Source organism: candidate division KSB1 bacterium (assembly GCA_034506255.1).
Taxonomy (GTDB): Bacteria; Zhuqueibacterota; Zhuqueibacteria; order Zhuqueibacterales; family Zhuqueibacteraceae; genus Coneutiohabitans; species Coneutiohabitans thermophilus.
In genome coordinates this window covers 57,672-115,342 of the sequence record JAPDPX010000007.1, presented here as the reverse complement: position 1 = coordinate 115,342, position 57,671 = coordinate 57,672, and the positions used below count along the sequence as shown (strand labels likewise).

41 protein-coding genes and 1 tRNA gene (2 of these 42 cut by a window edge) are annotated in these 57,671 nt (G+C 60.4%); 29 read left to right on the top strand and 13 right to left on the bottom strand.

Features of this window, described 5'->3' with window-relative positions:
• A protein-coding gene (locus ONB52_15410) for a hypothetical protein (GenBank protein MDZ7417524.1) crosses the window boundary here: on the top strand, positions 1-190 show its end. Its footprint begins 263 nt before the window's first position; the window shows 190 of its 453 coding nt (coding positions 264-453); the start codon falls outside the window, past its left edge; its stop codon occupies positions 188-190.
• Positions 191-828: 638 nt separating this feature from the next.
• On the opposite strand, the gene selD is transcribed toward ONB52_15410, so the two are convergent.
• The 5 genes from selD to ONB52_15385 form a co-directional block, all read right to left on the bottom strand.
• Complete coding sequence (gene selD / locus ONB52_15405) at positions 829-1,803, bottom strand: selenide, water dikinase SelD (protein ID MDZ7417523.1); 975 nt, start codon at positions 1,801-1,803, stop codon at positions 829-831.
• Positions 1,804-1,873: 70 nt separating this feature from the next.
• Positions 1,874-2,170, bottom strand: a complete 297-nt coding sequence (locus ONB52_15400) for a hypothetical protein (GenBank protein MDZ7417522.1) — start codon at positions 2,168-2,170, stop codon at positions 1,874-1,876.
• Between the two features lie 32 nt (positions 2,171-2,202).
• A complete protein-coding gene (locus tag ONB52_15395) occupies positions 2,203-3,006 on the bottom strand; it encodes a DUF1295 domain-containing protein (GenBank protein ID MDZ7417521.1) in 804 nt (267 codons plus the stop codon).
• A 599-nt stretch (positions 3,007-3,605) separates the two neighbouring features.
• Positions 3,606-6,113 (bottom strand): dehydrogenase E1 component subunit alpha/beta, encoded by a 2,508-nt coding sequence (locus tag ONB52_15390; GenBank protein MDZ7417520.1) that lies wholly within the window; start codon positions 6,111-6,113, stop codon positions 3,606-3,608.
• 313 nt (positions 6,114-6,426) lie between these two features.
• Entirely contained in the window at positions 6,427-7,350 is a 924-nt protein-coding gene (locus ONB52_15385) for a DUF2090 domain-containing protein (protein ID MDZ7417519.1), read from the bottom strand.
• Positions 7,351-7,809: 459 nt separating this feature from the next.
• Here ONB52_15385 and ONB52_15380 point away from each other — a divergent pair, with 459 nt between their 5' ends.
• On the top strand, positions 7,810-8,715 hold the full coding sequence (locus tag ONB52_15380) for an S-adenosyl-l-methionine hydroxide adenosyltransferase family protein (GenBank protein ID MDZ7417518.1): 906 nt from the start codon (positions 7,810-7,812) through the stop codon (positions 8,713-8,715).
• Positions 8,712-10,628: an ABC transporter ATP-binding protein/permease gene (locus ONB52_15375; GenBank protein MDZ7417517.1), complete on the top strand. Its 1,917-nt coding sequence runs from the start codon at positions 8,712-8,714 to the stop codon at positions 10,626-10,628. Before ONB52_15380 ends, ONB52_15375 begins: the two co-directional genes overlap by 4 nt.
• A gap of 33 nt (positions 10,629-10,661) precedes the next feature.
• Here ONB52_15375 and ONB52_15370 read toward each other — a convergent pair whose 3' ends face one another.
• Complete coding sequence (locus ONB52_15370) at positions 10,662-11,675, bottom strand: isocitrate/isopropylmalate family dehydrogenase (protein MDZ7417516.1); 1,014 nt, start codon at positions 11,673-11,675, stop codon at positions 10,662-10,664.
• Between the two features lie 172 nt (positions 11,676-11,847).
• On the opposite strand from ONB52_15370, the gene ONB52_15365 reads away from it, so the two are divergent.
• From ONB52_15365 to ONB52_15355, 3 genes are all read left to right on the top strand, one after another.
• A complete protein-coding gene (locus ONB52_15365; protein MDZ7417515.1) occupies positions 11,848-13,053 on the top strand; it encodes an ATP-grasp domain-containing protein in 1,206 nt (401 codons plus the stop codon).
• Positions 13,054-13,312: 259 nt separating this feature from the next.
• Positions 13,313-14,692, top strand: a complete 1,380-nt coding sequence (gene mgtE / locus ONB52_15360) for a magnesium transporter (protein MDZ7417514.1) — start codon at positions 13,313-13,315, stop codon at positions 14,690-14,692.
• Between the two features lie 334 nt (positions 14,693-15,026).
• On the top strand, positions 15,027-15,926 hold the full coding sequence (locus tag ONB52_15355; GenBank protein MDZ7417513.1) for a DMT family transporter: 900 nt from the start codon (positions 15,027-15,029) through the stop codon (positions 15,924-15,926).
• A 30-nt stretch (positions 15,927-15,956) separates the two neighbouring features.
• On the opposite strand, the gene ONB52_15350 is transcribed toward ONB52_15355, so the two are convergent.
• Complete coding sequence (locus tag ONB52_15350; GenBank protein MDZ7417512.1) at positions 15,957-17,012, bottom strand: alkane 1-monooxygenase; 1,056 nt, start codon at positions 17,010-17,012, stop codon at positions 15,957-15,959.
• A 388-nt stretch (positions 17,013-17,400) separates the two neighbouring features.
• Between ONB52_15350 and ONB52_15345 the strand changes: the two genes are divergently transcribed.
• Positions 17,401-18,153, top strand: a complete 753-nt coding sequence (locus ONB52_15345) for a sugar transferase (GenBank protein ID MDZ7417511.1) — start codon at positions 17,401-17,403, stop codon at positions 18,151-18,153.
• 105 nt (positions 18,154-18,258) lie between these two features.
• Here the strand turns inward: ONB52_15345 and ONB52_15340 are convergent, their stop codons facing one another.
• Positions 18,259-19,068, bottom strand: a complete 810-nt coding sequence (locus ONB52_15340; GenBank protein MDZ7417510.1) for a tetratricopeptide repeat protein — start codon at positions 19,066-19,068, stop codon at positions 18,259-18,261.
• A 1,106-nt stretch (positions 19,069-20,174) separates the two neighbouring features.
• Between ONB52_15340 and ONB52_15335 the strand changes: the two genes are divergently transcribed.
• The 5 genes from ONB52_15335 to ONB52_15315 all read left to right on the top strand — a co-directional run bounded on the left by ONB52_15335 (position 20,175) and on the right by ONB52_15315 (position 31,656).
• Positions 20,175-22,040, top strand: coding sequence for a tetratricopeptide repeat protein (locus ONB52_15335; protein ID MDZ7417509.1), 1,866 nt, complete (start codon positions 20,175-20,177; stop codon positions 22,038-22,040).
• 82 nt (positions 22,041-22,122) lie between these two features.
• Positions 22,123-23,985, top strand: coding sequence for a tetratricopeptide repeat protein (locus tag ONB52_15330; GenBank protein MDZ7417508.1), 1,863 nt, complete (start codon positions 22,123-22,125; stop codon positions 23,983-23,985).
• Positions 23,986-24,265: 280 nt separating this feature from the next.
• Complete coding sequence (locus tag ONB52_15325; GenBank protein ID MDZ7417507.1) at positions 24,266-25,984, top strand: tetratricopeptide repeat protein; 1,719 nt, start codon at positions 24,266-24,268, stop codon at positions 25,982-25,984.
• 244 nt (positions 25,985-26,228) lie between these two features.
• Positions 26,229-29,570 carry a TonB-dependent receptor gene (locus tag ONB52_15320; GenBank protein MDZ7417506.1) on the top strand — a complete coding sequence of 1,114 codons (3,342 nt, stop codon included), beginning with the start codon at positions 26,229-26,231 and terminating at the stop codon, positions 29,568-29,570.
• Between the two features lie 190 nt (positions 29,571-29,760).
• Positions 29,761-31,656: a tetratricopeptide repeat protein gene (locus tag ONB52_15315; GenBank protein MDZ7417505.1), complete on the top strand. Its 1,896-nt coding sequence runs from the start codon at positions 29,761-29,763 to the stop codon at positions 31,654-31,656.
• A gap of 502 nt (positions 31,657-32,158) precedes the next feature.
• Here the strand turns inward: ONB52_15315 and ONB52_15310 are convergent.
• Positions 32,159-32,764 (bottom strand): peptidoglycan recognition protein family protein, encoded by a 606-nt coding sequence (locus ONB52_15310; protein MDZ7417504.1) that lies wholly within the window; start codon positions 32,762-32,764, stop codon positions 32,159-32,161.
• Between the two features lie 519 nt (positions 32,765-33,283).
• On the opposite strand from ONB52_15310, the gene ONB52_15305 reads away from it, so the two are divergent.
• From ONB52_15305 to ONB52_15235, 15 genes are all read left to right on the top strand, one after another.
• Entirely contained in the window at positions 33,284-33,574 is a 291-nt protein-coding gene (locus ONB52_15305) for a hypothetical protein (GenBank protein MDZ7417503.1), read from the top strand.
• Complete coding sequence (locus ONB52_15300; GenBank protein ID MDZ7417502.1) at positions 33,571-34,080, top strand: hypothetical protein; 510 nt, start codon at positions 33,571-33,573, stop codon at positions 34,078-34,080. The genes ONB52_15305 and ONB52_15300 overlap by 4 nt, the downstream gene beginning before the upstream one ends.
• Positions 34,077-35,111, top strand: a complete 1,035-nt coding sequence (locus ONB52_15295) for a ferric reductase-like transmembrane domain-containing protein (GenBank protein ID MDZ7417501.1) — start codon at positions 34,077-34,079, stop codon at positions 35,109-35,111. Before ONB52_15300 ends, ONB52_15295 begins: the two co-directional genes overlap by 4 nt.
• The gene (locus tag ONB52_15290; GenBank protein ID MDZ7417500.1) at positions 35,108-35,917 is read left to right on the top strand and encodes a hypothetical protein; all 810 of its coding nucleotides are present in this window, start codon (positions 35,108-35,110) and stop codon (positions 35,915-35,917) included. Before ONB52_15295 ends, ONB52_15290 begins: the two co-directional genes overlap by 4 nt.
• A 270-nt stretch (positions 35,918-36,187) precedes the next feature.
• Complete coding sequence (locus ONB52_15285) at positions 36,188-36,997, top strand: GNAT family N-acetyltransferase (GenBank protein MDZ7417499.1); 810 nt, start codon at positions 36,188-36,190, stop codon at positions 36,995-36,997.
• Positions 36,994-37,794 carry a 1-acyl-sn-glycerol-3-phosphate acyltransferase gene (locus ONB52_15280; GenBank protein ID MDZ7417498.1) on the top strand — a complete coding sequence of 267 codons (801 nt, stop codon included), beginning with the start codon at positions 36,994-36,996 and terminating at the stop codon, positions 37,792-37,794. Before ONB52_15285 ends, ONB52_15280 begins: the two co-directional genes overlap by 4 nt.
• On the top strand, positions 37,791-38,654 hold the full coding sequence (locus ONB52_15275; GenBank protein MDZ7417497.1) for an alpha/beta hydrolase: 864 nt from the start codon (positions 37,791-37,793) through the stop codon (positions 38,652-38,654). The genes ONB52_15280 and ONB52_15275 overlap by 4 nt, the downstream gene beginning before the upstream one ends.
• A gap of 352 nt (positions 38,655-39,006) precedes the next feature.
• Positions 39,007-40,341, top strand: coding sequence for a M48 family metallopeptidase (locus tag ONB52_15270; protein ID MDZ7417496.1), 1,335 nt, complete (start codon positions 39,007-39,009; stop codon positions 40,339-40,341).
• 247 nt (positions 40,342-40,588) lie between these two features.
• Positions 40,589-42,343: an alpha/beta hydrolase-fold protein gene (locus tag ONB52_15265; GenBank protein ID MDZ7417495.1), complete on the top strand. Its 1,755-nt coding sequence runs from the start codon at positions 40,589-40,591 to the stop codon at positions 42,341-42,343.
• A 284-nt stretch (positions 42,344-42,627) separates the two neighbouring features.
• The gene (locus tag ONB52_15260) at positions 42,628-45,102 is read left to right on the top strand and encodes a M1 family metallopeptidase (protein ID MDZ7417494.1); all 2,475 of its coding nucleotides are present in this window, start codon (positions 42,628-42,630) and stop codon (positions 45,100-45,102) included.
• Positions 45,103-45,219: 117 nt separating this feature from the next.
• Positions 45,220-45,885: a phosphoribosylanthranilate isomerase gene (locus ONB52_15255; GenBank protein ID MDZ7417493.1), complete on the top strand. Its 666-nt coding sequence runs from the start codon at positions 45,220-45,222 to the stop codon at positions 45,883-45,885.
• 54 nt (positions 45,886-45,939) lie between these two features.
• Entirely contained in the window at positions 45,940-48,714 is a 2,775-nt protein-coding gene (locus ONB52_15250) for a DUF2339 domain-containing protein (protein ID MDZ7417492.1), read from the top strand.
• A 113-nt stretch (positions 48,715-48,827) separates the two neighbouring features.
• Positions 48,828-49,724, top strand: a complete 897-nt coding sequence (locus ONB52_15245; protein MDZ7417491.1) for a M55 family metallopeptidase — start codon at positions 48,828-48,830, stop codon at positions 49,722-49,724.
• Positions 49,725-49,919: 195 nt separating this feature from the next.
• Positions 49,920-50,003 (top strand) — tRNA-Leu (locus tag ONB52_15240).
• A 114-nt stretch (positions 50,004-50,117) separates the two neighbouring features.
• On the top strand, positions 50,118-51,107 hold the full coding sequence (locus ONB52_15235) for a CAP domain-containing protein (protein MDZ7417490.1): 990 nt from the start codon (positions 50,118-50,120) through the stop codon (positions 51,105-51,107).
• A gap of 390 nt (positions 51,108-51,497) precedes the next feature.
• On the opposite strand, the gene ONB52_15230 is transcribed toward ONB52_15235, so the two are convergent.
• Positions 51,498-51,938: a DUF4920 domain-containing protein gene (locus ONB52_15230; GenBank protein MDZ7417489.1), complete on the bottom strand. Its 441-nt coding sequence runs from the start codon at positions 51,936-51,938 to the stop codon at positions 51,498-51,500.
• Between the two features lie 517 nt (positions 51,939-52,455).
• Between ONB52_15230 and ONB52_15225 the strand changes: the two genes are divergently transcribed.
• Positions 52,456-54,297 carry a carbamoyltransferase gene (locus tag ONB52_15225; GenBank protein MDZ7417488.1) on the top strand — a complete coding sequence of 614 codons (1,842 nt, stop codon included), beginning with the start codon at positions 52,456-52,458 and terminating at the stop codon, positions 54,295-54,297.
• A 51-nt stretch (positions 54,298-54,348) separates the two neighbouring features.
• Positions 54,349-54,780, top strand: a complete 432-nt coding sequence (locus tag ONB52_15220) for an SxtJ family membrane protein (GenBank protein ID MDZ7417487.1) — start codon at positions 54,349-54,351, stop codon at positions 54,778-54,780.
• Positions 54,781-54,785: 5 nt separating this feature from the next.
• Here ONB52_15220 and ONB52_15215 read toward each other — a convergent pair whose 3' ends face one another.
• The 3 genes from ONB52_15215 to ONB52_15205 all read right to left on the bottom strand — a co-directional run.
• The gene (locus ONB52_15215) at positions 54,786-55,187 is read right to left on the bottom strand and encodes a hypothetical protein (protein ID MDZ7417486.1); all 402 of its coding nucleotides are present in this window, start codon (positions 55,185-55,187) and stop codon (positions 54,786-54,788) included.
• A 175-nt stretch (positions 55,188-55,362) separates the two neighbouring features.
• Positions 55,363-56,658: a GWxTD domain-containing protein gene (locus ONB52_15210; GenBank protein ID MDZ7417485.1), complete on the bottom strand. Its 1,296-nt coding sequence runs from the start codon at positions 56,656-56,658 to the stop codon at positions 55,363-55,365.
• Between the two features lie 244 nt (positions 56,659-56,902).
• Positions 56,903-57,671: the final stretch of a BamA/TamA family outer membrane protein gene (locus ONB52_15205; protein MDZ7417484.1), read on the bottom strand. It continues 2,348 nt past the right edge of the window; only the last 769 of its 3,117 coding nucleotides appear in the window; its start codon lies off the right edge, out of view; its stop codon occupies positions 56,903-56,905.

Genomic DNA, 57,671 nt, shown 5'->3' with positions numbered 1-57,671 from the left:
CGTGCTTGTGCTCATCGTGATCGCCCTGAGCCATCTCGAGCTGAGAAACCTCAAGCGCATGGCTGCCTTGCGCGCCCAAGGCCAGGGAGCCGAAGCCGCACAACTCAAGCAGCGGCATTTGTGGATCACCGCACTGGCTCTTACTCTGCTTGTTGTGATCATTCTGCTGGTGATCTTCAAGCCATTTTAAGTTTTGCGTGCCGTTCCCCCTTCCCCCAGTCACCCCGGCACAGCGCCGGCAAATCTAAGCGATTATGGCCTGCCTCGCAAGCACTTTGATGACCCACGCGCGGCCGGCTGATGGCCGGCCCTGCTCATGCACGTGATGCCGCCCGGCCGTATCCTTGCGAGACTCCGAACGAAAAGGCCACGGCATGAAAACGCCGTGGCTTTTTTGATTACACGCCGTTGCTGTTCCAACTGGGCGTGTCTTCAGGGCAGTGAAATGGGACTCTGGTGTCGGGAGCGATCACAAAAAAATCCTCCCACGAAAGCGAAATCTCACGAAAAAAACACTTCGTGGGAGGGCATTTTTTCGTGTGAGAGGTTTTCCAGAGTGTTGCTCTTTGCTTTCATAGGATGCCTCATTGAGGCCGGCCAGTGGGATGGGAAGGAATATTGGTGTCGGATTAAGTACAAAAATCCTTCCACGAAAGCGAAATCCCACGAAAAAATATTTCGCAGGAATTCATTTTCGGGGGGAGGAAAACGTGACGTCCTGGGCAAACGGGCGAATTCCGGGGCGCAAAGCTTCAGTCTGGCATTACAGTCCAAAAAATAACCCCCGGCGAATAACCGTGCACCGAAGCAGACATCCCCCGGTGTAATTCAGTCGATGATGAGAGCATGCTCACCGGCCGGGCCAACTTCGCCAATTTGACACGCATCCTCCTGGCCGAGACGGTCGAGAAACTCCTGCACACGCGCAGGCGGCAGCGCGATCAGCAGTCCTCCGGCCGTTTGCGGATCGAACAACACACTTACCAGCGCGGCCTCCAGGCTGGCAGCCAAGCGCGCGTGCGGTCCGGCGAATTCCGCATTGCTGCGGCCACCGCCGGTGAGACAGCCCTCGCGGGCAAATTGCAGGGCGCCCGGCAACAACGGTATCATGCTGGAGGAGAGATGAAAGCTAACCCGGCTGGCTCGCGCCATTTCATGGGCGTGCCCCAGCAATCCGAAGCCGGTCACATCGGTGGCGGCGTGCGCCCCCACCGCCACCATGGCCTCGCTGGCGCGCTGGTTGAGTTGTGTCATCACTTCCGTCAGGCGCCGGGTGCTGCTCTCATCCAGCCGGCCGGCTTTCAGCGCCGTACTCAAAATACCGGTGCCCAGGGGTTTGGTGAGCACCAGGGCATCGCCGGGCTGGGCCGTGTGCGAATGGATGATGCGCTGCGGATGAACCGTTCCGGTGACAGCCAGGCCGTATTTGATTTCGGGATCATCCACCGTGTGTCCGCCAATAACCGCCACGCCAGCCGCGGCTGCCTGCGCGATGCCGCCGTTTAAGATTGCGGCCAGCCAGTCGGGGTTGCCGTTTTTGGGGAAACAGGCAATGTTCAACGCGGTGAGCGGCGTGCCGCCCATGACGTAGACATCACTCAGGGAGTTGGTCGCGGCGATCCGGCCGAAATCATAGGGATCATCAACGATGGGCGTGAAGAAATCGACGGTCTGCACCAGCGCCAGATCTTCCCGCAACTGGTAGATGCCGGCATCGGCAGCGAGATCGAGGCCGGCCAAGACGTTGGGCATCGGCCGTTGCTGCACCTTGCTCAAGACCTGCCACAACAACGTTGGGCTCAGTTTGGAAGCTCAGCCGGCGCAGCGCACGGTGTGCGTGAGTTTGGTGATTTCTTCTTTGGTATGGGGCATTTCAGTTCAGGCAAAGTGTGCCAAACGCATCTTTGTCCCGTTGCAAAGCCTCTTTCAATTCCCGGCCGCAGCGTTCGCTGCAAATGACAAAGTAAAGATCATTGCCGTCCCGTTTGGCCTGTGAATCACTCGGCACCACGATCGCCGGCACGGTGCGGCGAATCAGGGCGAGGAACAGCGGGATGATTTTGCCCTCGCGGTCGCGCAGATCGATACCGGGCATCGCTTTCGCACCGCAGCCAAAAACCTCCTCATGGGGGTTGATCGGGCGGTCACACCAGGCGCAGCGATCGGGCATGGAGTCATGTGCGCGAGGTTTCTTTTGACGTTTCATAAACCAGGTCTCAGGTTCTTTTTGAGCCAGGGGACGAACATGCTGGTGGTGCGCTGATACTCGCGATAATCCTGCCCTCTGCTGCGCAGGGCCTGCGCCTCGGTCGCGGGAATACCGGTGACTTTGAAAATCGCCAGCAGCATGAGCAGCGGCGCGCTCAGGGCCAGCCACCCCAACGGCGAAGCCAGCGCGAACAGCGCATAAGCCATCCAGATCAATGATTCGAAAAAATAGTTGGGGTGGCGGGAGTAATGCCACCAGCCCGTGCGGCAGGTTTTGCCGCGATTCTCCGGATTGCTTTTGAAACGGTGCAATTGCCAGTCCGCGGTGGTTTCTCCGACAAAGGCGGCCAGCCACAGACCTGCGGCACTCCATTCCAGCGCAGTCAGGCGCGGCGCCGGGTTCAAACATGCCAGCAGAAACGGCAGCGACAATACCACGGCAAGCAAAGCTTGTGCTTGAAAGAAAACAAAAAATTTCAAGCCCACATGCCTTTGCCAGCGGCGCCGCAGCTCGCGATAACGGCCCTCTTCTTCGCGGCCAAGATAGCGTGTGAACAGGAGAAAGAAGGCCAGGCGCAATCCCCACGCCATCGCCATCGCCGTGATGAGCAGCCGCCGCGGCAGAAAACCCTGCGCACCGCGGCCATACAACAGCGCCAGCAGTGCCAATCCCAAAGCCCAGCCGAAGTCCACCAGGCCGGCATTCTTGATGCGGAGATGAATGAGCCAGAGCCCGGTCATCAGCAAGCTGACCAGCAGCCAGCCGCTGCTGGTCAGGGCGAGGCTTTGGGCGAGCATCGGTCTCTCCCGACGATTTTGCAGTTTTGCTGCCGGGCCATTCCGGCATGGATTTCGTCATCTGGAGCGCACTGCCTGACGCGGGCATCCGATCGCTTTCGTTTGCAGCCAGGTGTGCCGCCGCGGGTTGTTCACCAGTATGCCATCGCAAATCGGGTCAAACCGGAGGCCCGAATCCTGCCGCCTGAATGTCGCACGACGCGACCTAATAGTCAACTCATCTTTTTAATTCTGAATTGTGCCTCTTCCTTTTGCCACCTTTAACCTGCGAATAAATTCTCAGATTCAAAGCTGAAACCACCTGCAGGCGGCTGCCCACTAAGCGGTTGACGAGTCAGCCTTGGCCAACCCGCGCTTTGCGCCTGCGCTTTCAATCGCAGGCGGTGAGGGCAACATGACCCATGCATAAATCAGATGATCCCTTTGCCGGCACCGGATTGCTGCTGGCCTGACAATCGCTTGTCAGGCTTCATGACGCAGCCTGCGCCAGGGCATTTTCATGGTAATGGCCATGCCGCGCGCAGCACCCATCAAGATGAAAATGAGCTTTTGAGTAGTGTCTTCAGGCACCGCCCCTGAAGGGTCTACTGCGAAAGTATTTAGTAGCGTGCCAATTGCCGGGCCGCCTCCTCGATTTGTTTCTGGCTCACGAGAAATGCCTCCTCGAGCGGCGGGCTGTAGGGCACGGGCGTGTCAAGGCTGCCCAGCACGCACACCGGTGCATCGAGCGCGGCAAAGGCCTCTTCGGCAATGAGCGCGGCGAGCGACTGGCCAATGCCGCCGGTTTTGGAATCCTCGTGCACAATCAGCACGCGATTGGTGTGCCGCACGCATGCGAGAATGGCCTCCCGGTCGAGCGGTTGCAGCGAACGCAAATCCAGCACCTGGCAGGCAATGCCGTCGTTTTCGGCAAGTGCCTGTGCCGCGGCGAGGCAGCGATGCACATAAGCGCCGTAAGTGATCATGGTCAAATCATCGCCGGCGCGTTTGAGATGCGCGCTGCCGATCGCGATCAATTCTTCGGCATCGGCAGGGGGCAACTGCTGTTTGATCGCGGCCAGGCGATAGAGTGCAATGTGTTCGAGAAAGAGCACGGGATTGTCATCGCGAATGGCCGCTTTGAGCAGACCTTTGGCCTCGCGCGGGGTGGAGGGGCAAACGATCTTCAGGCCGGGTGTGCGGTAAAACCAGGGCTCGGTGTTTTGTGAATGATACGGCCCGGCGTTGCGCAACCCGCCCCACGGCAGGCGCACGGTCATGGGCACGGGCTGGCCCCAGCGATAGAAGATCTTGGCCGCGTTGTTCACGAGTTGATTGAATCCGCTCGCCACGAAATCATTGAACTGCATTTCCGCGACCGGCCGTTTGCCCGCCAGTGCCGCACCGGTGGCGCAGGCGATAATTGCCGCCTCTGCCAGCGGTGTGTTGATCATGCGATCGCCGAACTCCGCCAGCAGGGGTTTGAGAATGACGAAGGCATTGCCATAATTGCCGCCGACATCCTCCCCCAGCAGAAAAACCTCGGGATCGCGCCGCAGCTCTTCCTCCAGCGCTTCGACAATCGCCTGCCAGAAGGTTTTGCCGTTGGGATCGAACTGCACGCCGGCAGCTTCCGTTGGCCGCCAGGATTGTGTCATCCGAACCGGCTCGCGCTCGCCGGCCAGTGGCAGGCGGTGTTGCTGCCATTTGCCATCCGTCACCACGGGATGTCCGGCGAGACTGGCGGCCGGCCACGGCGCCGCAATCACCTGCTGCGCCGCCGCCTCGATTTCCGCTGCAATCGCCGCGATCATTTGCTGCAATTGCACGGCATCCAGCACGCCTTCCGCGAGCAGGCGTTGCTGATAAAGCTTGACGGGATCCCTGTGATACCAGAATTCATACTTCTGCGCATCCACATAGCCGCCGCTGATTTTAGCGGGCGGCACATACTCCAAAAACTGCTCGGGTTCCCTGCCGAAGTAAAGCATGTCGTCGTGATGCGCGTGGCCGCACATGCGCATGGTCACCAGCTCGACCAGCACCGGGCCTTCGCCGCGGCGGCAGCAGGCGGCGGCTTCGGTGACCGCGGCACACACCGCTTCCGGATCGGTGCCGTCGATCGTGAGGCCGCGCAGGCCATAACCAATCGCCTTTTGCGCGAAGTTGAACGCGGCACATTGTTCCCACACCGGCGTGGAAAGCGCGGTTTGATTGTTTTGCACGAGGAACACAATCGGCAGTTTCTGCACGGCGGCGAAGTTGATGACCTCATGCCATTCACCCGCGGAAGTGCCGCCCTCGCCGATGCAGGTGACGACGATGCGTCCGCTGCCGCGCAGGGCAAAGCCGAGGCCGCAGGCCGAACCGGAGCTGATGGTGATCGGCGCTGCAGGCGGGAGGATGCCGCAGGTGAAATCGCCAATGTGCAGGTCTTTGCCGTTGGTCGGCTTGCCGGTTTTGCCCATTTGTGCCGCCATCACGTCGTAGGGCTGCTGGCCCATGGCAAGCGCCAGGCCCAGGTCGCGAATCATCGGTGCGACATAATCGCCGAGGTAGCGGCCGCCCTGCTGGAATTGGGGTCCGCGCCGCAGCCGCAGCGCCGCAGCGTAAATCGCCTCCTGGCCCATCGAGCGAAAGCCCTTGCCTTGAAAGGGCAGACCGCCCGGCAGCTTCACTTCGCCGTTGGTGAAGAGTTTTTTCAACCGGGCATCGAGATGGCGCGTGCGCAGCATGCCGGCCAGGATTTCGAGCTTCTCGGTTTTGGTGAGGGATTGCCGCAGCGCTGCGCGTGCAAATGCCGCGCGCAGCTCCTGCAGCAGCCGCCCGCTGAAATATTCATGCAGCCGCTGGCAGCTCACCGTGGGATAGGCTTCCACATTGCCGGCTGTGGCGCCAAGCTGTACCAGCCGCCGGCGTACTTGCTCGAGATAGCGCTGCTCGCATTGCGTCACTTGCGCGGGTGACAAAGTCACGGGAAAATCGGCAATGCTGGTGCGCCAGCACGCCGCCAACTCGGCTTGCAACAATGGCGCCGCCTGGGCAACGGTGGCCGTCACTTCCTTTTCCAAAACGGACAGGGGCAGATTCGTCTCTGTGGCGCCTGGCGCACTCGACTCGAGAAGCATTGCTGCGCTTCCTTAAAACGAGTTGGGTTGATACCGGGTCAGAGGAGCAACGAGGCATGCGGCCAGCTTGAACCCTGGAAGTCAGCCGTTGCCGTGAGGTTGGAGACGCCGGCAGGAGGAACAGTCGTGCCCGGCTTTGGGGTGCAACGAATCAGGCAATATTCGGAGGCCGGTGCATTCCCTGTGTTTTCACAGCCATTTCTGTCACAGCAGGTACCACTACAATGTTTTGGTCGCGCGGCTTCGTGCAAAGGCGGAGAACCGTTCTTTGCCGCGTTTCGTCTCCGCCTTTGCGTGTGTTCTGCTGGTGGTGTCAGGCCTGCGCCCTGGTAAACAAATCAACCAGGCCTTTGTAGTTGTTGGCCACCATGTTGACCGCGTCTTCCCGGCCGTGTTTGTTGTTCTTCAGGCCTTCCAGCGCATCCCAGAACACGGTGCGGCCCACGGCAAAGCCGATCACCCCCTCGACCTTGGCCCCTTCGCGCAACCAGTGATTCACCTTTTCCGCATTTTCGCCACGGCCGAGCACAATCATGCCGACTTGTTTGCGGCCCTGGCTGCGCGCCTGCGCCACGATCGCCTTGTAATCATCCGCGTGCTCCAGGCCCTCGAGCTTCCACACGTCCGGCTCGATGCCGGCGGCCTGCAACTCCGCGATCGCCTTTTCCATCAAGCCGGGGCGCATCGCCGTGTCGAACTTTTTCTTGTCGCCGCCGAGTTTCTCCAATTGCGCTGCGGTGGCCGGCACCAGCAGCTCGAACATGAATTTCTTGTTGTGGCTGTGGCAGTAATCACTCAATCTCGCAAGGCGCTCAGCCTGGCGCCGGTTCATCGCGGCATCCTCTTCGACATTGTAGCGCACCAGCACCTTCACGAAAGTGGGATTGAACTGTTCAATGTGGGCGGCAAACTGCTCGCCGTATTCGAAGTCGAATTCATCCTGCCCGCTTTTCTCGGCCGGCATCGCGACCTTGATGCCCTTGCCGAGGGCATCGCGTGCACAGTCGGCACCGAATTGCTCGTCAACCAGAATGGCAGCCTTGTCCTTCGGCACGCCCATCGCCAGCGCCTTCAGGAAGCCCTCGTACACCACGGTTTTATAGGAGGCGATCATCCTGGTTTCATCCGCGGTCGGCTGGCGGCCCTTGATGCCGAACATTTTCGCCTGAAACGAGCCGCGGTGATCGAACGGCATGACAAACAACGTGTCGGGATAGCCCAAATGTGACAATGCCATGGCAGTCTCCTTGCGCTTGGTTCTGCAGTCAGGTGGTAGGGGGGTGAGCGGCAGCATGAGCTGCCGTCCGGTTGACCCTCACGCCGGACGGGTGCAGCAAAAATTGCGGCCGAACGCAATTGCAGACATTCGCTTTTGCCTCATTTTTTGCGTGGGCCAAAATAATCAGTTTTGCGGACTCTTGCAAGGCTGTTTTCGGCAGGACAGTGGCTGGCGTACTACCTCAGTTATGTGGGAGCAGGAGCACAGACATCTTGTCTTCATGCAGGGATGCCGGCGCTACTGCACACGTTACGAAAGGATTACCGGCCGGCTGAGAAAACGCTTGCGGTTTTGCCCCGGCGATCCTAGTTTAGCGACTGCCTGCCGAAAAATCATCGTGGCCGCGAAACTTGCAGCGCAGGCATCCTGTCTGCATGCATGAATGAAACTCTCGTGCCTGTGAGGGAGCCCTCTGGCATGATGCAACCGTGGTATGCGTTTTTTTTGAGTGCGGTGGTGCACGCCGTCTGCTGGGCGCAGCCCGCGCTGGTTTTCCAAAGTGATTTCGGTCTGCGTGATGGCGCCGTCGCCAGCATGAAGGGCGTGGCGTTCCGTGTGCACCCGAAGCTCGCCATGTTCGACCTGACCCACGAGATTCCCGCCTTCAACATTTGGGAAGCGGCGCTGCGTCTGCAGGAAACCGCGCCCCACTGGCCGGCCGGAACCGTGTTCGTCTCGGTGGTGGATCCCGGCGTGGGCACCGACCGCAAAGCGGTGGTGCTCAAGACCAGGACCGGGCACTACTTCGTCACGCCGGACAACGGCACGCTCACTTTTGTCGCGGAGAGCATGGGTATTGCCGCACTGCGCGAGATCGATGAGAATCGCCATCGCCTGCCCGGCTCACGCGACTCCCACACCTTTCACGGCCGGGATGTGTACGCCTTCACCGCGGCGCGGCTGGCGGCCGGCCTCATCTCTTTTGAACAAGTCGGACCCGCGCTCCCGCCGCACGTCGTCGTCATTCCCCACCAGAAAGCAGTCTTCGAGCAAGGCGCGTTGCTGGGCACCATTCCCATCCTGGACGTGCAGTACGGCAACCTCTGGACCAACATTGATCAGGCGACCTTTGCCAGGCTGGGGGTGCAGCCCGGCGAGCGTTGCCGTGTCGCCATCACCCACCAGGACCGGCCGGTTTTCGCGGGGGAGATGCCCTATGTTCGAACCTTCGGCGAGGTGCCGGTCGGCCAGCCGCTGCTTTATCTCAACAGCCAGCTGCAAGTGGCCCTGGCGATCAATCAGGACAGTTTTGCCGCGCGGCACAAAATCGGCTCCGGTCCGGACTGGCGCATACGCATTCAGAAAGCGCAGCCTGCCGAATGAAGAATATGCCGCGCGCGGTTCAACTGCTCAAACGCCCGCTGCGTTGGTTGTGGGAGGGCCTGCTGGCCTTTCGTCGCAAACTGCAGCCGCCACAACATCGCGATGAACCTCCCGTCCCCCTGCGGGAACGCTTCAAAGCGCTGGGCAATCTGCCCCAGCTTTTTTTGTTGATTTGGCAGACCAGCCCGCCGCTCACGCTCGCCAGCATGGTGCTGCGCGTGGTGCGCGCCGCCGTGCCACTGGCCACCCTCTATATCGGCAAGCTCATCATCGATGAAGTGGTGCATCTGACACAACTTCCCCCGCCGCGCGCGCTCGATTATTTGTGGAAGCTGGTCGCCATCGAATTCGGCATCATCTTCGTGTCGGACATTCTGAATCGGGCGCTGGCGCTGGTGGACAGCATGCTCGGCGATCTTTTCTCCAACCAAACCTCCGTGCGGTTGATGCGGCATGCCGCGGCGCTCGATCTGGATTATTTCGAAGACGCCTCCTTCTATGACAAGTTGGAGCGGGCACGCCGCCAGACCGCCGGCCGCATGGCGTTGATGTCACAGGTGCTCGAGCAGGCCCAGGACGTCATCACCATGATGTTTCTTTCAGTCGGCCTGGTGGCGTTCAATCCCTGGTTGATTCTGCTGTTGATGGTGACGCTGATTCCGGCGCTGCTGGGCGAATCGCATTTCAATGCGCGCAGTTATTCATTGATGTACAGTTGGACCCCCGAGCGCCGCCAGCTCGACTATCTGCGCTACACCGGTGCCAGCGATGAAACCGCCAAGGAGGTCAAAATTTTCGGTCTGGCGGATTTTCTCACCGAACGTTATCGCGAGCTGGCCGATCGCTATTACCGCGCCAACCGCGCGCTCGCGGTGCGCCGCGCGGGCTGGGGCACGCTGCTCGCCATGGTGGCGAGTGTGGGCTATTATGGTGCCTACATCTTCATCATCATGCGCACCGTGGGCGGCCAGCTCTCCCTGGGCGACATGACTTTTCTGGCGGGTTCGTTTGCGCGTCTGCGCGGCCTGCTGCAAAGTCTGATTCAACGTTTCTCCACTGTTGCCGAGGGCGCACTCTATCTGCGCGATTTGTTCGACTTTTTCGCGCTGCAACCGCGCATCGTTTCCCGGCCGAAGGCACGGCCCTTTCCACGCCCGATCCGGGAGGGCTTCACGTTCGAGAATGTCGGATTCAAATATCCCAACAGTGCGCGCTGGGCCAACCGTCATTTGTCCTTCACCTTGCGGGCGGGGGAGAAGCTGGCGCTGGTGGGGGAGAATGGCGCGGGCAAAACCACGCTCGCCAAGCTGCTGGCGCGTCTGTATGACCCCACGGAAGGCCGCATCCTGCTGGATGGCCATGATCTGCGCGACTATGATTTGGAAGACTTGCGGCGGGAAATCGGGGTGATCTTTCAGGATTTCGTGCATTACCATTTCACGGCGGCGGAAAATATTGCCGTCGGCCGCATCGAAGCTCGTGACGATCGCGCGCGCATCGCGCAGGCGGCGGCGCGCAGTCTGGCCAATACCGTCATCGCCAAGCTGCCGCAGGGTTACGAACAGATCGTCGGCCGGCGCTTCGATGGCGGGGTGGAACTCTCCGGCGGCGAATGGCAGAAAATGGCGCTGGCGCGCGCCTACATGCGCGAGGCGCAATTGCTCATTCTCGACGAGCCCACCGCCGCGCTCGACGCCCGCGCCGAGCATGAAGTCTTTCAGCGCTTCGCGGATTTGACCCGCGGCAAATCAGCGGTGCTGATCTCACACCGCTTCTCCACCGTGCGCATGGCGGACCGCATCCTCGTGCTCGACAACGGCGAACTGCTGGAGTTGGGCACGCACGAGGAACTGCTGCGCCAGAACGGCCGCTATGCCGAGTTGTTCCGGCTGCAAGCCGCCGGGTATCAATGACACAGCCGGCCGCGCTTTTCGTCCGCTGCCGTCTCACAGCGCGGCCACAATCGCCGCCGCCATTTCCGCCGTGCTCACCGGCGTCTGGCGGTTGAGATCGGGGGTGACGGCTTTGCCCTCCCGGATCACGCGGCGCACCGCCTGCTCGATGCGCCGTGCCGCCTGATATTCACCGAGATGATCCAGCATCATGACACCGGCCATGATCACCGCGGTGGGATTGGCGAGGTTTTTGCCGGCGAGATCGGGTGCGCTGCCATGCACCGCCTCGAAAATCGCTGCATCCCGCCCGATGTTCGCACCGGCGGTCAGACCCAGCCCGCCCACCAGGCCGGCGGCCAGATCCGAAAGAATATCGCCGAAAAGATTGGTGGTGACGATGACATCGAAGGCGGCGGGAGTCATCACCATTTGCATGGCACAGGCGTCGATGATCTTGTCATTGAACTCGAGGTCGGGATACATGTGCGCCAGGGCGCGGCCGATCTCCAGAAACATGCCGGTGGTGCATTTCAGGATGTTGGCTTTGTGCACCAGCGTCACGCGCCGGCGCTTGTGGTGGCGCGCATATTCGAAGGCATACCGCAAAATCTTCTCCGAGCCGCTGCGCGTGATCAGCGCCGTGCTCTCCGCCGCGATGTGGACGCCGTCCGCGGTGATGAAATGCTCGATGCCGGAATACAAACCCTCCGTGTTTTCGCGAATGATCACCAGGTCGACGTCGGGATGGATTGCCCGGGTGCCTGCGAATGACACCGCCGGCCGCACATTGGCATACAGCTTGAATTCCTGGCGCAGCGCCACATTGACGCTGCGATAGCCCCCACCCACCGGCGTGGTCAGGGGCCCTTTCAAGGCCACGCGTGTTTGCCGCAGGGAAGCCAGGGTGGACTCCGGGATCGGAGTGCCGCATTGCTCGACCGCCGCCATGCCGGCGAGCTGGCGATCCCATTCGATTTTCACACCCGCGGCTTCCAGCACCATGACCGCCGCCTCAATGATGGCCGGCCCAATACCGTCACCTGGAATCAAAGTCACCTTGTGCACCGCTCTTCCTTTCCGGATGAAGTGAATCGTGGTTTTTGAAAAACACCGCGGAATTTGTGAACTATTCTGATGATTTCAAACGAAAAAGTCCGGTGCGCTTGACAATCCCCGGAAAATCCGGTATTATGCCACCATGCCAAAGATGTGACATTCAAGCAGCGGAGAGGGAACCATGAGCGCAGCCACCCGCAAGACGGTATTGTGCGTTGCGAGCTATGAAAAGGGCCAGGAATTCCTGCGTGAATGCAAGCGCCAGGGCTGCCGGGTATATTTGTTGACCACCCAGGCGTTGGAGCATGCCGACTGGCCGCGGGAAAGCCTGGACGAGATTTTCTATCTCCCTGATCTCTACAACCGCGACGACGTCATCAAAGGGGTGAGTTACCTGATGCGCACGCGCACGGTTGACCGCATCGTGCCGCTCGATGATTATGACGTGGAAATGGTGGCAACGCTGCGCGAGCATTTGCGCCTGCCCGGCATGGGCGAGACCACGGCACGCTATTTTCGCGACAAGCTGGCCATGCGCATGCGGGCCCGCGAGCGTGACCTCGCCGTGCCGGATTTCATTCACGTGCTCAACTATGACGCCCTGCGCCACTTCCTGGCAACGGTGCCGCCCCCATGGGTGCTCAAACCGCGTTCGGAAGCCTCCTCGGTCGGCATCAAGAAAGTCCATGCCGCGGACGAGCTCTGGCCGTTGCTCGAGGCTTTGGGTGACCGCCAGTCCTTTTACCTGCTGGAGCGCTATCTGCCGGGTGAAGTCTATCACGTCGATACCATCATTTCCGAACGCAAAATTGTATTTGCCGAGGTGCATGAATATGCCCAGCCGCCGATGCACGTGGCCCACGAAGGCGGGGTGTTTATCACCCGCACGGTGTTGCGCGGCTCGCCGCTGGCGCGCGCCCTGCAGGCGGAGAATGCCCGGGTCATCGCCGCGCTGGGGCTGGTGCGCGGGGTGACGCATATCGAGTTCATCAAGAGCGCCACCGACGGCCGGTTCTATTTTCTTGAAGCGGCGGCGCGCGTGGGCGGCGCCAACATTGTCGAAATGGTGCAAGCCGCCACCGGCATCAATCTCTGGGCGCAATGGGCCAGAATCGAAATTGCGCAGGGTGAGCAGGAGTATCGCTTGCCGGAAACCCGGCGTGACTATGGCGGTGTCATCATCTCGCTGGCCCGGCAGGAATGGCCCGACACCTCGGCCTATCAGGATCCGGAGATCTTTTACCGCCTGCGCAAGAAAAATCACGTCGGCTTCGTTTTGGGTTCGCCAGACCGCGAGCGTTTGCTCACTCTGCTGGACGACTATTGCCGCCGCATTCAAGCGGATTTCCTCGCGGTACTGCCACCCGCGGACAAGCCAACCAGTTGACGCAAAAGCACCCTTGCTTTTTTCCGCAAAACCCTCCGGACAGGTGTAGTTTTCCAGCCGCATCCACCGGTTTTCGCGGGCCACCCGTCGCCGGGAAACAAGCATCGCCAACAACTGCACTGCCTCAAAGTTGCGGGTGTCGCCACTGCCTCGCCCGCTCGAGCGCGCTTTGGCCTCGAGTCTTGACTTTCTTGCAGATGCTTTCTATGTTCACGCCATTTTTTCGCCCCATCGCATTGGGATCGTCGCGAGGTGAGTCATGCTGAAAGAACTGCTGGTTCCCGATATTCAGGAGCTGATTCGTGACAAGGCCTATTCGGGTTTGAAGGACGGCATCTCCGACTGGGAAGCGCCGGAGATCGCCGAGCTGCTGACCAGCCTGCCAGCGGAAGATCAACCCATCCTCTTTCGACTCCTGCCCCGCCAAACAGCCGCGGAAGTGTTTGCCTATCTGCCCCCGGAAGAGCAGCAACGCCTGTTGCAAAGTTTGAGCGCCGACAACACCCGCGCCTTGTTGCGCGAGCTGGCGCCCGATGACCGCACCGTGCTTTTCGAAGAGATGCCCGCCCAGGTGACGCAGCAATTGCTGAATTTGCTCCCGCCCGAAGATCTCAAAGAAGCGCGGCAACTGCTCGGTTATCCCGAAGAAAGTGTCGGCCGCCTGATGACGCCGGAATATGTCGCCATCAAGCCGGAGTGGACCATCGGCAAGGCGCTCGAACATCTGCGGCAAAATGGCAAGGATGCCGAAACCATCAACATCGTCTATGTGGTCGATGATGCCGGCAAACTCATCGATGACGTGCGCCTGCGCAAGCTCATCCTGGCCGATCCCAGCGAAGCCGTGGCGACAGTCATGGACCGCCATTTTGTTTCACTTTCCGCCTACGACGATCGCGAATACGCCGCGAAATTGATGCAGAAATACGACCGTGTCGCGCTGCCGGTCACCGACTCGGAAGGCGTGCTGCTCGGCATCGTCACCGTTGACGACATGCTCGACGTGGTGGAAGAAGAAGCCACGGAGGACATTCAAAAGATGGCCGCCGTGCAGTCCCTCGACGAACCTTACATCCAGACCGGCTTTTTCAGCATGTTGAGGAAACGCGGGGTGTGGCTGTCGCTGCTCTTTTTGGGGGAAACCCTGACGGCTGCCGCGATGAAATACTTTGAGGGTGAAATCGAGCGTGCCGTCGTGCTGGCGCTGTTCATCCCGCTCATCATCAGCAGTGGTGGCAATTCCGGCTCCCAGGCCGCCTCGCTGGTGATCCGCGCCATGGCGCTGGAGGAGATTCGGCTGCGGGATTGGTGGCGCGTGATGCGGCGGGAGCTGGTCTCCGGTTTCGGTCTGGGCTCCATCCTGGGCACCATCGCCATCCTGCAAATATTACTGATTCCCAACAACGAAGCCCTTTATGGCGAGCATTATATGCTCGTCGGCCTCACCGTTGCCTGCAGTCTGGTCGGCGTGGTCATGTGGGGCACGCTCACCGGCTCGATGCTGCCGTTCATTCTGCGCCGGCTGGGTTTTGATCCCGCCGTATCCTCGGCGCCGTTTGTGGCCACGCTGGTGGATGTCACCGGCTTGATCATCTACTTTTCGGTGGCGCTTCTGATCCTGGGCGGAACGATGCTGTAAGGCGGGCTTGCCGCTCATGAATCCGGGAGTTCACGCAACCATTGGTTGCGCTTCATCCTCTCCGTTGATAAAGCGGCCCGGCAACCGCATGACAGCGCCGGGGGAAACCCCGCAGTTTCCACGGCCTCTGCCTTGGTGAAAACTGCAGCTTCGCTGCGCATGGAGCTTGTATCGACCGGCACGGCTTCCAGGAGGGCGGGAGCATGAAGGGAAGACGAAAGGCCCGGCGGCCGGCATTCGAGACGAAAGGCTCCGGACTGGCGGCGGTTTTTTTGAGCAGGGAGGATTCAGTGCTGCTGCGTGCCGCGGCGCGGCAGGGAGGCAACATGCTGATATGTCCTGGTTGATCCTTGCCCTGGGCTCGGCGGTGATGAGCGCAGTGGGCGACACACTCTGCAAGAAGGCGGCCCAGTCCGCCGACAGTTGGACGGTGACCTGGGTGCGCTTCGGCTATGCCTCAATTTTTCTCCTGCCCCTGCTGCCGTTCATCGACCTTCCGCGGTGGGATGCGGTCTTTGCTCTCACCGTGGCGGTGCTCATCCCGCTGGAGTTGACAGCGGCCTCCTTGAGTATGCGTGCACTGCAGCTCTCGCCGCTTTCTCTCACCGTGCCTTATCTCGCCTTTACACCGCTGTTTCTGCTGGTGGTGCCGACAGTGTTGTTGGGCGAGAAGATCAGTGCGCGCGGCGCGGCCGGGGTGGTTTGCATTGTGTTGGGCGCTTATTGGCTCAATCTTCAAAACAATGCCGCTGCTTCACAGGGGCATGATCGCGGGAGCAGGCGCAAAAGCCTGCTGTCCCCGCTGCAGGCCCTGGCACGCGAAAAAGGCTCCCGCCTGATGTTGCTTGTCGCCGCGCTTTACAGTGTCACTTCCACGCTCGGCAAAGTGGCGGTGCAACATTCCAGCCCTTTTTTCTTCGCGGTTTTTTACTATCCCCTTGCCAGCCTGGTGATGCTGCCGCTCACGGCCGCACACGCGCGCCGGGGATGGCGATTTGCCGGCGGTCAGGTTGGCCTGTTCCTGCTGATCGGGCTGGCGGTCGCGGCCACGGTTGTGTGCCATTATCTGGCGCTCAGCCGCGTGGAAGTCGCCTACATGATTTCCGTCAAGCGCACCAGCATGATCTTCGCCACCCTGCTGGGCTGGTGGTTTTTTCATGAAGAAAACATTTTGCAGCGGCTGTGGGGTTGCAGCGTGATGCTCGCCGGAGTGATTTTGATCGTGTCCGCGTGAAACCGGCAGCGGCACACAGCCGGCCGGGCCTCAGGTATTGGCGGGATACTGCTGCTGAAACGCCGCCAGCCGGGGATGCATGACTGCACGCCACAGTGGCGGCACCAGCGCCAGCAACATCATGCCGGCATAGCCGGTCGGCAGTTGCGGGCTTTCCGCGAAATGGCGCAACGTTTGGTAGCGCCGCTGCGGATGAACATGATGATCGGCATGACGCTGCAGCTTGAACAGAAAATAGTTGGTCAGGCGCTGATCCGCATTCCAGGCGTGCGTCAGATTGACCCGCTCATAGCGGCCGGGCGCGAGTTCGCGGCGCCGCAGGCCGTAGTGTTCGAGGTAGTTGACGATCTCCAGCAGGGAGAATGCCACCACACTCTGGGCAAGGAAGTAGGGGATTGCCTGCCAGCCCAGGATGCCACCCAACAGCAGGGCAAACAACACCGGCAACGCGGCAAACCAGAGCATGCGGTTGTGCCGGCTCACGAGCGGCAATCCTGCGCGCTGCAGCCGCCGCTGCTCGAAGCGCCAGGCACTGCGCCAACTGTTGATCACCGTGCGCGGATAGAAGGCATACAGGGACTCGCCATAGCGTGCGGTGGCGGGATCGCGCGGCGTGGCCACGTTCACATGATGGCCAATGAGATGCTCGAGTGCAAAATGCATGTAGCTGACCGTCAATAACAGCACATGCCCCAGCGTTTTTTCGAGAGCATTCTTTTTGTGGAACAGCTCGTGCGCCACCGTGATGCCGATGCCGCCGGTGACTATGCCAACCGATAACACCAGCCCGAGCCACTCCAGCGCCGTCAGCGCCGCGTGCGTGGTGACATGCGCTCCCCAAATCACCAGCCCCACCTGCACGGGAACATAAAAAAAGGTGATCAGCCGAAAGCTCATTTTTTCCGCCAGTTTTTCCAGCTCGGCCGGCGGCAGGCGGTTACCCTCCACACCGACCAACAGATCGAGCAATGGAATGATGCCGAAGGCAAGCAGCGGTGTTAAAAAATGAAAAACACCTCCGCAATAATGTCCCACCACGGCACTGAGTGGCATGAGGTAAGCCAGCAAATAAGGCCACGGTTTCATGTCTTCCTCCATAGAAGAAAATGGAATTTTGCAAAAAAGTAAAAATGGCCGGGGTTTCTGCAAGAAGATTTTGCAGCACTTGGCACGCGCGGCGTGTGGGCGTCTGCCGGGTGGGAATGTTTTGTGCAAACGACGACTTCTGCAGGTATTTTTTTCATCCAGGATTTTCCGGCAAGCCGGTGTCCAAACGGCACGGGCAGACCGCACGGTGAAACACGGTGAAAAATGCGGTTTTGTTTCGGCAGCCGCCAGGATCACCGGAGGAAAGGCACAATCGCCGGCGCTGTTTTGCCGGTCGCCAACGCCTTGTGCCGGAGCTTGCAGGACCTCAAAGCGAGGAGGCCGTCGCGTCTACCGGATGAAAAATTTGCAAGGGAGGAATCACGCGGTGAGGCAGGAGCTTGGTATTCGCTGTCTCGACGTTCTCGTTGCGAGCATTGCTTTGCTGCTCGCCCTGCCACTGCTGGCAGTGGTGGCCATGGTCGTCAAAATCAGCTCGCCCGGGCCGGTTTTCTGCCGGCAGATTTACGCCGGCGTGGACCGGCGCCGGCGTCAGCGACGCATCATGAATCTGCCGCTCACAACTGACCGCCGACAGCCGGAGAAAAGGAAAAAGGATCTCTTCGGCAAACCGTTCACGGTCTATCGCTTCCGCACCACGTCCCATGACCCGAAGCTGGAGGAGCTGGCAGCCCTGCCCTTTGCCAGGGATTTACACGTCACCGCCGTTGGAAGGCGGCTGCGCGCCTGGCGGCTGGACGAACTTCCTGTTTTGTGGAATGTCGTGCGGGGCGAAATGAGTTTGGTGGGACCGCGTCCGGAAACACCGGGCTTGATCAGCAAGCGTGTTGATGCGCACCGTGACTATCGCAAACGGCAACAGGTGAAACCGGGACTCACCGGCCTGGCGCAATTGTACGTCAGCTCGGGCTCCCACCCTGCGGATGCGGCACACTTGGTTGACTTCGATCTGTATTATGTCAAGCACCGCGACTGGCGGCTCTATTTGCACATTCTGGCCATGTCGGTCAGCCGGATGGTGCGCCGCGGCAGAAATGAGAGTTCGGCGCGGCTGGCGCGGCTGCTTCGTCATGGCCAGCCATGCGAGTCAGAGCACCTCTTGACGGATGGACAAAACTGAAGGTAGCCGCATTTTATGCTGCAGTGAGACGGCAGCGCCTCACACCGTAAAGCCATCGTGCTTTGTGCGGCTTGCCGTCGGTCTGAAAAGGGCGGAGACGCTGCACTAGGTATCCGCCGCCGTCCCGGCCTCTCCGGCCTGGTTTTTGTCCCCTGTCTGCGAGGCAAGCAGTTTGCGCTTTTCCCGCGCCAGGGTTTGCTCCAGCCATTGAATCGCCTCATCATCGGACTGGCCGCGCGCCAGATAGTGTTCGGTGAGAATCTCGACAATACGCTGGCTGTGCTTGAAGCCGGGATTCAGTTGCAGGATGGTCTTGTAGAGCTGCAGGGCCTGGTCGTCCCTTCTTTCCTGCATGAGATAAATATCGGCGAGCGAGCTGTACAGCCGCAGGCGGTGGGGCGAGCGTTTCAACATTTTTTCATAGATGCGTGCGGCTGCCGAGATATTGCCGCGCATGAGCTCAAAACGCGCGCGCGAAGTGGGGAGGGCGGCAATGAATAAAATGATGCCCACGCTCAGCAGCGGGAGCAGATAGGCCATCATCCGGCCGGCTCCGGTGGAGAATTGCCCCACCCGTGACAGTTCGACGGTGTTGAGGTTGGCGCGGGCTTGTATCAGTTGCTCTGCGGCATTGAGATAGTTGGGCCGCACCAGTTGCAGCTTCTCCAGCGTGATGACGGCGTGAATCCAGTCCTGTTTGGCGATGGCTATCTGTGCTTCGAGGTAGAGTGAATCCGCCCACGACGACGGCACGATGATGGCATTGTAATCGTCCTGCGACTGGGAGTCGGGCCGGGTAAGGCTGTCCTGCTGTTCGGCGTTGTGGTGTTGTGCGGCAGCCGCGGCGCACAGGATGAGCAGCAGGCTCAGCACACGGCCAAGAGGATTCCCTGCAAAAGGCGAGACCGTTGACATGATTGATTCGACCTCCACATAACCTAAATGATCCGGAAGCGAGAGCGACGAGGTGCACGTCTCGGCGCAGCGAGGCGTGGAGGTTGACAGCTTTGACTTCTTTCTTTCCTGCGGGCAGATCACGTAGGCTTGCACAATCTTTTTGAACCCTCCCCTGACAAATATAAAATTTGCCCGTTTGCGGAAGGTATCATGCTTTTCCCCTCCCCACAAAAATGCGCTCCCACGAAATGTTTTTTCGCAAGGTTTCTGCTTTCGTGGAGGGTTTTTGTGATTGATCCGGACACCGCCATGCTTTCCCGCGCCGGTGGCCGCCCTCGGAGGGCACCATGTGAAAACAAAGGGCAACAACTCAAATTCCAACCTCAGACAAGCATAAAAACAAGAAGGCGAACATGCGCACCAGCCTCCTGCCTGCGGAGGGGACGTTTTCGCCTCCAACTCATCAATTCGTGATCCTGCACCGCAACATCATTTCCCCCCCCGAGACACCCTGAGCCCATGAAGGTTTGAACTTTCCTCTTTTAACCTCAAAGCCGGCGCGTTGCGGAAACTGGCGTCTGTGCCGGAAGTGTTTCTGCCGCAGGGTTTCCGCATTTGCCATCATTGCATTGTATGGTTGAGGGCATAAGTGTTGTCGCGAGGCTCGGGCGCCGGTCTGTATTTCTCGCGAGCAGGCACATCGCCGTTCAGTATCCCGCGTTGGATGCGCCGGCGGTTCCAGCTCCTGGCGGCGCGGCCTGCGTGCGCCATGCGATGTTCGACGTTTTGTTCTGACGGGCATTGCCGGCACCTCTGGAGCGGGACAAAAGCCGGCTTGCGAGCCGCAGGCTCCCTGTCACAACTCATCTTACCAATTACTGCTCCGGATACCCGCCTGCGGGCTGGTTTGCACCATGTTTCACAGCGGCGCGGGGCTCCCCTTGCCAGTGGTGACAACCTTCTGCGAAAGAGGGCTGCGGTGTCATGGCGAACCCGTCTGGCGACAGAAGGGGGCCGCCAGTTGTCCACTGGCCCAAGCCCGGCAGGACCATGTTGGCTGAATGAGCGATGGCCGCTGCCACGCATGTTGGCACGGGCGGCCGGTTGTTTGAATGAGGAGAGGTATGCGAGCACTCGAGCGCTTCCTTGCAGTCTGGCTCATCACGAGCGCGACTGCCCTCGTGCAGGCGCAGCCGCAAAACCGTGAGGCGCTGCAATGGTTCAGCAGCGGCATCATGGCGGCTGAACCGGACAAGAAAATCGCAGCCTATCAGCGCGCCATCGAGTTGGATCCGACTTATGTCGAGGCGCTGTACAATCTCGGCATGGTCTACAAAGCGCAGCAGCAATATGAGCAGGCGGCGCAATATCTCACCCGCGCCTATCAGGCCCGACCCGGCAAGACCCAGGAGGCGCTGCGCCTGCAGATTTTGTTTGAACTGGCTGCGACGCAAATGAAACTCGGCCAGTCGCGCGAAGCCGAGGAGGGACTGCGCAATGCCAAAAGCCTGGCCAAAGACCGGACGCTGGCGAGCCTGATTTCGTTTGAGCTGGGCCGCTTTCTCTACCAACAGCATCGTTACGCCGAGGCGCTCGCCGAATTGCGCGCCGGTATGTCGCTGGATCCGGAAAACCGTCTCAAATTTGCCAACCTGATTGTGGCCGTGGAAAGGGCGCAGCAGCTTCAGGCGCTTTATGACCAGGCGCAACAAGCGCGGCAGGCTGGCAACCTTGCCGAAGCACAGGCGAAATTGGCGGAAATCATCGCCGCCGACGCCGGTTTCAGGGATGCGCAGGAACAATACCTCAGCCTGCAGGCCAAACAGAAGTCTGACACCGACAAGGCGGCCTTCAATGCGCTTTATGAAGAGGCCCGCAAACTGGAAAGCGCGGGAAAGCTCGAACTGGCGCTGGCTCTCTACGAAAAACTCGTGAACCAGGCCGTTGTCTTCAAAGATGTCCGCACCCGGTTGCAAGCCTTGCAGCAGCAGCTCGCCGAGCGTCGCACCCGGGAGACGCTGGAATCACAATATACTGCCGGACTAGCGGCACTCAAAGCCCGCGACTGGGCACGCGCCATCATCATTTTCGAAAAAATCCTGCAAACCGATGCCGAATTTCGGCAGGCGCGCCAGAAACTCCGGGAGGCGCAAAGCAATCTGGAGCGCGAAAATTCCGAAACCGTGCTCGCCCGCTTCTATACCGAAGGCTTGACGGCCATGAAACAAGGTGACATCCGAGCGGCGCTGGTCGCCTTCGAGAAAGTCCACAAGATCAATCAAGATTACCGCGATGTTGCCAGTCTGTTGGCAGAGGCCGAGGAGATGCTGGCGAATTCCCCCGCGCCGCGCACCCCGCGAACCGCAGGCACGGGACAGGATTCGCTCTATCGCGCGGCCCAGGCTGCGATCCAGGGGGAGAACTGGGCCCTGGCGGTGAAGCTGCTGGAGCAATTGCAAGCCGCCTCGCCCGAGGACCCCGGCCTGGTTGATCTGTTGGCGCAGGCACGTGTCAACCTGCAAATGAGCACGCCGCCGGTGCAGGCCGGCGCACAGCATGCCGAACCCCCGGTGTTGCTGATCAGCAGTGCGCTGATGGCGTTGCTGTTGCTGCCGGTGATCGGCTTTGTCGCGCTCTCCCCCATGCTGCGGGCGCGGATGGCATTGATGCGTGGTGACTATGATCGCGCCGCCCGGATTTACGAGAAAATACTGCAACAGCAACCCGGCCGCTTGAAGCTCTATCCCGCGCTGGCCAACATCTATTTGCTCACCGGCCGGCGCGACGAGCAGGCGCTCAAGGTGTATAAAACCATCCTGCAGCTCAACCTGATTACCTCGAATCGCGACGAGATCACGGCGGCTGTCGCGCAATCCTACCTCTCACAAGGCCGGATGGATGCCGACGCCATCAAGGTCTTTGAAGACATGTTGCAAGCGGAATATCGCAAGTCCGAGTTGCTGACACGTTCCCAACCCGGCAGATCCTGAGCGGCAGACCTCCGGCGCAGACGGCCCTGCCGCCACGCCTGTCCTCGGCCAAACCAGCATCACTTTTTCAGGAGGTGATCCAATGCAAGCCAGGTCCCGTTCTCTCCCCCTCACTGCTGTCTTGCTGGGCTTGTCCGCCGCGCTTGGATTTGCCCAGGTCAGAGACCCGGAAGCCGTGCGCTGGTACAATGCCGGCGTCGCGGAAAAAGATGCCGCCAAGGCCATCGCCGCGTACCAATCGGCGGTTGCCCGCGACTCCACCTTCGTGGAGGCACTGTTTGCGCTCGGCCTCGCCTACAACAACCAAAGGGACTTCGTCTCCGCGCACCGTTATCTCAGCCAGGCCATCCGGCACCTGTCGCCCAACGCAAAAAACTCCCTGCGGGTTAAAATCTACCATGAGCTCGCCAATGCCTATTTTGGCAAGGGCGAGTTGAGCGCGAGTGAAGAGGCGCTGCGCCAGGCTCTGGCACTCGCCAAGGATAGCAAGCTCAAAACCAGCATCACCTTCAAGCTGGCGCGCTTGCTCTGCCAGCAAAACCGGCTGCTGGAGGCGCTTGCCGAACTGAAGGCCAGGCGGCAGGAGGATTTGAAAAACAAGGACAGCTTCGACAGTTTCATCGCGCTGATTGAAAAAGAAATCGCAGCGGCGCAAGCCCCGCAGCCCGCCCAGGCGGAAAGCACGAGCCTGCTGGCAGCGACGCGGCCCGTCAACACCGAACCGGGGGCGGATTCGCAGCGCACCGCCCTGCCTGGTGTCACGCCCAAGGCGCCTCTCTCCGCGGCAGAAACGGCAAAGCAATCTCCGGAAGAGCTCTATCAGCAAGCCCTCGCGCTGGAAGCGGAGGACAATTTGGAAATGGCGCAGGCCGCCTATGAGGCGCTGTTGCAGCGCGCGCCGAACTTCAAGGACGCGCGGCTGCGGTTGCAAGGCACGCAGCGCCGGCTGCTGGAAAAGCAAATTGCCCTGGAAGTCGAGCAAAAATACACCGAGGGCCTCGCCGCTCTGCGGGCCAGTGACTGGCTGGGCGCCATTGCCGCGTTTGAGCGCGTGCTCGAGCTCAAGCCTGATTACGGCGAAGTCAGCCAGCAACTCGCCGAGGCGCGGCGCCGTTTGGATCAGGAAAACACGGAGGAGGTGCTCGCCCGTTATTATGGTGAAGGCTTGAGCGCGATGCGCCGCGGCGATCTCGGCCGCTGTTTGGTGGCGTTCGAAAAAGTCCGGCGCCTGGACCCCAACTATCGTGAAGTCGCCGAACTGCTCGCACAGGTGGAAAGTGAGATTCAAAACCAGCGGCTGGCAGGCATGATGCCGGTACCCGCGCCGGGCACTGCGACCAGGGTGGATTCCCTTTATGACACCGCGCTGCGTTTCATGCAGCAAAACGAGTGGAAGCAGGCGGTCGTGACGCTGGAGAAACTGCGCATTCTCGCGCCCAACCACGCGGAGATCAACCGCTTGCTGGCACAAGCCCGCCTGAATCTCAGCTTCCTGGAGGCGGAAATGGCAAGCGTGGACGCGCGCAATGACACCAGCCGGGTGCTGACCACCGCCGGCATGCTGGTCGCAATCATTTTGGTGCCGATGTTGTCTTTTTTGATCCTTTCACCGTCTGCGCGCGCCCGGTTGCATCTGCTGTTGGGAGACTTCCCCCGTGCCGCACGGCTTTATGAACGTCTGCTGGCGCAAAAACCCAGCCGCGTCCATCTCTATCCCGTGCTGGCAAACATTTATCTGCTGGCAGGTCGCCGCGATGAAAATGCCATGAAGATCTACAAAACCGTCTTGCAGCTCGATCTGCCGCTGCAGAACCGCGAGCAGATCAATGCCATGTTCACGCAGCACTATCTGGCGAACGGTCGCAGCGACAGCGAGACCATCAAGGCATTGGAAAGCGCCCTTCAAGTGGAACTCAACCGCAAGAGTGCCCGGCGCGAAGCGTGAGCGGAGAGGGATGGCGCGAGCCGGCGGCAGGCATATGCCGGCGCGGAACAACATCGTTTCTGCAGTCCCTGCTCAGCGTTGTACGGCTGCGGCGGCGAAAAACGCCTCCGCACCCCTTGTCAGGTTTGTGTTGCAGAAAGGAGCAGGCAGGGCAGGGACACTGTGTGTCCGGTCTGCCCGGGCGGAAAAGATGACACGACTCCCTTGCGCAACCGGCATTTCATCGCAGGAATGATTTCAAGAGGCAAAAGGCAACGCGTTGGTCATAAAGGACGTTGGGATGAGACTGACCCTGGCCCGCTGCGGCATATTGTACGCACTGTGTTGGTTGTTGCTGCCGCTGGCTGCCGCGGCCCAATCCCACAACGAAGAGGCCAACAAATGGTTCAAATCCGGCCTGCGGCAGAAAAACGCGGATCTTGCCATGGCCGCCTATCAGCGCGCCCTGGAGCTGGATCCGGAGTTTCAGGAAGCCCTTTATAATCTCGCGCTGTTGCATCGCAAACGCAAGGCCTATGCCCAGGCGCGCGAGCTGCTCGAACGCGCCCGCTCGCTGAACGCCGGATCCAACAAGGCAGACTTGCGCTTCAAAATCGTCTATGAGTTGGCAGCGCTCAACCAGCGGCTGGATGATTTGGAGGCCGCCGAGGAGGCGCTGCGCCAGGCGTTTGAGCTTGCGCCCGAAGCCAGACTGCGCACCCAGGTGTCACTGGATCTCGGCCGGCTGCTTTATCAAGGTGGCCGCTATCGGGAAGCGTTGACCGAACTGCAGCAGGGCCGCCAGCACGCCACCGGCAACCAGGCGGAATTCGACAAGCTGATCCCCGTCGTGGAAGAAGCCGTGCGGCTTTTCAATCTCTATCAACAAGCCGCCAAAGAACGGGCGCATGGCAACTTCGAGGAGGCGCTAGCCTTGCTCCGGCAAATCGAGGCGGAAAAGCCCGGCTTCATGAATGTTGGCCGTGAAATTGCCTCCCTGGGTGCGAGCTTGGAAACCGCCGCGCGTGAAGAGGTTTTCCACCGGCTTTATTTGCAGGCGCAAAGCTACGAAGCCGACGACCGCCTCGAGCTTGCAATTGCCACCTATGAAAACCTGCTGCAATCCGCCCCCGGATACAAGGATGCCGAAACCCGGCTGCAACGGGTACGCCGGCGCTTGCAGGACAAACAGCGCCTGTTGAATGTGCGGCCCTGGCTGGCCCGTCTGCAGGCGGACAGCGGCCGCGCTGTGCTTGAAGCGCGCGCCCGGCGATACTATCTCGATGGCCGCCGTGCCCTGGCAAGCGGCAACTACACCCGCGCCCTGGTGGCTTTCGAGAAAGCCCGCGAGCTCAACCCCTACGACAGCGAAGTTGACACCCTGCTTGCCCGAGTGCGCAGCCATCTGTTGCCGGCTGCCACGGTGTTGCCGTTCGAAATGGTGGATGTGCCGGCCGTGATCGACAGCACCGTCGGTGATTCTGCCGCTCCGACAGCGGCTCCCCCTCCCGCCCCGGCGGCGGAGGTCATGGCCGTGACCATCGAACCGGCAATTTCGCGACTTCACGACGAGGATACCAGCTTGTATTCCCAGATCGAATTTGCCGAGGAGGAACAAGAAGCAGTGGTGGCCGCCGGGCTCAATTGGGGCATGATTCTGCTGGTTGCCGCCATTATCACGGCATTGGTGGTGTTGCCCTTCAGCGGTGTCTTTCCATACTCCGACCAGGTGCGGGCGCAAGCCTTTCTCCTGCTGCGCGATTTCAATCGTGCCGCTTCGATTTATGAGAAGCTGTTGGAGCAAAATCCCAGGGCGACGGGGTTGTATTCCCGCCTGGCCGAGATTTATCTGCGCGCCGGCCGCACCGATGGCAATGCCCTCAAAGTTTATGAGAGTGTCCTGCAGATGAGTCTGCCGACACCCAACTGGGATCGCATCTCCTCGATTGTGGCGCAGAGCAGACAACAGCGTGCGCGTGCGACCACACCGGGCTCTGCCGCCGGCCGCAGTCGAAACTAACCGCCGCCGCGCCACGAATGGCGGTAAGCGCACTGTTTTTCCTCACCTTGCTCCCACGCCCCTGCTTTCCCCGAAACGCACATACCTTTCTGCAGCCATTAAGTTTGGGGGTAAAATAGGCAAACTGGAGTTGTCTCTGCAGCAGGGGGGACAATTGTATGTGCGCCAACCATTTCGCAAATGCTGTTGCCGGTACCCAAGGATCGGACGCCGGTTTCTCTGGTTCATCTCAAGGAGGTTTGTGGTGAGCTCACGACAAGGCCATGTCCGCCAGCGGCGGATCATTGCGTGCGTTCTTGTTTGGATGGGGCTGGTGCCCGGCCTGTGCCGCGCGACGGAAGTTTCCGGCCGCCAGTCCGGAATCTGGAATTTGGCTGGCAGCCCCTATTTGGTGACCGGCGATGTCGTTGTGCCGCTAGCAGATACCCTGGTGATACAGGCGGGTGTGGTGGTCAAGTTTGCCGGCGCCTTCAGCATCAAAGTGCATGGCGTTTTAATCGCCAATGGCACGGTGGCCGACCGCATCGTTTTCACCTCGGCATACGACAATGAGTTCGGCTGGAGTGGCGTCACCAGCCGCCGTCTGCCCACCCTTCGTGACTGGCAGGGAATCGAGTTGCTCGGAGAGGGCCGATCCGGCTCGCAACTGTCCTTTTGTGTCATTCGCTACAGCGACCACGCCATCATCGCCAGAAACGTGCAGCCGGTGCTCAAAAATCTCATCATCACCGATTGCGACGTTGACAAGTTGATGATCAATGGCCGCGGTGTCCCGGTGCTGGACGGCATCGAGAGCGACTACAGCCTGGCGCCCGACCCCCGGGCAGCGGAATCCAGCCCCCTGTCAGGCGAGGAGCCACATCTGCCGGTGGTGGCAGAGAAGAACGGCGGTGAGGCAGTGGTGAACACCACTTTGACGGCTGAAGCCACCGTGCTCGGTTTCGTCAGTGATTCGGAAACCGGCGAGCGCCTGCCCGGCGCCAGCCTCGAGCTGATTCCGGAGGGCATAGCCGGTCAGGCCACGGGCACCATCACCGGCCCCAACGGCGAGTTCGAGATCAAAGAAGTCATTCCCGGCATCTACACCATCACCACCTCCTACATCGGTTATGAAAAAAAGGTGATGCAACAGGTCGAGCTTTCGCCGGGCATGACCAAGGCGCTGGAGATCTCCCTGCTGCATGTTGGTTTGCAACTCAATCCCGTGATCATCACGGCCTCGCGCCGGCCGGAGAAGATCTTCGAGGCGCCGGTGGCCATCTCGCTGCTGGAGGGCACACAGCTTCAGTCGCGCTCGGTGCTCACCCCGCTGGAGCACATCAAAACCCTGCCGGCGGTGGATTTTGCCGCCACCGGCATCAACCAGGCGAACGTGGTGGTGCGGGGATTCAACAATGTCTTTTCCGGCGCGTTGCTGGCGCAGGTTGACAACCGCATCGCGGGCTTGCCCTCGTTGCGCTTCAACGCCTACAACCTGATTCCCATCGCCAACGAGGATCTCGAGCGCATCGAAGTGGTCTCCGGCCCGGGCGCGGCTCTTTACGGCCCCAACAGTGCCAACGGCGTGGTGCATCTCATCACCAAATCGCCGTTTGGCGCGGAAGGCACCAGCTTGAGCGCCGGCGGAGGCGAACGCATTGAATTCATCGGCTCGTTCCGCCATGCCAACAGCTTGGGCGATCGCCTGGGCTACAAAATTTCCGGGCAATTCTACCAGGGGGTGGACTGGTTCTCTCGCGATCCTGCCGAGCCGGAATTCTTCGAAATTGCCGGCAAGCGCGTGCCCGCCCCTGGCCGCGATTTTGACGTGGAACGGTTGAGCCTGGATGCCCGCCTGGATTTCCGGCCGGCAGCGGGAATGACCGGCATCCTCTCCGCGGGATTCAGTCAGATCAGCGATATCGAATTGACCGGTGTTGGCGCGGCGCAGGCGCGTGACTGGCGTTTCTATTACCTGCAAGGCCGGTTATATTACAAGAGCCTGTTTGCGCAGGCCTACCTCAATCAAACCGATGCCGGTGACACCTATTTGCTGCGCAGCGGTGCGCCGATTGTGGACAGATCCAGCCTACTGGTCGGGCAGGTGCATCACGGCTTCACTCTGGGGCGGCGCCAGCGCTTCACCTATGGCTTCGATGTGCTGCAGACCAGGCCGAATACCGGCGGCACGATCAACAACCGTCACGAACCTTTCGATCGCATTGATGAGCGTGGCGCCTTTTTGCAATCGGAGACGTCGCTCATGCCCCGGCTCTCGGCGATTCTGGCCGCGCGCCTGGATGATCACACCTTCATCAAAGGGCAGGTCCTCTCCCCGCGGGCCGCGCTTCTGTTCAAGCCATGGGAGAGGCACACGCTGCGTCTGACTTACAATCAGGCGTACAGCACACCCTCGGCCAACAATTTGTTCCTGGATATTCTCTCAACCACGGTGCCGACCCGGTCGATCAACCCCGCCCTGGAACCGGTGCTGGGTCCGGTTTTTTTCGAGCTTTATGCCGAAGGCACCGCCCCACGCCGGGGTGGCTTTGCCCGGACAAGCGCGGGCGGGTTCACATTCCGGCGGGGTGCCGATCAGCGGCCACAAATGATTTCGCTCCTTGGCGCGGCCGCGGGTGCCGGCAGTGGCTATCTGCCGCCGGATGTCAACCCTGTCTGGCCGGCGTTGCGCAACCTGATTCTGGCGTCACAACCTGCCGGACCGGCGCGGGAGGCGCTGGCCGCCGCGTTGCCGCGCTCGCTGAGCGCCACGGTGCCCGGCGTGCTGCGCGCCTTCAATCCCACCTCGCGGGCGTTTGATGTCCCGGTTTTGACCGTCAGCGATATTCCGCTGACCAAGCCGACCATCACCACCACCACGGAGATCGGATACAAAGGGCTGTGGTACCAAAAGCTGCTGGTGGGAATCGATCTCTATCGCACGCGCGTGCGGGATTTTGTCGGTCCGTTGACGGTGGAAACCCCGCATGTTTTTGTGGATCCGGCGGCGCTGACGCAGGTGCTGGCCCGGGATTTGGCAGCCAATGGTTTCGCGCCGGCGGCCGCGCAAGCCACGGCGCAAAGCATCGCGCAAAGCCTGGCGAATCTGCCCCTGGGCTTGATTTCGCCCCAGGAGGTGCAAAGCGCGACCGAAGTGATCATGACCTATCGCAATTTCGGCGACATTTCATTCTACGGTGCTGACCTGAGTCTGGGCTGGGTGCTCAATCGAAGCTGGCGGCTGGCGTTGAACTATTCCCATGTCAGCCGGGATTTCTTTGCCAGCAACGCGCGCCAGCCGCACGATATTGCGCTCAATGCCCCGCGCAACAAGTTCAGCGCCAGCGTGTGTTTTTCCGCGCTCAATACCGGTCTGGAGGCCGAGGCACGGCTCCGCCACATCGAGGGCTTTCCGGTGCTCTCCGGCGTTTACCTCGGTGCGGTGCAGACGCACACGGTACTGGATTGGGACTTGAGCTTCAACCTCAGCCGCAGCACCCAGGCGCTCATTTCCGTGCAAAACGTGCTGGACGATCCCTATCGGGCCTTTGTGGGAGCGCCGTTGATCGGCCGGATGGTCATCCTGCGGCTGGTGCAATCGCTGTAAAGCCGTGCCGCGATCTTCCCGTCGCGGCGCAGGATGCGCAGATATCTGCGGCGCACTTTGCCGGTTTTCGCACCGGGGACTCCGCCTTCAGGAAGAATGTGGGGCACGTCCTGTCCCTTTATGAAATTCCAATGCTAAATTGCGCTGTCATCCCCACGGGTTGCTCATGCGCCTGCCGGTGAAATTTGCCATGCGACAGAGTTTTCTGCAAACCTGCCTCGGCGTCGTGCTGCTCTTCAGTCTGGCGGCACCCGCCGCACTGCAAACGAAAAACGAGCGCGCCGCCCGCCTGCTGGAAGCCGGCTTGCGGGAATCCACTCCGGCCAGGAAAATCTCCGCCTTCACCCGCGCGCTTGCGCTCGATCCTGATTTCGTCGAAGCCGCCTTCAATCTCGGCCTGGTTTACAAACAACTGCAGGATCACACGCGCGCCGAGCAATTTTTCCTGCGCGCACGCCAAAGCTGCACCGCCAGCACCAGCCGCGATTTGCAGCTCGCCGTGCTCTATGAGCTCGCGCTGACCTACAAACGCCTGAACAAAGAGCAACGCTATGAGAGTGCCCTGCGTGAGGCCGGGAGTCTGGCACGCGAAGAACAAATCGGTGGCACGATTGCGTTCGAGCTGGGCCGCTTCCTCTACCAACAAGGCCGTTTGGAAGAGGCCCTGGCCGAACTGCGGGAGGGGGAGAGGCTTTATCCGGCGCAGCGGCAACAATTTGCCAACCTGGCGCGATTGGTTGAAAATGCCCGGGCACTGCAAGGACTGCGCACCACCGCCCAACAGGCGGAGATGGCAGGCCGTCTGCAAGAAGCACGTTCACTCTATGAGCAGCTTGTCCGGCAATTGCCGGACGACCAGAATGCCCGTGCCAGGCTGGCGGCCGTGACGGAAAAATTGCAACGGCAGCAGGAGGAGGCGTCCTGGCAGGCACTGTATCAGCGGGCGCAGACGCTTGCAGCGGAAGGCAAATGGGAGGAGGCCATCCACGCTTACGAGGCCCTGCTGGAGAAGGCCGGTGAGTATCGCGATGCCCGAGCGCGCTTGCGCCAGGCGCTCGAACAGCTTGAACTCTCGCATGCCGCGGCCCAGCGGCAGCGCCAGCTCGAGGAAGTCGAGCAGCTTTATGATACTGCGATGAGCGCCTTCAACCGGCAGGAATGGACGACCGCCATCGTCGCCTTCGAAAAAATCATGGCCATCATGCCGCATTTTCAGGACACCGCCAGCCGTCTGGCCTCTGCCCGGCAACGCCTCGAGCAGGAGACCGCGCGCGCCAGTGTGGCGGCTCTCTATGAAGAAGGGCGCGCCGCCTTCGCACTGGGCGACTGGCCGGCGGCGGTGCGGGTACTGCAACAGGGCGCGCAACTCGATCCCACTTTCAAAGACATCAACGCCCTGCTCGCCGAGGCGCGCCGCCAGCTGCAACAGGCCCGGGAAACGCAGGCGCCGCAGTCTCTCTCCGAAGACACACGTGTGTGGCATGATTCATTGTATGCCGCGGCGCGCACCGCGATGGCCAATGAAGATTGGGGCCGCGCCATCCTGTTGCTGGAGAAGCTGCGTCAGGCTGCCCCTGATGATCCCGAACTGGCCGCCCTGCTCGCACAAGCACGGGTCAATCTCACCCTGGTGGCCTCCGAATTGCCCAGCGTCAATGTTGCGGGGGGGCTGGGCAGTGCCTTGTTTATTGGCGGCGCGGTGACCGGTTTAATCCTGCTGCCCCTGCTGGGCTTCGTCGTCTTCTCGCCGGAGGCCCGGGCACGTTTTTATCTGCTGCAGGGCAAATATGACGCCGCCGCCCGCATCTACGAAAAGCTTTTGCAGGATAAACCCAATCGCGTGCGCTTCTACCCGACTTTGGCAAGCATCTATTTGCTTGCCGGCCGCCGCGATGAGACCGCCCTGGAAGTTTACAAAACCGTCCTGCAATTGAATCTGACAACCCGCAACCGGGAAGAAATCAACGCCATTGTGGCGCAGGCTTATTTGTCGCAGGGCGTGAGCGATACGCAGGCAATCAAAATTCTCGAAGAGGCTTTGCGCGCCGAAGTGCGCGGCAGGAACAAACGGACGGAGGCGGGCTGAGATGCCGGATGGCCGCGGTGCCGGAAGGGTGACTGCCGGCAGGCGGAGACGCTGCGCCCGGCACAACGGCTGAACGGCAACACAAAGCAGTCTCTCCCCGCTGGCGTTGCCAGTGAACATTACCGGCGTTTGGTCTGCAGCCGTCCGCGGTTTTTCTGTTTGCGGTTTTTGGCGGGATTGTCGCTGATGAGAAATCTCCTGACGATCTGAGGGCCATCCTTGGCCTGTCGTAATAACTGCCAGGCGGTAGTCTGTAGTGGTGGCCGTTGTAGCACGGTCCAACGATTTGAGTCGAACCCTCCGCAGCCGCACCAACCCACTGTTCCTCCGCCCACGAGCTGCCGCCCTCTCCCGCAAACCGGCCGGCATGCAAATGAAATATCTCTCCTGATCTGACCGGAAGAATCAGTCGGTCGCAAGGCTCATGGCACGTCTGCCGGTCAAAGCAATGGTTGGGAGAGGCTCGCATCGTTGACGGGCGGCGGTCAACCCGCCCCGCAGCTCAGTCAATTTTTTCTCCCAGGCGCCGCGCCACTTCCCGCTTGAAATAACCGTCGCTGAGGTAGCGGTACAAATTTTTCCCCGGACACGCTGTGCCTTCGGCCACGTCTTTGTGGCCTTTGATCACCGCGACGGAAAGATGATGGGAGCGGCACAGCCAGGCCATCAAATCGGCCATTGCACGCAGTTGCTTGCCGTTCGGAGTCTGTAGTTCGAAATTGCCCAAAACACAAATCAGGGCGTGGCCGGTGGGATCATAAGCGGTGTTGGTATCACCGGGATGACGCAGGTCACGGCCGGCATAAATTTTCCCCTGCCAGTCGATCAGGAAATGGTATGGCAGGTCGATCCATTTCTTCTCGCGGCGCGACCAACTCTGCAGGTTGCGCAAATGCTCGGCGGTGTCTTTGTCAGGAGGATATTCTTCGCCGCCGTGATGGAGCGTGATGAACCTGATGTCATGTGTGCGGAAAAAGTCCGTCATGGCCAGGCCGCCCCACTGCGCCATGGTGATGATTTCCGGAGCTGCCGGCCGGGTGGGTGTATGCTGCGGGGCCGTGCAGCCTGCTGCAACAGCCAGAGCTGCCACCACGGACAGGAACCTCACGGCGTGGTTTTTCATTACGCTTCGCTCGATCATGGCAAGGATGAAATGCTGTTTCGACCAAACTGTCAAATTAGCGGCAGCTTGTCAAGTGGAATTCTGATCTTCACGTGATCCTGCTATCCAGGCTCAGCCCCGCTGCAGGTGTGGAGAGCGCCGGGCCTCTTTGCCTGCAACATGATTCCCGGCTGCGATTCCTTGTAACCCGGGCTTTTCACCCGCAACCAACTTCCACTTGCTTCCGAAGCGCGAATTTCCTATCATTGCGCCACTTTACCCGGCTACCCAGGCACCCCTTATGAAGAGCTCCTCCCCGTTGACCAGCCGGGCGATTAGGCAATTGGTTGATTTTTGCGCGTTACTCCCAACCAAACATGGTACAGCACCCTCACCCGCCCTCTCAAAAGGCTGGAATCATGACGGCCAACGCCGGCCCTCATCCAATGACATTTCACCCGGGCAGTACGCGCATGCTTGCCTGGTTGGGAAGCCAACCGACTTTTTGCCGGAGGCATTGACAGTATGCACATGCTTTGGGCAGACTGGCTGGTGCGCATCGCCGGCTGCTATTTGGCGTTCGGCCTGGCGTTCGCCCTTCCATTTCTCACCATCGGTGTCAACAAAATTGACGCCGCCGCCCGCGGCGCAGGCTGGGGATTTCGGTTGATCATCATTCCCGGCACCATCGCCCTTTGGCCACTGCTGTTGTGGCGCTGGCTCGCCGGCGCCAAAACACCGCCGGAGGAAAACAATCCCCATCGCGCCGCCGCGCGCCAGCGCAGCGCACCGGCCGGCAAGGAGGCGGCGCCATGATTCAACCGCTGCGGCAGCGCCACTATCAACTCATGCGAATCATGACCGTAGGGTTGCCCTTGCTTTTTCTGGCAGGATTGGCGGTGCGGCATGCACCCCTGCCCCAAGAGGTTCCGGCGCTGTTGATCAATGAAATCCCTGCCTTTCCCAAAATGCTGTTGGAGCGAGACAACCTCTGGCCCGGGCAGAGTATCATGACGCGCGTCAGCGCCGATCGCATTCCCCCGCAGCGGTTGGTGATCGAACTGCAGCCTCGCCGCGATCTCATCGCGCCCGACGTGCTGGTGTACTGGTGCGAGGCGAACGTCCCGGTTACAAAACAATTACCGGAGACGGCCCATTTGCTGGGTGGGCTCTCGGGCAAACATCTCCGTCGTTTTGCGCTGCCGCCGGCCGCGTTGAGTGCCGACGGCAAGGTGATGCTTTACAGCTTGGCACATCAGCAAATCGTGGCCACTGCGATCCTGCCCACTGCGACGCTGGTGCGCACCGGGAGGCTGCCATGAGCCTCGCCTATCGTGCGGTTTCCTGGAACCGGCAAAAACGCCTCTACGACATTGTGCTGCTCGTCGGCTTGGTGCTCTATCTCGCGGTCTTCATCGCGGCCGGACTGCGATGGCATCCGCAGGCGACCATTGAGACGCTCATCATCCGGGCGTTGGGCACAGCCGCCCTGCTGTTGCTGCACCTCATTCTGGCGATTGGCCCGCTGTGCCGCTTGCAACCACGTTTTCTTCCCCTGTTGTACAACCGCCGGCATCTCGGGGTCACCATGTTCCTGCTGGCCCTCGGACATGCCGTGCTCTCCCTGAGGCATTTTCACGGAGCGGGCAATCTCAACCCGTTGGTCAGCCTGTTGGTGAGCAACACGCGCTATGCGAGCCTGAGCGGCTTCCCTTTTGAAATCCTCGGCCTGCTCGCCCTGCTCATTTTCTTCATCCTGGCAGCCACCAGTCACGATTTCTGGCTGGCCCAGCTCACCGCGCCGGTTTGGAAAAGTTTGCACATGCTGATCTATCCGGCCTACGGCGTGATCGTCATGCACGTCACGCTCGGTGCCTTGCAGGCGGAAACCAATCCCCTGCTTGCCGTGGTGATGGCGGCCGGCATGACGGTGGTGTTGAGTCTGCATGTCGCCGCCGGTCGCAGGGAGCGCAAGCGGGATCGCGAGACACGGCGGGCCGACGCCGGGGGTTTCGTGGAAGTGTGTGGGGCCGGCGAGATTCCGGAGAAACGCGCCCTGATTTTCACCATCAGCGGCGAGCGCGTTGCGGTGTTCAGATATGACGGTCGCATTTCAGCGGTATCGAATGTCTGTCCCCATCAGAACGGCCCGTTGGGGGAGGGCCGCATTGTTGAGGGCTGCCTCACCTGTCCCTGGCATGGTCATCGGTATTTTCCTGATACCGGCGCGGCGGCGCCGCCCTTCAGCGGCAAAGTTCCAACTTTTGTCGTGCGCGTGCGGCAGGGCCGTGTATTCATTCAGACGACGCCGCTTGCGCCGGGCACGCGGGTGGCGCCGGCCTTGATCAATTGAATGAAAGCAGAGGTGTGCGGGTGGCGAGTGTGAATCGCGAGGAGGAGTTTTACTTCGGCTGGCAACCGAAGATGCCGCGGCGGCAGGCATTTTTCATGGCGGGCGTGGTGGTCGTGCTGTTTCTGTTTGCCGCGGGCCTTGCCGCTTTGCTGGTGTGCAGCCAGAATCCTTTCGCGCCCGCCGTTTTTGAGTCCCTCATGCCACGCACGTTCCAGGGCGTTGTGGTCACGACACCCTATCCCGCGCTGCTGGTGTTGCGTCCGGGCGTGGCGGGGGAGGTTGCCGCGCTGTCACGTTATCTCCTGGTGGGGCGGGGCAAGCACGGTGTCCAGCAGGAAATGACGTCCTGGCAGGGCAGGGCGGTGAAATTGCGCGGCAGGCTGATTTATCGCGACCAGAAAACCCTGCTGGAGGTGGTGCCGGGGTCGATTACTGCACTCACCCCTGTTGACGCAACGCTGGTTGCCAGGGCCGATTCCCTGCCGTCCTATTCGCTCGGCAGCTTCACCCTGGCGGGTGAGATCGTTGACAGCAAATGCTATTTCGGGATGATGAAGCCTGGTGAGCTCAAAACCCATCGCGCCTGCGCCGTGCGCTGCATCAGCGGCGGCATTCCACCGGTGTTCGTGGTGCGCGACCAGGACGGCCAGGCGATTTATCTGTTGCTGGTTTCAGCGCAAGGGCGCAGTGTCAATGCCGAAATTTTGCACCTGATTGCAGAACCGCTGGTGATCAGCGGCGAGATCGTTCAACACGGTGATTGGTTGGTGTTGCAGGCGGATCCCAAAACCTACCGCCGGTCATAACCTCCCTGGCCGCCGGCCGGCGATCAAGCCGGTGGGCGGATGCAGGCAGGGCAACGACATCACCATGTTTGAACCAGATGCTTCGCTGCTGAAAATTGTTGGGAGGACGGCAGGATGAGCCGGAGAGCGAAGCAAGCACGCCTGCTTTTTACAAGCGCGCCGGGAGGATGAGCAAAAACCAGCGCACGATACGAAACATTTCATCGCGGGCCACAACCGGAGGGAAGTCTCCTTCCGGCAGGAGTGAACCCATAACCGGGAGAGCCGATTATGACTCCACCACTTGTGGTCCGCCGTTTTCCGCCGTTTCCCGAGCAGTTGCCGGATTTCGAGCTGGTTGAAGGCAACTATCACCTGCGTTTCGTCCGCAGCGAAGCCGAGTTGGACGCCGTCTTGAAACTGCGCTTCGAAGTTTTCAATCTCGAACTGGGAGAGGGGCTGGACTCGTCCCACGAAACCTTTCGTGATGAGGATCACTTCGACAGTCGCTGCCATCATGTGATGGTGCTGGACCGCGCGCTGCAGCAGGTGGTCGGCACCTATCGCATGCAAACGCTCGCCATGGCCGGCAGCCGGGAGGGTTTCTATGCCGCCGGCGAATACGATCTCAGCGGTTTTCCCGCCGGCTTGCTGGAGCATGCCGTCGAAATTGGACGGGCGTGCGTGGCACGGCCGCATCGCAGTGCGCGCGTGCTGTATCTGCTCTGGCGCGGTCTGGCGGCCTATCTCACCTTCCATCGCAAGCGTTATTTGTTCGGCTGCTGTTCCCTCACCAGTCAGGACCCGGCCACTGCTGCGTGGTTGATGGAGTATTTGCTCGCCCATGGTCGCGTGCATCCGGATTTTCTGCTGCAGCCGCATGCGGACTACGCCTGTTATGACGAAACTTTCAAGGTGCGCAGCGGCCCGGCTGTCATGCCGGCGTTGATGAAGATTTATCTGATCTATGGCGCCAAAATTTGCAGTCTGCCGGCGCGGGACAGGTTGTTCAAAACCATAGATTATCTCATGCTGCTGGATACTGAAAGCCTCGACCAGGCCACGCGGCGCTTCTTTTTTCGGGAACAGGCAGCCCCATGAGGAAAGTGCGTGCTGTCATCCGCCTGCCGCTGGTCGCGCTGCTGACCGCGGTGGGCGTGCTGCTTCTGCTGCTCGGCCGGCCGCTGTCGATGGTGACTGCGAAGGGTTATCGACACTGGCGCCGGCGTGTTTTTCAATGCTGGGCGCGCCTGCTGGCGAAGCTCGCCGGCATGCACTTTGTCGTGCGCGGCCAGCCGCCGCAGCCGCCCTTTTTTTTGGTGAGCAATCATCTCGGATACATCGATATTCCCGTGCTTGCCGCGCTTACCGGCGGGGTGTTTATCTCCCGCCATGATGTGCGAAGCTGGCCGTTGATCGGCCTGGCCACCCGTGCCGCCGGCACGCTCTTCATCAACCGCGCGCAGACCCGGGATGTGGTTCGTCTCAACCGTTTGCTGCGCGCGGCATGGGAGGCGGGGGAGGGGGTGATCTTCTTTCCCGAAGGCACCAGCTCGGCCGGTGCCGGCGTCCTGCCGTTCAAATCGCCGTTGTTGCATGTTGCGGCACAGAACAACTATCCGGTTTTTTACGCCACCTTGAGCTATCACACTCCCGCCGGCGAGCCACCGGCGCATTTGTCGGTGTGCTGGTGGGGGACAATGACATTCCCCGATCATATTTTCCGCCTGCTGCAACTGCCGCGTTTCAAAGTGTTCATCACCTTCGGCGAGGTGCCGGTGCGCGAACGCGACCGCAAGCTGCTTGCCCACCGACTGCATCAGGCGATTGTTGCCCAATTCCAACCGATGGTCCGGGCGGAGGAAGCCAACCGTCCGCACCAACCTCCCCAAACATGACGCCCATCCTCGAACATCACCATCTCCTCGGCAACGGCGTGCGGCTGCATGTGGCTCACGCCGGGCCGGAGAACGGCCGGCTGCTCCTTTTCCTGCATGGCTTTCCGGAGTTTTGGTATGCCTGGCACCGGCAAATCGATTTTTTCGCGCGTTTGGGTTATCGCGTGCTGGCCCCGGATCAGCGCGGCTACAATCTCAGCGACAAGCCACGCGGCATCGCTGCCTACCGTCTCGACCAGCTTGCGCGTGACATCGCGGGGTTGATCCAAACCACCGGCCGGCAACGCGCTCTGATCGTGGGGCATGACTGGGGCGCCGTGGTGGCGTGGTGGCTGGCGTTGCAGCATGCCGACTGCGTGGAAAAGTTGGCGGTTTTGAACGGGCCGCATCCGCGCGTCATGCGCCGTTACTTGTTGCACGACGCCGAACAAAGGCGCAAGAGTTGGTACATTTTCTTCTTTCAACTGCCCGGCCTACCGGAATGGCGCATGCGAAAAAACAACTGGGAAGTCGCCCGCCGCACCCTGCTGCAAACCAGCCGGCCCGGCACCTTCAGCCAGGCTGATCTGGAAAAATATTGCGCGGCCTGGTCCCAACCCGGCGCCGCCACCGCCATGATCAACTGGTACCGTGCCGCTTTGCGACACCCCCCCGGCCGCGCCGGCCGTGCCAGGGTGCAGATGCCGACCTTGGTGATTTGGGGCGGCCGTGACCGCTTTCTCCGCACCGAACTGGCACAAGCCAGTCTGGCGCAATGCCAGCACGGCGAACTTTTTCTTTTGGAAAATGCCAGCCATTGGGTGCAGCATGAACAGGCGCAAACCGTCAATCAACGGCTGCAGCAATTCTTCACGGCCTGATTTGATGAAAAGCATGGCCATCACACACTGCCCGGCATCCCGGCTGAGTACAGGAGAAAGCCCTTGCTTTTTCGCAGCGAAAGCCTTACCAATTTTGCCGTCGCTGCAGGGGCCGGCGGAAATTGCGAGCCGGAAGGATCTGTTCATCCCCGCTTCCCATCCGGCAGAGTGCCGGTGAAGCCTGGGAAAGAGCGGCGTGCACTTCACCGACCGCGCATGAATACATGTGAACAGTCTTGGCCACAACGTTGTTTTGAACCGGCAGCCCCGGTTTGCCGGCTTGCGCTTCAGCGCCATGCGCCGCTGTGGCGGCAATGTGCCATCTTTCATCCCGCCCCGCCAGGGAGGAAACATGCCATCCCTTCTCATTCTGCTCGGCGCCGTGTTGGCGCTGTCGCAACCCTCATTTGGCCAAACCGCCAATCCGCAAGTGCCGGACACGATGCTGGCCGGAGCGGCGGTCGATACGCTGCAACACCTCGCTGAGGAAGCCGGGCCGGTGGCAGTGCCGCCCGCCAGCGAAAAAGCGCTGCGCTATTACCGCAGTGGCAACTGGCTGTGGGGAGCGGGTTTGCTGTGGGGGCTGCTGGTGCCCGCGATGTTTGTTTTCACCGGCTTCTCCGCGCGCCTGCGCCACGTGGCGCAAAAACTCGGGCGCAGGTGGTTTTTCGTGATCGGCATTTATTTCATCCTCTTTTCCGTGATCAATTTTGTTTTGGATTTTCCGCTCAACTTTTATGAAGAATTCGTGCGGCAGCATGCCTATGGTCTTTCCAATCAAACCTTCGGCAAATGGCTGGGTGATGCGCTCAAAGCGCTGCTGGTGGGCATGATCAGCGGCGTGCTGTTTCTCTGGATGCCGTACCTGCTGCTCAAAAAGAGTCCGCGGCGCTGGTGGCTTTACACCGGCATTTTGACCGTGCCGTTTCTGTTTTTCTTCATGCTCATCAGCCCGATCTGGATTGCCCCCCTGTACAACAAATTCGGCCCGATGCAGGATCGCGCGCTGGAAGCCAAAATCCTGGCGCTGGCGGAGCGTGCCGGCATCGCAGGCAGCCGCGTGTTCGAAGTGAACAAAAGCGTGGACACCAAAACCGTGAATGCCTATGTTTCCGGCTTTCTCGGCACCAAGCGTATCGTCTTGTGGGATACCATCATCGCCAAGCTGAAGGAGGAGGAGCTGATGTTTGTGATGGGGCATGAAATGGGTCACTACGTCCTGGGCCATGTGGTCAAGAGCGTGCTGTTCTTCTCGGCGCTGATCCTGGTGGTGCTGTATGCCGTGCACCGCACGGCCGCTGCGCTGCAGCACAGGTATCATGCCCGCTTCGGCTTTCATCAGCTTGCCGACATCGCCTCGCTGCCGCTGCTCATGCTGCTGTTCCATCTCTTCTTTTTTCTCGCCGCGCCGGCCGGCCTTGCTTTCATGCGCCACAATGAGCATGAGGCTGACCGCTTTGGATTGGAAATCTGCCAGAACAACCGCGCCGCCGCGCAGGCTTTCGTGAAATTGCAGACGGAAAACCTCAGCAACCCGCGGCCGGGCTGGCTTTACAAGCTTTGGCGGGCCTCACATCCGCCCGTTGGCGAGCGTATTGATTTCTGCAACAGCTATCGCCCGTGGGAAAAAGGTGAAGCTCTGCGCTACGGCGAGCTCTTTCAGAGTGTACCCGCTGGAAACAAGTGACCCGGTTCACAGCCGTGCGCCCGCTGCGTCACTGGTGGTGCCCCATCGTTGGGGCGCAGCCTTTTGTCTGCAGCCAGGCTGGCTGCCTGCGCCGGGGCAGGACGCGCGACCTGTTCGCGTTCTCACTGGATTCGCCGGAATGGCACGCCGGGGCCTGTGAGGAATCAGATCGACAGCAGGTGAGGCACTGTCACACCGCAATTTTTACAGAATTCCGGCAGGCTGACAAGCGAAAGGGTCTACTGCCATGATCACTCCCCCCAAAGTCAAGCATCCTGTTCTCGTTGCCGCGTTGCTTCTGCTGCTCGCTGCAAATGGCCAAACACTGGAGAAAAGCACCATGAGCCGGCTGCGTTTTGCCATTTCCTTCTCCGCGGAAAAAAGTCCCCGGCCGCTCGACGGCCGTCTGCTGCTGATGATTTCCGTCAATGACGAAAGGGAGCCGCGTTTTCAAATCAGCGACGATCCCGGCACCCAGCAAATTTTTGGAATCGATGTGGAAGGACTCAAACCGGGTCAGGCGGCGTTCATTGACGCCGGGGTGTTCGGCTATCCGCTCAAAAGTCTGGCGGAGCTGAAGCCCGGCGAGTACATGGTGCAGGCACTCCTGCACAAGTACGAAACCTTTCATCTCGCCAGCGGTCACACCGTGAAACTGCCGATGGATCGCGGGGAGGGCCAGCAGTGGAACCGCGCGCCGGGCAACCTCTACAGCACGCCGCAGCGGATGATGATCGATCCGCGGCGGGCTGCGGTGATCAAAATCAATCTCGACCAGGAAATTCCGCCGATTCCACCGCCGCAAGACACGAAGTATATCAAGCATGTGAAAATGCACAGCGAGCGTCTGACGAAATTTTGGGGCCGGCCGATGGAGCTGGGCGCGTGTGTGCTGCTGCCCGAGGGCTTCGAGGAACATCCGGAAGCGCGCTACCCGCTGATGATTTTTCACGGCCACTTTCCCTACACCTTGGGCGGCTTCCGGGAGCAGCCGCCCGATCCCAATCTCGTGCCGGAATACAGCACCCGTTTCCGTCTGGCGGGCTACAACAAAATTGTGCAGGAGTATGCCCATCAATTTTACAAGGATTGGACGGGGCCGGATTTTCCGCGCGTGATTGTCATCGAGATTCAGCATGCCAATCCCTATTATGATGATTCCTACGCGGTGAATTCCGCCAATCTCGGACCGTACGGCGATGCCATCACCTACGAATTGATTCCTTTCATCGAGCGGAAGTTTCGCGGATTGGGAGCCGGCTGGGCGCGTTTTCTGTACGGCGGCTCCACCGGCGGCTGGGAGGCGCTGGCGGCACAGATTTTTTATCCCGAGGAATACAACGGCTGTTTCGCCGCCTGCCCGGATCCCATTGACTTTCGCGCCTACACCGTGGTCAATATTTACGAACACAAGAACGCCTATTATCAGGAAGGCCCGTTCCAGCGTGTGCCGCGGCCCGGCCGGCGCAATTACCTCGGGGAGGTCAGCACCACGGTTGAGCAGTCCAACCATCTGGAATTGGTGCTGGGAACCAACAGCCGTTCCGGTCAACAGTGGGACATTTGGGAAGCGGTTTTCTCACCGATGGGTGAAAATGGCTATCCCAAGCGCATTTGGAACAAGCTCACCGGCGAGATCGATCCTCAGGTTGCCGCCTACTGGCGCGAAAATTACGATCTCGGCTACATTCTGCGCCGCGACTGGCACAAGCTCGGCCCCAAGCTGCGCGGCAAGATCCACCTCTATTGCGGCGACATGGACAACTACTATCTGAACAACGCCGTCTATCTCGTCGAAGAATTTTTGGAGAGCACCAGCGATCCGCCCTACGACGGTGAGATTGATTACGGCGACCGCGCCGAACATTGCTGGAACGGTGACCACACCCGCCCGATTGCCATATCCCGTTTGCGCTATCATCAAATGTTCATCCCGCGTGCCATCAAGCGGTTGCTCGCCACCGCGCCACCCGGCGCCGATCTCAGCAGTTGGCGCTATTGATGCGGCTGCTCATGCCCGTATTCGCGTACTTTGCCTCATCAAGCCGGTTTGACCGCCTGCTCCCGGCATCAGCCCGTGTGCGGGATACGAGAACGCCAAGCTGATATTGCTTTGCGTAACTCGGCGGCCTGGCGGTTCACAACATCGGCGTGGTCGGGATTTTTTTCTGGTCATTGCCATGCTCGCCTGCACATCTGGCACGATGAAAACGCAGCACCGTCATGCTGTCTGCCTGCAGGCATTTTCCGTGACAACGCCACAGGGAGCAAATCCAGGGAGGTGAGATGAAACGATACGTCCTGCTCGTGCTGATCGGCATTCTTTGTCATGCGCCCGTGTCGCTGCACAGTCAACGGCTGCCCACCGGCGCGTTTCATGACAATCGCAGTCGTGATTTTGACATTCATCACTACCGGGCGGAGTTGACGTTTGATCTTGAACAGCGTAAAGTAAGCGGTCGCGCCACCCTTGCGCTTTCGCCGCTGCGATCCCTGCAAACTTTTGCGCTCGATGCCTTTGACCTGCGCGTCAGCACGGTGAGCGGAGTGGACGGCCTGCGCTGGGAGTCGCGACCGCAGGCTCTCGCCATACATTTGCCCGGCACTTTCCGCCCGCAGGACACCCTGACCGTGACAGTCGAGTACGAATGCCATCCCGCCGCCGGCATGTACTTTCAACCCCATCCTGAGAAGCCCGGCCTGTTCCATGTCTCGACCTACGGCGAGGGCGGCAAACACGCCAACTGGCTGCCGATTTACAATGATGTCAATGACAAATTCTCCACCGAGATGGTGGTGACGGTGCCGGACCCGCATGTTGCCATTTCCAACGGCGAGTTGGTGGCGACCCGCACGCAGGGCGGGCGCACGACGTTTCACTGGCGCCAGCGCGAGCCGCATGCCAATTATCTCATCACGATCTATATCGGTGACTTCGAGCGCGGCGAATTGCCGCCGGCCTTTGGTTCGATCCCGCTGGCCTATTGGGTGCCGCGCGGCCGCCTGGCGGAGGGTGCCTACGCCTTTCGCAACACCACCAGAATGGTCGAGTTTTTCTCGCAGCGTCTCGGCTATCGTTATCCCTGGGTGAAGTATGACCAAATCGCGGTGCCGGATTATGCCATCGGCGCGATGGAGCACACCGGCGTCACCGGCCATCGTGCCTGTGTGCTGCGCGATGCCGGCGCGCCCGAAGAATTCGGCCCGCCGGCTCTCGAGGGTTATGCCTCGCCCTGGAGTGCCGAGGCCACGATTGCGCATGAGCTGGCGCATCACTGGTTTGGCAACAATCTCACCTGCCGCAATCTCAGCTACATCTGGTTGAATGAAAGCTTCGCGAGTTATTTGATGATGTTGTGGGATGAGGAACGGGCCGGCCGCGAGCAACTGCTGTTCGACGTGCAACTCGCCAGGGATGCCTATTTCCGCTACGTGCGCGAACAGCATCTCATCCGCGGCCTCGAGCATCATTACTTCGACGATCCCAACACCATTTACAACGAAGAGCACACCTATCTCAAGGGGGCCGCCATTCTGCATCAACTGCGCCAGGTGCTGGGCGATGAGGCCTTTTTCCGGGCGCTGCAGCATTATCTGCACAAGCATGCCTTTGCCAATGTTGTCAGCCAGGATTTGAAGGTTGCCATTGAAGAGGCCACCGGGGAAAATCTCGCCTGGTTTTTCGATGACTGGATCACCAACGGCGGCCATCCCTGCTTCGAGGTGAGCTGGCGCTGGCTCGCGAGCCGCCGCCTGATCGACCTGCACGTCAAACAAGTGCAGCCGTTGATCACCGGCCAGGATTTGTTCCGGCTGCCGGTTCGTCTCACCATTGCCACCTCTGCCCGCACCTGGCAGGAAAAGGTGTGGGTGGAGCAGGAGGAGCATCATTTTTTGATTCCCAGTGCGGAGAAACCGCTGCTGGTGAGTTTCGATGGCGAGGGCGATCTGGTGGCGGAGGTGCGCTTTGCAAAGGGACTGGAGGAATTGGTGTATCAGGCCCGCCACGATGCGGTTCCCGGCCGGCTGTGGGCGATCCGGCAATTGGTGCAACGTTATCCGGTTGCGGCGGTCACGGCGCAAACATTGACCGAGTTGCTGGCGGACAGCGTGTTTTGGGCGGTGCGTGCCGAAGCCGCGCTGCAACTCGGCGGCGTGCGCACGCCGTCGGCAGAGGCGGCGGTGAAACGCGCCCTGGCGGCCGCCGATTATCGCGTGCGCAAAGCGGCGGTGATTGGCTTGCGTGATTTTCCCGCAGCTTTTGCCGAACCGCTTTTGCGGCGGGTCATTGCCCGCGAGACGCACAGCGATGTGGTGGCCGCCGCCATTCTCGCACTCGCCAAAGCCAGCCCGCGGCAGTCGCCCGATTTCATTCTGGCACAGCTCGGCCGGCCCGCGTGGTACGATGAAATCACCATTGCCGGTTTGCAGGCGCTGGCGCTGCTGGCGTCACCCGCCACGCTGCCGACGATCAAACGTTACACGGCTGCGCGTTACAATCAGGATGTGCGCCTTGCCGCGCTGCAAGCCTGGGAAGCCATCCAGCCTGACGATGGCGAGTTGCACCGGCTGATGCTCGAACTGATGCACTCGCCGGTTTATGCCCTTCAGCAACACGCGCTGGAAGCACTCGGCCGTCTGCAAGTGGCGCAGGCGGCTGAACCATTGCGCCGTTTGATCGAACGCGCGGTGGATGACAACCTCACCGTGCTGGCACGCAAGGCGCTCGCTGAAATCGAACGCGTGCAAACGTCCCGCTGAAGCCGCGCTGGAAGTAGTGCCGGACGGATCGATGCAATTGCCGCCGGTCGTTTTTCAACATGCGCTTCCCGGAAATTCACCTGCCAGGCATGTCACCAGGAAGCTTGGACAAAACGCATGGAACCCACCCGCCACCCCCGTGTGAAAATTTGCTGCATTCAAAATTCCGCCGAGGCACGGCTCGCCATTCGCCATGGTGCCGCAGCGCTGGGATTGGTCTCCGCCATGCCGAGCGGCCCCGGTGTGATTTCCGAAGAGCAGATCGCCGCCATTGCCAGCCACACTCCGCCGGGTGTCGCCACCTTTCTGCTCACCAGCAAGCAGGAAGCCACCGCGGTGATTGCGCAGCAACGCCGCTGCGGCACCAACACCATTCAATTGGTGGACGCGCTGCAGGCGGGCACGTATGCCGATTTGCGCCGAGCCCTGCCCGGCATCAAACTGGTGCAGGTGATTCACGTCACCGGCGAGCAGGCCATTGACGCCGCCCTGCAGGTTGCGCCGCATGTCGATGCGATCTTGCTCGATTCCGGCAATCCCCATTTGGCCGTGAAGGAGCTCGGCGGCACCGGCCGCACGCACAATTGGCGCATCAGCCGCATGATCCGCGCAATGATCGATGTGCCGCTGTATCTCGCCGGCGGCCTGCATGCCGGCAACGTGCAGCAGGCCATCGCGGAAGTTGGTCCATTCGGCCTCGACCTCTGCAGTGGCGTGCGCACCAACGGTACGCTCGACGAACGCAAACTCGAGAAATTCTTTGAAAAAGTACGAACCTCATGAATCCAGGCGGCCCCGGTCCGCGGCTTTCCGCCACAGGCCGGCGCAGGAGATCGCATGTCTGAATTTCTACTGCTGCTTTTGATCATTCTGATGGTCGTTTATATCCGCAAGACGAATCGTTTGTCAGAAGCGGTACAACTGCTGCAATTCGAGCTGCGCGTTCTCAAGGCAGGGCAAGCCGCAGCGCCGGCGCCGAGTGAGCCGCGCGTCGTGACTCCAACTGCGGCACCATCACCTGTGCCGATCGTGCCGGCATGGCCGGATGTTCCCGCGACCGCAACACCGGCAGCGGCCGCGCCGTCAGCCACTGCACCGCCGCCGCCACCAGCGCAGCCGCCGAAACCGCCGGTAAAACCCTCACGCACCCGCGCGGAGTGGGAAGCGCTCGTCGGCGGCAAGCTGCTCAACCGCATCGGCGCGCTGGCGCTCATCCTGGGCGTCGGCTTTTTCCTGAAATATGCCTTCGACAACAATTGGTTGAGCGAGACCATGCGCGTGCTCATCGGCGCCGCAATTGGCGCGGGTTTGCTGCTGGCCGGCCGCCGCTCGCAGCAGAGGGATTTCCGGATCTTTGCGCAGGGTTTGATCGGCGCAGGCATCGCGATTCTTTATCTCTCGGCATACGCCTCCTGCAATTTCTACCAGCTCGTGCCGCAGGAGGGCGCGCTGCTGCTGATGGCCGGTGTGACCGCGCTCGCCATCTGGCAGGCGCTGACTTATGATGCGCTCGCGATTTCGGTGCTCGGTTGGGCCGGCGGCTTTCTCACGCCTTTCATGCTCAATCTCGATTTTGCCCAGCCGGTGCAATTGTTCATCTACCTCGCGCTGTTGACCGCGGGTTTGCTCGCGGTGGCATATCGCAAAGACAAGTGGGCGATTCTCGAACCGCTCACTCTCGGCGGCAGCTATCTGATCTATGTCGCGTGGTATGCCGAGGCCTACACCAGCCGGGATTTTCCGCGCACGATTGTTTTTCTCACGGTGTTGTGGGGCATGTTTCTCGGCCTGGAGGTGCTGCGCGGCATGCGCTCGGTGGCCGGCGACCGGAGGCTGCGGCACCTGGTTGCGGTCTTGAATGCGGCGTTCTTTTTCATCTGCCTCTACAGCTTGATGGAACAGGAGCACGGCCGCTGGACCGGCAGCGCAGCCTTCGCCATTTCCCTGGTTTATTTCATGGTGATGCTTGGCCTGCAGCGCCGCAATCCCGCAGCAACCCAGGCGGCCACACGCCTGACGCTCACCGCGATTGTGTTGCTGGCGCTGGCCACGGCCATCGAATTCTCCGGTTTCGATCTCATCATGCTGTGGGCCGTGGAAGCGTTGGCATTGCTCGCGGCCGGTGCGCATTGGCGCCGGCATTACGTGTGGCAGGCAGCGCTGTTCCTGCTGGCCGTGACAACGGTTGGCTTGCTCTTCTTCACCACCGGCGCGCTCGATTACAAGCCGCTGTCGAATTTCACCCCGGTTCTCAACCCGCGCTTTCTGGCTTTTCTTGTGCTCGCGGGCGTTTGCTTTGCCGGAGCATACATCTTCAAAGGGGTGGCGCACCAACGCAGCGAATTGGTTCGCACAGCATTGCACTACGGCTGGTGCGCGCTGGCATTCATTCTCGTCACCGTGGAAACGGTCGACACTTTCGCCAGGCTGATGCAAGACGCGGGCGGCACCCGCGCGGCTTACTTCGGCTCAATGCGTGATTTCATGCTGACCGTGGTGTGGGCCGCCTTGGCGGTGCCGCTGGTGCTTGCCGGTTTGCGCCACGGCCTTGCTGCGCTGCTTTATTGCGGCCTGGCGGCGCTTGGTTTGGCGCTGCTTCTCGGTGTGCTGCAAACGCTGCAGCCGTTTGAGGAATTCGTCACCCTGCTGAATCATCGCTTTCTCTCGGTGGTGGCCGTGCTGGCGGCGACACTGTTTCTCATGCGCGAGCTGAGCCGGCAGCAGCACAGCCGGGTTTGGATAAAACGCGTGCTCATCGGCCTCACGGTGGCGGCTGTACTGCTCTTCTTTGAGGTGTTGACGGTCGAGACCAACGATACGTTTGCGCGGCTGGCAGGGGCGGCCGCGGAACCGGCGCGCGCACGGCTGCGTCATCTGCAACCGTTTGTGCTGGCCCTGGTGTGGCTGGCTTATTCGCTGCCGTTGTTGTGGTATGGCTTGCGCCGGCAAGCCCTGCCGGTGATCTGCTCTGGTCTCGTCGGCTTGGCGCTGGCGCTGGCGACGGGCTTGCTGCACACGCTGTCAGCTTTTGCGCCGCTGGCGGATTTTGTTGCAGGGTTGAATTATCGCGTCGCTGCTGTCGCACTGCTCGCCGCCGGCGCTTGTGTGCAGGAACGCTGGCTCAAACAGCATGAACGCGAGCAGGCCTGGTTTCGCTGGCTGTTGCTCGGTATTCCGGTGGTGGCCGTCCTGCTCATCTTCGAGTTGATTACCGCCGAAGCGCGTGACTATTTCGACCGGGCGATTCTTCTGCTCAAGCAGGCAAGTGCGGGCGCGGAGCCTTCCGCCCGGATCGACCAACTGCGCAATCTGCAGCAACTCAGCATTTCCAGCCTCTGGCTGCTGTATTCGATTCTGCTCATGGCCTTCGGCATCTGGCGCCGGCAGCAGGGCGTGCGTCTGCTCGCCATCGGCTTGTTCGGCATCACGATTCTGAAGATCTTCTTCTACGACTTGTCGTTCCTTGACACGCTCTATCGCATCTTTGCCTTCATGGGGCTGGGATTGATCCTGCTGCTGGTTTCCTATCTCTATCAGAGGTACAAAGCGATCATCTTCGAAGCGCCGGCCGGAAGTAAAGCGGGGGATAAGCCGGCAGCGGGTTCGAGTTGATCGCGGGCACAGTAGCGGCAGGCATCGGGCTTGGTGCCGTGCTGTTGGCGGCCCGGTTACGGCTCGCAGCGTTTGGTTCATTCATGTCTATTTCATCAAACAGGAGCAGCCACATGCGATCAGGTATTGCGATTCTCGCGTTTCTTCTTCTGGCCGGCGGCGGTCTGCTGCAGGCCCAGCCGAAAACCAAAATCTATATTTCGGCGGACATGGAAGGCATTGCCGGTGTGGTGAGTGACGCCCAGCTCGGCCCCGAGGGGTTCGAGTACCAACGCTTCCGCGAATTCATGACCAGTGAAGTCAATGCCGCAATTGAGGCGGCATTTGCCGCCGGTGCCACCGAGATCTTGGTGAGCGATTCGCACGGCAACGGCCAGAATCTCCTGCTCGAAAAACTGCCACCCGGTGTGCAGGTGGTGCGCTCCTGGCCGCGGCCGCTGATGATGATGCAGGGCATTGATGAATCGTTTGCCGGCGTGATTTTCATCGGCTATCACAGCAGCACCACCAATCCCCGCGGCGTGCGTGCCCATTCCTTCTCCAGCGCCACGCTGGCCGACGTGCGCCTGAACGGCGTCTCCATGTCGGAAGCCGGCTTCAATGCCGCGCTTGCCGGACATTTCAACGTGCCGGTGATCATGATCTCCGGCGACGATGCCATTGTTGAAGAGGCCACGGCCATGCTCGGCAGGATTGAGGGCGCGGTGGTGAAATGGGCTTATGGTTTTCACTCCGCCAAAAGCCTGTCGCCCACGGCTGCCTGCGACTTGATTCGCACGAAGGTCACGGCTGCCATGCAACGACTGCGTGAATTCAAACCCTACAAGCTGAAGACACCGGTGCAACTCGAGGTACGCTTCAAAAACTACCGCCCCGCGGAGGTCTTGAGCTACCTCGCGATCGTGCAGCGGCCGGATGCGCACAGCATTGCCTTCAGCGGCAGGGATATGGTGGAAGTTTCGAAGTTTTTCGAGTTCCTGTTGACCTACAATCCCTCGCTGGCGCCGTAAACACCGGGCGCGGCCAGGCAGGTCCGGTATGGCTCCCGGGCGCAATCCCTCAGTAACGTGTGGAGTCGCGCAGGCAGCCCTGCCTGCAGGTAAAAGGTCTGCGCTGCGTCCTCACATGCAACTGCGACATTACACCCCGGCGAAAATTTCTCTTGATAATCAGTCGAATAGTTCTATCTTAGCTGCCGTTCTTTCGCCGGGGTGGTGAAATTGGTAGACGCGCTGGACTCAAAATCCAGTGGGAGCAATCCCTTGCGGGTTCGAGTCCCGCCCCCGGCACACGAAAGCGAGAAATCTTACTGCTCGCTTTTTTTGTTGGTATTGTGCTGAGACGGAAGCACGCAGTCAAACTGCCGGATACGATTGAACCGACTTGGCAAGTGAGAAGTTGAAATGCTCCCATCGACAAAAAGCTGCGGCCCGCTGTGTCTGGTGTTGCTGACCTGCACTTGCCTCGTGGCGCAGCACAGCTTTGTGGTGAATCCGCAGCAAGAAGAAACGGCCTACCCGCTGTGGGTTGCCAAAGGCGAGACGCTCTCGTTTCAGATCAGCGGGCACTGGCGCATGTGGGAACAATGGCAGCCGGTGGATTATCGCGGCCACACGAATTTCGGGAAGATCAATGAACATGGTTATCTCGGCACACTGGTGGGTCGAATTGAAGGCGGGGATTATTTTGCCATCGTTGATGGCATGCACTACGCCAGCCCGGCGGACGGCCGGTTGATTCTGTTCGCCAATCGCGGCGACTATCGCGAGCTCACGGTCTCCGGCGCGCTGACCGTCACTGTTTCTGGCGGCAGGCCGGTCTCTGCTGCGGAAGCGGAAAAGCTCGCGGGCTGGGATCTGTCACAACTCGATACCGCTGCGAAAGTGCCGTACCTGAGCCGGGCGGAGCAGGAGGTGGTTTTGTATTTGAACAAGGCCCGCACCAATCCCGCCTTGTTCGCGCAGCGTTATCTTTTCCATCTGCGCAACCGCAGTGCGGATGAGCAGGAATGCTACGCCGTGATGTTGCGGCAAAAACCTTGTTCCGCCCTGCTGCCGGACGCGGCCCTGGCAGCCGCGGCGCAGGCGCATGCGGAGGATATGGGTAAAACCGGCAAGATTGGCCATGTCGGCTCTGATGGCGCCACGCTGCGCGAGCGTTTGTGGCGGGCGGGTGCGGCAATCAACACCTACCTGGCGGAAAATTGTTCTTATGGCTATGAAGACCCTGTGCAAATCGTGTTGCAGCTTCTGGTGGATGCCGGCGTACCCTCGCGCGGCCACCGCAGGAACCTCCTGAACCCGAATCTGCAATTCATCGGCGTGGGCATTCGGCCGCACATTGAACATCGTTTCAACAGTGTCCACGATTTTGCGGGAAGGATAAAAAATTGAAGAAAGGTCCCATGCAGCGAAACAGCATGGTGTTCAGGATTGCGCGGCGGTTGGCCGAAGCGGGTGGCATGCGCAATTCTTCCTCGGAATCAGCGCCCCGTCTTGCAGGTGATGGGTATTGCGGAAAGGTGGCCGGCAGCGGCAGGGAACCGACGGATGGCTGCAGTTGTCCGCCCGCAAATTCTGTTGGCGTTTTCTCGCGCCGGTTTGTCAAGCACGGGATCAACAGAATGAACAGGACAAAACTTGAATCCCGATCATCCTGTTGATCCTGCCACAACAAGTAATGCCTCAGTTACATGTGGGACGTGGAGCAGACATCTTGTCCGCAGGCGGGAAGGCCTGCGTTACTCCACATCTGAGGGATTGCCAGAATGAATGGCGTTGCCGTTACCTGGCTATGACAGCAGCGAGTCCTTTGATCTGGTAAATCGTGGTGGGGCCGGTGACGCTGCTCGAATCGAAGGGCACGCCCTGCTCTTCGGCGATGTGCTGGAAATATCCGATGGCTTGCTCGTGCGTCAGTTTGATCTCATAGACTTCACCCTCCACCTGCGCCATTTTGCCCCTGGCGCTCGTCGGAAAGACAATCTCACCATCATTGACCTTCACTTTTATTTTCTGTCCGGGTTGCTCACCGGCAATTTCCAGCCAGCAGCCGGCTTTGGCACACACATCCACAATTTCGCCCTGCACCAGAACTTTTTTGCCGAGATGGCTTTGTGGGTCGGCAAGAATTTGCGAGACGGGTGTCACCTGGTTGAGGGTAATGGTCGCGCCGTATTTTTCGCCTTCGAAGGAGGGCGTCTTGGTGCAGGCCAGCCCGAACACAATCAGCAAACAAGAAATCCAACCTTTGCGCATGGCTTCCTCTCAGAAAGGGATGAAAAATTCTGCCGCCCGGCTGGCGGCGTGAGTCGTGTTTGTTTGAACTGCAATACTTCCGGCCGGCAGAAAACAGCCCGGGGGCGGGTTTGAAACGACGCCCTGCTGTCTTTGCCGCTTGCAAGCGGGCAATTATAACCAAAAAGCAGGGCTTTTGCAACCGCCAATCTGACGGGTTGATCGGAGGCCGCCACCTTGACTTTGGCCGGCAGGATAAATATTTTGCCTCCCGGCAATTTTCATCTTGCCGCCCAAACCGGATGACGCACGACGGGCCACCTGATTGTCCGCGGCGTTCATACTTGCCGCCGGCAAGCGCAGGGCCCGACTTCGCCGGGCAAGCTCATGCTGGTGCACTGAGCGAAAGGGGTTGTGCTCACGCACGACTGCCTGGCGAGTGAAACCGGATTGTGCTCACTGGCGGGTGATTGTTTGTGGCAGCTCATTTTGGAAAAGAATCGGGATGACGCGGCCTGCAAAAAAAGATACGATTAACATCCTGGGCCTCTCGGCCTTCTATCACGACAGTGCGGCCTGTCTGGTGCGCAACGGCGAGATCATCGCCGCCGCCCAGCAGGAACGCTTCTCGCGCAGGAAACATGACCCCGACTTTCCCGCCGCGGCCATTGCCTATTGTTTGCAGGAAGCCGGCCTGCAAGCCTCGCAACTCGATTATGTCGCGTTTTATGACAAGCCTTTCATCAAATTTGAGCGCCTGCTGTTGACCTACCTGGCCTATGCGCCGCACGGGTTGCTTTCCTTCCTGAAAGCCGTGCCGCTCTGGCTCAAGCGCAAATTGTGGCTGAAAGAGTACCTTCAAAAGGAATTGGGCTTCCAGGGTAAGATCATTTTTCCCGAGCATCATGAATCGCATGCGGCTTCCGCGTTTTATCCCTCCCCCTTCACCGAAGCCGCCTTTCTGACCATCGACGGCGTCGGCGAATGGGCCACCGCGAGCTACGGCGTTGCCTCCGGCAACACGCTTCAACTGCGCGCCGAGCTGCAGTTTCCGCATTCCCTGGGCCTGCTTTATTCCGCCTTCACCTATTTTACCGGTTTCAAAGTCAACTCCGGTGAGTACAAGCTCATGGGGCTTGCGCCCTACGGCGAACCGGTGTATGCCGGGATCATTCGCAAAGAGTTGCTCGATTTGCGTGAAGACGGTTCGTTCCGGCTGAACATGAAGTATTTCGATTATTGCGCCGGGCTGACCATGACCAACGCGCGCTTTGCCCGGCTGTTCGGCGGTCCGCCACGCCAGCCGGATGCCCCGCTGACCCAGCGCGAGATGGACCTGGCAGCCTCGGTGCAGGCCGTCACCGAAGAGATCATGCTGCGCATGGCGCACCACGTGCATCGCGAGACCGGGATGAAAAAACTCGTGCTGGCCGGCGGGGTGGCGCTCAACTGTGTGGGCAACGGCCGTCTGCTGCGGGAAGGTCCTTTTGATGACATTTGGATTCAACCGGCGGCCGGTGATGCTGGCGGCGCGCTGGGGGCAGCGCTTTATACGTGGTATCGCTACCTCGGTGCGGAACGCCGTCTCCCGCCCAATGGCCGCGATGCCCAGCGCGGCTCCTATCTGGGTCCGCATTATCACACCGCAGAGATCGAAGCCTTGCTTGCCGCCAACGGGGTGGCCTTCACCAAGCTCAGCGATTTGGAGATCGCGCCGACGGTGGCCCGGCTGCTGGCCGAAGAAAATGTCGTCGGCTGGTTTCAGGGGCGCATGGAGTTCGGTCCGCGCGCACTCGGCAACCGCAGCATTTTGGGCGATCCGCGCTCGCCCCGCATGCAAACGCTGATGAATCGCAAGATCAAGTTCCGGGAAAGCTTCCGGCCCTTCGCGCCGGCGGTGCTGGTCGAGCGCGCCGCCGAATACTTTTTGCTCGACCGCGAAAGCCCCTACATGCTGCTGGTCGCGCCGGTGCGCGAACGGTGGCGATTGCCCGTTGACGAACACGGCATAAAGGGGCTGGACAAGCTCAAAAACGTGCGCTCGACGATTCCGGCGGTCACCCATGTCGACTATTCCGCGCGCATTCAAACCGTGCATCCCGATGATAATCCCCGCTTTTATGCGTTGATCAAAGCCTTCGCCGATCTCACCGGCTGCCCGCTGTTGATCAACACCTCTTTCAACGTGCGCGGCGAGCCCATCGTCTGCCGGCCCGCCGAGGCCCTGGCGTGCTTCCTGCGCACCGACATGGACTATCTCGTGATCGAGAACTTTCTGATTGCCAAGCGGGAGCAAAAGCAAGTCGTACGGGATCTGAGCTGGCAGCAGCAATTCGAGTTGGATTGAGTGATCCCCGCCGCCCGCCACAGGTGGACGCGAGCAACGGATGAACTTCACATGCAGGGAAAGTTTACGCTCAGGCAGGAAATCAGGCAGCTTGCGGTAACACCCGCCCGGTTGAAGGTGTTTGGTTTGACGGTGGGCCTCTTGTTGCTGCTGCTTGCGGCATACTGGTTTTGGCGGGAAAAAGCCGGCGCCGGATATTTTCTCCTGGCGGCCGTCACTTTTGCGGGAGTGGGAATGCTGGCCCCCCGCCGCCTCGCACCGGTTTATCGCGGCTGGATGGCGCTGGCGCTGGCCATGGGATTTGTCATGACCCGGGTGATCCTGACCTTATTGTACCTGGGTTTGTTCACGCCAATCGGGTTGCTCGCCCGCCTGTTGGGGAAAGACCTGCTGCAGCAGCGCTGGGAACCACATGCGCAAACGTATTGGGTCAGGCGCACACCGGGTGAGTTCAAACCCGAAGCTGCGGAGAAGATGTTTTAGGGCGGTCAAATCATCCAGGGGATCAACACGCCCAAACCGAGCAGGATGGCAAAAGTGATAATGATCTTGTCGACGGCATAGGGTGCCCGGCTTCGCCAAATCCAGAAGCTGAGCATCAGCGCCATTGCGGCAGAGAGCGCAAAGAAGTAGACATCGTTTTTGATGAGATGATAAATCCCCGCACCAATGAATCCCCACAAAAGTGAACCGCTGGCGATAATCGCCATGAACATGAAGCCGGAACTGGTCGGCTCATCGGATTGGTTGGGATCTTGCGACACGATGCCGCGCGCTTTGCGCGCCGCCAGGCTGGCCGCCATCACGCTGCGCGTGCGGAGAAAAACATAGAAGATGCAGAGGATCCCCACCACCAGCCCCGCCACCAATCCCACGATGATTGTTTGCATGCTGTCTCCATTCACAACCCGCTGACGGGCCGTGTCAGATCTCCTGGTTTTTTGAAAGTGTGCACCCTGGACTCCGCCGGGGTGCTGAAATGTTTGCTGTCGGGATGGCCCGCCGGCGTTTTGCGGCAACGGTCAGGCATTCGCGGCAAGGCCCGCAAAGTCGAGTGAATGCGGGTTATCGATTGACCAGCTTGAAATCTCCCGACCCCTGTTTGTCGCGAAAAATAAAATAACGGTCGCGCTGGGGATAAAGCCAGACTTCGTAGGGCGAGGAGCCGGCCTCCTCCAGGCGATGATGCACTTCCTGCGGCGGGCCGTAGAGAATGTAAATGCGGCCGCGATCGGTTTCCCAGCCGGCCTTGTTCACGCCCGTGAGGGCGAAGCGTGCCTCGGCAAATTTCACACGGCGGTAGAACTCATCGCGCAATTCGTTCTGTTCCGTGCCCGGGGTCGGATCGCGCCGGCGCCAGAAGGCGGCAAGCAGGCTGTCGCGCTCGCGGGCATGGGCTGCCATCAGGCGTTTGTATTCGCCGGCGGTGCTGACATAGCGCAGCACCGCCAGTGGCATCTGCAGAAAATCAGGAGCAGCCTGCCCGGCCGGGGGGTCCTCAAACGAGGGCAGATTCACTCGAAAGTCGACCTCTGCCCGGGCGGTGTCTCTGCCGCATTGCACGGTCACTCGCAAACGGTGCGGCCCCTGGTGTTGCAACCGCCGACCAAATGGCTCGAAAATCGCCAGGCGGTTTGTGGCGGCAGCCTGCCGTCGCTGCCAGTGCGCCAGCACGGTTTTGCGCCAATCGGCAATTTCGTAGGTGAGCAGCAGCGTATCGCCGGGCGTGGCGCCGGTGATCTCGAAGTGAATGCCCTGGTGGTCATCCTGGCTGGTGAGCAGTGCAGCAAAATTGTAGCGCAGGGAATCGCTCCCGGGCTGACGACAGCCGAGCACCAGCGAGCTGAGTTGCAGCCGCTGCGGTTGCCGGCCGCGTAACTGCAGCGGATAGCGGCGCTGCAGGCGTTTGCGGGTTTCGCGATCGGTGATTTCCAGACGCAACTCATATTTGCCCGCTGCCACCAGGAAGACGGCCTGTTCCTCATTGAGATGCTGGCGATCGTTGGTCTCTGCAAATGTGTGCACTTGCAACTGCCGTTTCCAGGTCCGGCCAGTGACGAAATCTCCGGCTTCATTGAGCAGGGCGAGGGTGGCTTCATAGCCGGCAAGATAGCGGTCAGGCTGCTCATGAACGAATTGCAGCAGATCATTCATCAAGCCAAAGCGAATTTCCAGGCGCACGCGACCGTCGACTTCGAGGAATTGATACGTGCGCAGCACAAACGCCGGCAGGCCGGTGATGCCGTCAGCCGTGCTCTGCCTGTTGTCAGACGCAGGCTGCCCTGCTGCCATCGCAGCGGCAGGCTGTGCTGGCAGTTGCAGCGGCAGGATGGCCGCCAACATCAGCCAGAAACCAAACACGGAAAAAGATCCGAGGCGTGCCCAAGGCCACAACAAGGGTATTGGCGCGAAAGTCATACCGCACATGTTCAACAAGCAAAGCCTTGCCTTTTCTCTGTGCTGCCATGCCGGTGACGGCATTTTCTTACACTCAAAACCCGCGGTTTGCAGAGCCGGCCGGCCGGTCTGCCGCTTCAGGCACCCGTCTGACTTTTCTGCACAAGGGGGTACGCGGGCCTGCGGTTGACGGTCATGCCGCCTCCGCCTACAACTCCGCCCCGAGCGAGAAGTAATATCGCGGTTTCGAACTGGCCTGATTGAGATTTGTTTTCCAGGCGACATCAAAGCGAAAAAGCAGAAACCCCAGGTTGGAGCGTGCGCCCAGGCCGTATCCCATCTGCAGATCATGCAAGGTGGGCAGGAGCGAGGGGGATCTGCGAAAGGGTTGAAACGCCTCGTGCCGTCCGAATTTGCCGTGCCAGGCTGCGCCCAGATCGGTGAACAGCGTGCCGCGCACATTTGCCAGCGCCAGCGGCAGCGGCCAGCCGAGCTGCAATTGCCGGATCAGCGGGTAGCGGAACTCGAGATTCACCAGGACAAAACGATTGCCGGTTTTTTCATAGTAATCGCTGCCGCGCAGGGGCATTTCGAAGCTGGCGAAATAAATATCTTCCGGCCGGTCGATGCGCAGGCCGCCCTTGAAGCGTTGATTGAGCCAGTTGTCGAGGCCGCCAAGATGGAACTGCTGCGGCTCGCTGCCTTCGGACAGACCGCCGGCCAGGCGCAAGACGAAATTGTATTCCCGGAAGAACTTGTGGTACCGCCGCAGATCGCCACGCACCGTGAAAAAGCCCAGCCCGTTGTGCCCCGTGATCTTGGGGGAAAAGCTCACCGCCAGCTCGGACCGGCTGCCATTGTTGGGTCCGGTCCATCCCCACAACGCGGTGTCTGTGACATAGGCGAGGCTGCCGATCACGAGCCGCAGCCGCCGCACCGGCGTGCCTTCCTGGTGGAGAAATTCGCGATTGATGCCG

Bases quoted from the DNA above. Each gene is read 5' to 3' on its own strand.
- ONB52_15270 (MDZ7417496.1), top strand. From the start codon at position 39,007: ATGCCATCCCTTCTCATTCTGCTCGGCGCCGTGTTGGCGCTGTCGCAA.
- ONB52_15330 (MDZ7417508.1), top strand. From the start codon at position 22,123: ATGCAAGCCAGGTCCCGTTCTCTCCCCCTCACTGCTGTCTTGCTGGGC.
- ONB52_15225 (MDZ7417488.1), top strand. From the start codon at position 52,456: ATGACGCGGCCTGCAAAAAAAGATACGATTAACATCCTGGGCCTCTCG.
- ONB52_15245 (MDZ7417491.1), top strand. From the start codon at position 48,828: ATGCGATCAGGTATTGCGATTCTCGCGTTTCTTCTTCTGGCCGGCGGC.
- ONB52_15380 (MDZ7417518.1), top strand. From the start codon at position 7,810: ATGATGCAACCGTGGTATGCGTTTTTTTTGAGTGCGGTGGTGCACGCC.
- ONB52_15315 (MDZ7417505.1), top strand. From the start codon at position 29,761: ATGCGACAGAGTTTTCTGCAAACCTGCCTCGGCGTCGTGCTGCTCTTC.
- ONB52_15390 (MDZ7417520.1), bottom strand. From the start codon at position 6,113: ATGCTTCTCGAGTCGAGTGCGCCAGGCGCCACAGAGACGAATCTGCCC.
- ONB52_15355 (MDZ7417513.1), top strand. From the start codon at position 15,027: ATGTCCTGGTTGATCCTTGCCCTGGGCTCGGCGGTGATGAGCGCAGTG.
- ONB52_15275 (MDZ7417497.1), top strand. From the start codon at position 37,791: ATGACGCCCATCCTCGAACATCACCATCTCCTCGGCAACGGCGTGCGG.
- ONB52_15255 (MDZ7417493.1), top strand. From the start codon at position 45,220: ATGGAACCCACCCGCCACCCCCGTGTGAAAATTTGCTGCATTCAAAAT.
- ONB52_15365 (MDZ7417515.1), top strand. From the start codon at position 11,848: ATGAGCGCAGCCACCCGCAAGACGGTATTGTGCGTTGCGAGCTATGAA.
- ONB52_15305 (MDZ7417503.1), top strand. From the start codon at position 33,284: ATGCACATGCTTTGGGCAGACTGGCTGGTGCGCATCGCCGGCTGCTAT.
- ONB52_15325 (MDZ7417507.1), top strand. From the start codon at position 24,266: ATGAGACTGACCCTGGCCCGCTGCGGCATATTGTACGCACTGTGTTGG.
- mgtE (MDZ7417514.1), top strand. From the start codon at position 13,313: ATGCTGAAAGAACTGCTGGTTCCCGATATTCAGGAGCTGATTCGTGAC.
- ONB52_15340 (MDZ7417510.1), bottom strand. From the start codon at position 19,068: ATGTCAACGGTCTCGCCTTTTGCAGGGAATCCTCTTGGCCGTGTGCTG.
- ONB52_15375 (MDZ7417517.1), top strand. From the start codon at position 8,712: ATGAAGAATATGCCGCGCGCGGTTCAACTGCTCAAACGCCCGCTGCGT.
- ONB52_15220 (MDZ7417487.1), top strand. From the start codon at position 54,349: ATGCAGGGAAAGTTTACGCTCAGGCAGGAAATCAGGCAGCTTGCGGTA.
- ONB52_15280 (MDZ7417498.1), top strand. From the start codon at position 36,994: ATGAGGAAAGTGCGTGCTGTCATCCGCCTGCCGCTGGTCGCGCTGCTG.
- ONB52_15250 (MDZ7417492.1), top strand. From the start codon at position 45,940: ATGTCTGAATTTCTACTGCTGCTTTTGATCATTCTGATGGTCGTTTAT.
- ONB52_15385 (MDZ7417519.1), bottom strand. From the start codon at position 7,350: ATGGCATTGTCACATTTGGGCTATCCCGACACGTTGTTTGTCATGCCG.
- ONB52_15215 (MDZ7417486.1), bottom strand. From the start codon at position 55,187: ATGCAAACAATCATCGTGGGATTGGTGGCGGGGCTGGTGGTGGGGATC.
- ONB52_15300 (MDZ7417502.1), top strand. From the start codon at position 33,571: ATGATTCAACCGCTGCGGCAGCGCCACTATCAACTCATGCGAATCATG.
- ONB52_15400 (MDZ7417522.1), bottom strand. From the start codon at position 2,170: ATGCCCGATCGCTGCGCCTGGTGTGACCGCCCGATCAACCCCCATGAG.
- ONB52_15350 (MDZ7417512.1), bottom strand. From the start codon at position 17,012: ATGAAACCGTGGCCTTATTTGCTGGCTTACCTCATGCCACTCAGTGCC.
- ONB52_15285 (MDZ7417499.1), top strand. From the start codon at position 36,188: ATGACTCCACCACTTGTGGTCCGCCGTTTTCCGCCGTTTCCCGAGCAG.
- ONB52_15295 (MDZ7417501.1), top strand. From the start codon at position 34,077: ATGAGCCTCGCCTATCGTGCGGTTTCCTGGAACCGGCAAAAACGCCTC.
- ONB52_15235 (MDZ7417490.1), top strand. From the start codon at position 50,118: ATGCTCCCATCGACAAAAAGCTGCGGCCCGCTGTGTCTGGTGTTGCTG.
- ONB52_15395 (MDZ7417521.1), bottom strand. From the start codon at position 3,006: ATGCTCGCCCAAAGCCTCGCCCTGACCAGCAGCGGCTGGCTGCTGGTC.
- ONB52_15265 (MDZ7417495.1), top strand. From the start codon at position 40,589: ATGATCACTCCCCCCAAAGTCAAGCATCCTGTTCTCGTTGCCGCGTTG.
- ONB52_15335 (MDZ7417509.1), top strand. From the start codon at position 20,175: ATGCGAGCACTCGAGCGCTTCCTTGCAGTCTGGCTCATCACGAGCGCG.
- ONB52_15260 (MDZ7417494.1), top strand. From the start codon at position 42,628: ATGAAACGATACGTCCTGCTCGTGCTGATCGGCATTCTTTGTCATGCG.